Annotated in this window: 51 protein-coding genes and 2 tRNA genes; 12 read left to right on the forward strand and 41 right to left on the reverse strand. The window is 71.5% G+C overall.

What is annotated here, in order from left to right:
* Positions 1–126: 126 nt before the first annotated feature.
* The 5 genes from ABZS69_RS22770 to ABZS69_RS22790 form a co-directional block, all read right to left on the reverse strand.
* Complete coding sequence (locus tag ABZS69_RS22770; protein ID WP_355375700.1) at positions 127–849, reverse strand: hypothetical protein; 723 nt, start codon at positions 847–849, stop codon at positions 127–129.
* The gene (locus ABZS69_RS22775) at positions 783–1,103 is read right to left on the reverse strand and encodes a hypothetical protein (protein WP_355375703.1); all 321 of its coding nucleotides are present in this window, start codon (positions 1,101–1,103) and stop codon (positions 783–785) included. Before ABZS69_RS22775 ends, ABZS69_RS22770 begins: the two co-directional genes overlap by 67 nt.
* A gap of 66 nt (positions 1,104–1,169) precedes the next feature.
* Positions 1,170–1,553 (reverse strand): hypothetical protein, encoded by a 384-nt coding sequence (locus tag ABZS69_RS22780; protein WP_355375705.1) that lies wholly within the window; start codon positions 1,551–1,553, stop codon positions 1,170–1,172.
* A 41-nt stretch (positions 1,554–1,594) separates the two neighbouring features.
* A complete protein-coding gene (locus tag ABZS69_RS22785) occupies positions 1,595–2,635 on the reverse strand; it encodes a hypothetical protein (RefSeq protein WP_355375707.1) in 1,041 nt (346 codons plus the stop codon).
* Positions 2,636–2,771: 136 nt separating this feature from the next.
* Positions 2,772–4,538 (reverse strand): FAD-binding protein, encoded by a 1,767-nt coding sequence (locus ABZS69_RS22790; RefSeq protein WP_355375710.1) that lies wholly within the window; start codon positions 4,536–4,538, stop codon positions 2,772–2,774.
* 102 nt (positions 4,539–4,640) lie between these two features.
* On the opposite strand from ABZS69_RS22790, the gene ABZS69_RS22795 reads away from it, so the two are divergent.
* A complete protein-coding gene (locus tag ABZS69_RS22795; protein ID WP_355375713.1) occupies positions 4,641–5,117 on the forward strand; it encodes a MarR family winged helix-turn-helix transcriptional regulator in 477 nt (158 codons plus the stop codon).
* A gap of 38 nt (positions 5,118–5,155) precedes the next feature.
* On the opposite strand, the gene ABZS69_RS22800 is transcribed toward ABZS69_RS22795, so the two are convergent.
* The gene (locus tag ABZS69_RS22800) at positions 5,156–5,737 is read right to left on the reverse strand and encodes an XRE family transcriptional regulator (RefSeq protein ID WP_355375716.1); all 582 of its coding nucleotides are present in this window, start codon (positions 5,735–5,737) and stop codon (positions 5,156–5,158) included.
* A gap of 37 nt (positions 5,738–5,774) precedes the next feature.
* On the opposite strand from ABZS69_RS22800, the gene ABZS69_RS22805 reads away from it, so the two are divergent.
* The 5 genes from ABZS69_RS22805 (at position 5,775) to ABZS69_RS22825 (ending at position 10,912) form a co-directional block, all read left to right on the forward strand.
* On the forward strand, positions 5,775–6,971 hold the full coding sequence (locus tag ABZS69_RS22805) for an MFS transporter (RefSeq protein ID WP_355375718.1): 1,197 nt from the start codon (positions 5,775–5,777) through the stop codon (positions 6,969–6,971).
* A gap of 231 nt (positions 6,972–7,202) precedes the next feature.
* Entirely contained in the window at positions 7,203–8,564 is a 1,362-nt protein-coding gene (locus ABZS69_RS22810) for a TfuA-like protein (protein ID WP_355375720.1), read from the forward strand.
* Complete coding sequence (locus ABZS69_RS22815; RefSeq protein WP_355375723.1) at positions 8,561–9,727, forward strand: YcaO-like family protein; 1,167 nt, start codon at positions 8,561–8,563, stop codon at positions 9,725–9,727. The genes ABZS69_RS22810 and ABZS69_RS22815 overlap by 4 nt, the downstream gene beginning before the upstream one ends.
* Complete coding sequence (locus ABZS69_RS22820) at positions 9,724–10,077, forward strand: hypothetical protein (protein WP_355375725.1); 354 nt, start codon at positions 9,724–9,726, stop codon at positions 10,075–10,077. The genes ABZS69_RS22815 and ABZS69_RS22820 overlap by 4 nt, the downstream gene beginning before the upstream one ends.
* Positions 10,064–10,912, forward strand: a complete 849-nt coding sequence (locus ABZS69_RS22825) for a hypothetical protein (RefSeq protein ID WP_355375727.1) — start codon at positions 10,064–10,066, stop codon at positions 10,910–10,912. Before ABZS69_RS22820 ends, ABZS69_RS22825 begins: the two co-directional genes overlap by 14 nt.
* A gap of 8 nt (positions 10,913–10,920) precedes the next feature.
* Here the strand turns inward: ABZS69_RS22825 and ABZS69_RS22830 are convergent, their stop codons facing one another.
* From ABZS69_RS22830 to ABZS69_RS22840, 3 genes are all read right to left on the reverse strand, one after another.
* Positions 10,921–11,424: a hypothetical protein gene (locus ABZS69_RS22830; RefSeq protein WP_355375730.1), complete on the reverse strand. Its 504-nt coding sequence runs from the start codon at positions 11,422–11,424 to the stop codon at positions 10,921–10,923.
* A 78-nt stretch (positions 11,425–11,502) separates the two neighbouring features.
* A complete protein-coding gene (locus ABZS69_RS22835; protein WP_355375733.1) occupies positions 11,503–12,432 on the reverse strand; it encodes an alpha/beta fold hydrolase in 930 nt (309 codons plus the stop codon).
* A 65-nt stretch (positions 12,433–12,497) separates the two neighbouring features.
* Positions 12,498–13,469 carry a nitrilase-related carbon-nitrogen hydrolase gene (locus ABZS69_RS22840; RefSeq protein ID WP_355375736.1) on the reverse strand — a complete coding sequence of 324 codons (972 nt, stop codon included), beginning with the start codon at positions 13,467–13,469 and terminating at the stop codon, positions 12,498–12,500.
* Between the two features lie 50 nt (positions 13,470–13,519).
* On the opposite strand from ABZS69_RS22840, the gene ABZS69_RS22845 reads away from it, so the two are divergent.
* Positions 13,520–14,443 (forward strand): LysR family transcriptional regulator, encoded by a 924-nt coding sequence (locus tag ABZS69_RS22845; RefSeq protein WP_355376395.1) that lies wholly within the window; start codon positions 13,520–13,522, stop codon positions 14,441–14,443.
* 102 nt (positions 14,444–14,545) lie between these two features.
* Here ABZS69_RS22845 and ABZS69_RS22850 read toward each other — a convergent pair whose 3' ends face one another.
* The 5 genes from ABZS69_RS22850 to ABZS69_RS22870 are packed head-to-tail and all read right to left on the reverse strand — an operon-like array spanning position 14,546 to position 22,924.
* Complete coding sequence (locus ABZS69_RS22850) at positions 14,546–18,304, reverse strand: acyltransferase domain-containing protein (protein WP_355375739.1); 3,759 nt, start codon at positions 18,302–18,304, stop codon at positions 14,546–14,548.
* Positions 18,304–19,365: a ketoacyl-ACP synthase III family protein gene (locus tag ABZS69_RS22855; RefSeq protein ID WP_355375741.1), complete on the reverse strand. Its 1,062-nt coding sequence runs from the start codon at positions 19,363–19,365 to the stop codon at positions 18,304–18,306. The genes ABZS69_RS22850 and ABZS69_RS22855 overlap by 1 nt, the downstream gene beginning before the upstream one ends.
* 45 nt (positions 19,366–19,410) lie before the next feature.
* Positions 19,411–20,460: a ketoacyl-ACP synthase III family protein gene (locus ABZS69_RS22860; RefSeq protein WP_355375743.1), complete on the reverse strand. Its 1,050-nt coding sequence runs from the start codon at positions 20,458–20,460 to the stop codon at positions 19,411–19,413.
* 60 nt (positions 20,461–20,520) lie between these two features.
* Positions 20,521–21,393 carry a phytanoyl-CoA dioxygenase family protein gene (locus tag ABZS69_RS22865; RefSeq protein WP_355375746.1) on the reverse strand — a complete coding sequence of 291 codons (873 nt, stop codon included), beginning with the start codon at positions 21,391–21,393 and terminating at the stop codon, positions 20,521–20,523.
* A complete protein-coding gene (locus ABZS69_RS22870) occupies positions 21,386–22,924 on the reverse strand; it encodes an FAD-dependent monooxygenase (protein ID WP_355375748.1) in 1,539 nt (512 codons plus the stop codon). Before ABZS69_RS22870 ends, ABZS69_RS22865 begins: the two co-directional genes overlap by 8 nt.
* 248 nt (positions 22,925–23,172) lie before the next feature.
* Between ABZS69_RS22870 and ABZS69_RS22875 the strand changes: the two genes are divergently transcribed.
* Both ABZS69_RS22875 and ABZS69_RS22880 read left to right on the forward strand, forming a co-directional pair.
* Positions 23,173–24,402 carry a cytochrome P450 gene (locus tag ABZS69_RS22875; RefSeq protein WP_355375750.1) on the forward strand — a complete coding sequence of 410 codons (1,230 nt, stop codon included), beginning with the start codon at positions 23,173–23,175 and terminating at the stop codon, positions 24,400–24,402.
* Positions 24,403–24,411: 9 nt separating this feature from the next.
* Positions 24,412–25,365, forward strand: a complete 954-nt coding sequence (locus tag ABZS69_RS22880; protein ID WP_355375753.1) for an aldo/keto reductase — start codon at positions 24,412–24,414, stop codon at positions 25,363–25,365.
* 86 nt (positions 25,366–25,451) lie between these two features.
* Here the strand turns inward: ABZS69_RS22880 and ABZS69_RS22885 are convergent, their stop codons facing one another.
* The 15 genes from ABZS69_RS22885 to ABZS69_RS22955 form a co-directional block, all read right to left on the reverse strand.
* Positions 25,452–27,047 carry an MDR family MFS transporter gene (locus ABZS69_RS22885; RefSeq protein ID WP_355375755.1) on the reverse strand — a complete coding sequence of 532 codons (1,596 nt, stop codon included), beginning with the start codon at positions 27,045–27,047 and terminating at the stop codon, positions 25,452–25,454.
* 114 nt (positions 27,048–27,161) lie between these two features.
* Complete coding sequence (locus ABZS69_RS22890; RefSeq protein WP_355375758.1) at positions 27,162–30,215, reverse strand: tetratricopeptide repeat protein; 3,054 nt, start codon at positions 30,213–30,215, stop codon at positions 27,162–27,164.
* 62 nt (positions 30,216–30,277) lie between these two features.
* Entirely contained in the window at positions 30,278–31,120 is an 843-nt protein-coding gene (locus ABZS69_RS22895) for a hypothetical protein (RefSeq protein ID WP_355375761.1), read from the reverse strand.
* A gap of 3 nt (positions 31,121–31,123) precedes the next feature.
* Positions 31,124–31,447: a hypothetical protein gene (locus ABZS69_RS22900; protein WP_355375764.1), complete on the reverse strand. Its 324-nt coding sequence runs from the start codon at positions 31,445–31,447 to the stop codon at positions 31,124–31,126.
* Positions 31,448–31,522: 75 nt separating this feature from the next.
* Positions 31,523–32,581: a 2-oxoglutarate and iron-dependent oxygenase domain-containing protein gene (locus ABZS69_RS22905; protein ID WP_355375767.1), complete on the reverse strand. Its 1,059-nt coding sequence runs from the start codon at positions 32,579–32,581 to the stop codon at positions 31,523–31,525.
* A gap of 53 nt (positions 32,582–32,634) precedes the next feature.
* A complete protein-coding gene (locus tag ABZS69_RS22910; RefSeq protein ID WP_355375769.1) occupies positions 32,635–33,579 on the reverse strand; it encodes a sugar phosphate isomerase/epimerase in 945 nt (314 codons plus the stop codon).
* Positions 33,576–34,184, reverse strand: a complete 609-nt coding sequence (locus ABZS69_RS22915; RefSeq protein ID WP_355375772.1) for a hypothetical protein — start codon at positions 34,182–34,184, stop codon at positions 33,576–33,578. Before ABZS69_RS22915 ends, ABZS69_RS22910 begins: the two co-directional genes overlap by 4 nt.
* Complete coding sequence (locus tag ABZS69_RS22920) at positions 34,181–35,725, reverse strand: GMC oxidoreductase (RefSeq protein ID WP_355375775.1); 1,545 nt, start codon at positions 35,723–35,725, stop codon at positions 34,181–34,183. Before ABZS69_RS22920 ends, ABZS69_RS22915 begins: the two co-directional genes overlap by 4 nt.
* 52 nt (positions 35,726–35,777) lie before the next feature.
* Entirely contained in the window at positions 35,778–36,908 is a 1,131-nt protein-coding gene (locus tag ABZS69_RS22925) for an ROK family transcriptional regulator (RefSeq protein WP_355375778.1), read from the reverse strand.
* Between the two features lie 8 nt (positions 36,909–36,916).
* Positions 36,917–38,302 (reverse strand): carboxylesterase family protein, encoded by a 1,386-nt coding sequence (locus ABZS69_RS22930; protein ID WP_355375781.1) that lies wholly within the window; start codon positions 38,300–38,302, stop codon positions 36,917–36,919.
* Positions 38,303–38,320: 18 nt separating this feature from the next.
* Complete coding sequence (locus ABZS69_RS22935) at positions 38,321–39,184, reverse strand: carbohydrate ABC transporter permease (RefSeq protein WP_355375784.1); 864 nt, start codon at positions 39,182–39,184, stop codon at positions 38,321–38,323.
* 14 nt (positions 39,185–39,198) lie between these two features.
* Positions 39,199–40,098 carry a sugar ABC transporter permease gene (locus ABZS69_RS22940; protein ID WP_355375787.1) on the reverse strand — a complete coding sequence of 300 codons (900 nt, stop codon included), beginning with the start codon at positions 40,096–40,098 and terminating at the stop codon, positions 39,199–39,201.
* A gap of 7 nt (positions 40,099–40,105) precedes the next feature.
* Positions 40,106–41,404 carry an extracellular solute-binding protein gene (locus tag ABZS69_RS22945; protein ID WP_355375790.1) on the reverse strand — a complete coding sequence of 433 codons (1,299 nt, stop codon included), beginning with the start codon at positions 41,402–41,404 and terminating at the stop codon, positions 40,106–40,108.
* A gap of 217 nt (positions 41,405–41,621) precedes the next feature.
* Positions 41,622–42,446 (reverse strand): MauE/DoxX family redox-associated membrane protein, encoded by an 825-nt coding sequence (locus tag ABZS69_RS22950; RefSeq protein ID WP_355375792.1) that lies wholly within the window; start codon positions 42,444–42,446, stop codon positions 41,622–41,624.
* Positions 42,443–44,344 carry an ABC transporter ATP-binding protein gene (locus ABZS69_RS22955; protein WP_355375795.1) on the reverse strand — a complete coding sequence of 634 codons (1,902 nt, stop codon included), beginning with the start codon at positions 44,342–44,344 and terminating at the stop codon, positions 42,443–42,445. Before ABZS69_RS22955 ends, ABZS69_RS22950 begins: the two co-directional genes overlap by 4 nt.
* 290 nt (positions 44,345–44,634) lie before the next feature.
* Here ABZS69_RS22955 and ABZS69_RS22960 point away from each other — a divergent pair, with 290 nt between their 5' ends.
* Both ABZS69_RS22960 and lanL read left to right on the forward strand, forming a co-directional pair.
* The gene (locus ABZS69_RS22960) at positions 44,635–44,805 is read left to right on the forward strand and encodes an SflA family class IV lanthipeptide (protein WP_355375798.1); all 171 of its coding nucleotides are present in this window, start codon (positions 44,635–44,637) and stop codon (positions 44,803–44,805) included.
* A 114-nt stretch (positions 44,806–44,919) separates the two neighbouring features.
* Positions 44,920–47,610: a class IV lanthionine synthetase LanL gene (gene lanL / locus ABZS69_RS22965; RefSeq protein WP_355375801.1), complete on the forward strand. Its 2,691-nt coding sequence runs from the start codon at positions 44,920–44,922 to the stop codon at positions 47,608–47,610.
* Between the two features lie 20 nt (positions 47,611–47,630).
* Here the strand turns inward: lanL and ABZS69_RS22970 are convergent, their stop codons facing one another.
* Complete coding sequence (locus tag ABZS69_RS22970) at positions 47,631–49,886, reverse strand: BTAD domain-containing putative transcriptional regulator (protein WP_355375803.1); 2,256 nt, start codon at positions 49,884–49,886, stop codon at positions 47,631–47,633.
* 162 nt (positions 49,887–50,048) lie between these two features.
* On the opposite strand from ABZS69_RS22970, the gene ABZS69_RS22975 reads away from it, so the two are divergent.
* Complete coding sequence (locus ABZS69_RS22975) at positions 50,049–50,492, forward strand: helix-turn-helix domain-containing protein (RefSeq protein ID WP_355375805.1); 444 nt, start codon at positions 50,049–50,051, stop codon at positions 50,490–50,492.
* Here the strand turns inward: ABZS69_RS22975 and ABZS69_RS22980 are convergent.
* The 11 genes from ABZS69_RS22980 to ABZS69_RS23030 form a co-directional block, all read right to left on the reverse strand.
* Complete coding sequence (locus ABZS69_RS22980) at positions 50,443–51,624, reverse strand: MAB_1171c family putative transporter (protein ID WP_355375807.1); 1,182 nt, start codon at positions 51,622–51,624, stop codon at positions 50,443–50,445. The two genes, ABZS69_RS22975 and ABZS69_RS22980, sit on opposite strands and share 50 nt — an antisense overlap.
* The gene (locus tag ABZS69_RS22985; protein WP_355375809.1) at positions 51,617–52,078 is read right to left on the reverse strand and encodes a hypothetical protein; all 462 of its coding nucleotides are present in this window, start codon (positions 52,076–52,078) and stop codon (positions 51,617–51,619) included. The genes ABZS69_RS22980 and ABZS69_RS22985 overlap by 8 nt, the downstream gene beginning before the upstream one ends.
* A 583-nt stretch (positions 52,079–52,661) precedes the next feature.
* Positions 52,662–52,820, reverse strand: coding sequence for a hypothetical protein (locus tag ABZS69_RS22990; RefSeq protein ID WP_355375811.1), 159 nt, complete (start codon positions 52,818–52,820; stop codon positions 52,662–52,664).
* Between the two features lie 619 nt (positions 52,821–53,439).
* Positions 53,440–53,515, reverse strand: a tRNA-Met gene (locus ABZS69_RS22995).
* A 58-nt stretch (positions 53,516–53,573) separates the two neighbouring features.
* Positions 53,574–53,649 (reverse strand) — tRNA-Thr (locus ABZS69_RS23000).
* 515 nt (positions 53,650–54,164) lie between these two features.
* Positions 54,165–54,392 (reverse strand): hypothetical protein, encoded by a 228-nt coding sequence (locus ABZS69_RS23005; RefSeq protein ID WP_355375813.1) that lies wholly within the window; start codon positions 54,390–54,392, stop codon positions 54,165–54,167.
* Entirely contained in the window at positions 54,389–54,664 is a 276-nt protein-coding gene (locus ABZS69_RS23010) for a hypothetical protein (protein ID WP_355375815.1), read from the reverse strand. Before ABZS69_RS23010 ends, ABZS69_RS23005 begins: the two co-directional genes overlap by 4 nt.
* Before the next feature lie 46 nt (positions 54,665–54,710).
* Positions 54,711–55,031: a hypothetical protein gene (locus tag ABZS69_RS23015; RefSeq protein WP_355375817.1), complete on the reverse strand. Its 321-nt coding sequence runs from the start codon at positions 55,029–55,031 to the stop codon at positions 54,711–54,713.
* Positions 55,028–55,378, reverse strand: coding sequence for a DUF6221 family protein (locus ABZS69_RS23020; RefSeq protein WP_355375820.1), 351 nt, complete (start codon positions 55,376–55,378; stop codon positions 55,028–55,030). Before ABZS69_RS23020 ends, ABZS69_RS23015 begins: the two co-directional genes overlap by 4 nt.
* Positions 55,379–55,406: 28 nt before the next feature.
* The gene (locus tag ABZS69_RS23025) at positions 55,407–55,619 is read right to left on the reverse strand and encodes a hypothetical protein (RefSeq protein ID WP_355375822.1); all 213 of its coding nucleotides are present in this window, start codon (positions 55,617–55,619) and stop codon (positions 55,407–55,409) included.
* Positions 55,620–55,625: 6 nt separating this feature from the next.
* The gene (locus ABZS69_RS23030) at positions 55,626–56,480 is read right to left on the reverse strand and encodes a PIN domain-containing protein (protein WP_355375825.1); all 855 of its coding nucleotides are present in this window, start codon (positions 56,478–56,480) and stop codon (positions 55,626–55,628) included.
* Between the last annotated feature and the right edge of the window lie 508 nt (positions 56,481–56,988).

The following is a 56,988-nucleotide window of genomic DNA, read 5'->3' on the forward strand; positions in this document are numbered from 1 at the left end:
ACCCAAGCTGACCTTCCTCGCCCACCAAACCCCCGCCGAACACCAGCTGGGGTTCGCTGCCGCCTGCCCAGCTGAGGCGGGATTTACGGGTCAGACTTCCAAGGAACTGCAGGAGCGGCCCGCCGGTCAGTCTCCGTGGACGGGGTTCTTCGCCACGCGCTTCTCCGACACCAGCAGGCGTACCGCGCCCTGCCGGTACGGCTCGGCGGCCCAGACGATCCAGTGGCCGCCCACCTTGGCCGACTGCTTCTGCGGGTTCATCGAGAAGCCGTTCCCGTCGGGAGCGGGCTCGATGATCTGGAACGTCACCTCCAGGCCGCGCTTGCGCGTTTCGGTCAGGACCTCGGCGACCGTGTGGCCGTTCGGGTCGTAGCCCGCAAGCGATTCGCCCTTCTTCCTGGCGTCCGCGTTGTTCTGGTACGGCTCCCCCGGCTTGGCCGGGCGGCCCAGGTAGATCGTGCCCTTGCCGCTGAAGCCCTTGGCGATGGTGACGACGAGGGCGCAGCCGGGCCCCCCGGGAGTGCAGCCTTCCGGTTCCAGGTTGCCGCCGATGCGGTCCTTCTCGGTCGTGCCGTCGAAGCCGAGCCGGAAGACCTCACCGACCATCGTCGGGGAGGCGGGCCGCAGGTCCAAGGCGATGTCCAGACCCATCGCCCTGAACGCTTCTGTGTAGAGGGCGTGGTCGGCGAACGGGTCCTTGATCGTGGCCACGTACTCGTCGCCACGCAGTTCGATCTCGATGGCGGAGTTGGCGTAGGCGGTGGGGCGGGAGTCCTGATCGATCAGCATCGGGCCCAGGACGGCCGCAGCGGCGAGCGCGGCGGTGGCGAGCAGGCCGGCGAACACCACGCGGGTGCGGCGCCCGCGCCGGGGAGCGGGGGATGCGCGACCTCCGGGTAGGTGAAGCCGGCCCAGGCGACCAGGAACAGCGCGTCACGGTGGCCTCCGGGCAGCGTCGCCAGTGCCCCGGCCAGGCGGCGACGGGAGGCCTCGGCGCTGACCCGGTCGTCGCTGCGGTCGGTGAAGGGGGCCGTCACCGGATCGGCGCCCGTTCGTGCGAGGACGCGTAGTTGGTGCACCTCCGTACGCACGTGACGGCTCATCAGCTTGGTGGCGATGCCGTACAACCACGGGCGGGCGTTCGGACGGGACCGGTCGTAGAGATCGCGCTACCTGAACGTCGTCAGGAACGTCTCCGCCACCACATCATCGGCGGCGTCCACCCCCAGCCTTCTGGTGACATACCAGGTGATGCTGGGCGCATGCCGACGGAACAGCTCGGCGAAGGCTTCCGGCTCACGCAAGGAGCGTTCGATATGGGAGGCGTCATCGTCATCCGCCCGGTTCGCTTCGCTCATGCTGCGGCCTTTCGGTGATAAATCATGACAGCAGTTATTGCCAAGCCGGAGGCAAGCGGTTCCCGGATCGCACGAAGGGCTGTGACGGCGGACCCCGGCCGGCAGAGTGCTGCCGAGCGGCCGGTGGACGAGAACGAGGACCTGTTCGACGGCGCGGTGGTGGCCGATGGCATGCCGTTCGCCTTCGACCACCACCGATGCGGCGGAGCCGCAAGTCACCTCGTCATCCAGGCGGCTCAGCCGGGTATGCGCGTGATGATGCCGGTCCAGCGACGGGCGGCGTCCCGGTAGATCAGGAAGAGCTCGGTGTCGAAGTAGGGCGAGACGCCGGTGTCGTACCGGTTGTCGCCGTCGGTGTCGGCGACGCTGATCGTGAGGCCGTTGAGATAGCCGGTACGGGTGTCGCTCGCGTACCCGGTCACCCACGCCGACCCGAGCGAGCCTGCGCCGGTGAACGGCGAGTCCACGCCGACGGGCCGGTCGGAGGGCAGATTCGTCGGCCTTATCGCGAACGTCGATCCGGTCGACCGTTCGAGCGTCTGGCCCGTATAGGGGCCGGTGCCGTCGGGGTGGGTTCCGGCGGGGTAGCCGAAGACGTCGGCCGCGGGCGGGAGCGGCTGGTTGACCGCGACGCCCTGGCAGCCGACGTTGTCGCCGAGCCTGCCGACGCTGGTCAGCGCGTCCGGGGAAGAGGAGACGACTCCGCTGTAGACGGTGACGAAGGCGTAGTCCCGGTCGTAATCCCGGATGTCGTCGAAGTCGGAGTGGACGATGCCCTGCTTGCCGACGTACAGGCCGAACGGGGTCGTGCCCTCGGAGTAGGCCGGGACGAAGACCCACTTGCCGAGCCCGCCGCCCGGAGCCTCGGTGTCGAGCATGCAGTGACCCGCGGTGGCGACGAGGTTGCGGTACTGCGACTGCACGGAGGTGCCGGTGCACCAGTGCGGCAGGCCGTCGCTACCGAGGAAGAACACCTTGCCGGAGGTCGCGGGCAGGTCCCCGGGCGGCGGGTTCTCCGCCTCGACCGGCGGGACGCTCTGAGGAGGGCCGTCGGGGACGATCTCGGTGGACAGGCGTTCGCCGCCCGTCACGGTCCGCAGGGTATACGGCGTGGCGTTCCGCAGGTTGGCGGCGTCGTCGGCGAGCCAGAACCTGGCGACCTCCCGAGCCGTCTCCACGACCGGGGCCAGCGGGACCGCCACCACGGTCGCGGCCTGCGCGGGTAGGGCGACGACAGTGGAGCTCAGCACGCTCAGGCCGACGCCTAACGCGATCATGGCACGCTTCAAGGGCAATTCTCCGTCCGGTAAGGGCCGGCCGATCAGCACGGCCGGCCAGCACCAAGATCGTAACCACGGCCGATGCCCGTAGGCCACTGTTTATAGATCACATGTTCGATACGAGGGGCGAGAACTATCTGTTGGCCGGCGGGATGTTGTGGTTGATACGGAAAAGCTGGTTCGGGTCGTACTTCGCCTTCAGCTCGGCCAGCCGCCGGTAGTTCGCCTCGGTGTAGGCCCGTCTGACGCGTTCGGGAGCCGAGTCGTGGTCGAACAGGAACCCCGGGAGCATGGCGCCCGTGTCCCACCGCCGGAGCCGCTCCAGCACCTGGCCGGCGGCCTCGCGCGCCGCGCCGGCCTGCCCCGCCGGAGCCGGCAGCCGCAGCCACAGGTGGAAGGCCGCGCCCTGGGTGCCGACCGCGTGCGGGCGGCCGGGCGACCGGTTCAGCGCCCCGCCCAGGTGACGTAGCTCGATGCCCGGGAACGGCCCCCCGGGCTTCGACGGGTCGATGAACGAGACCAGCTCCGCCACGGCCTCGTCGTCCAGTTCGTGCAACAGCGCACTGCGCAGGTGTGTCGAGACCGGGCCCTTGGGGTCCTGGTAGATCTCGGTGATCTGCGTGTACGGCATGTCGGCGCAGGTGTCCTGCTCCGGGCCGAGCGCGCGCAACGGCTCCACCAGCCGCGCGCCCTGCTCCCCGTCCCCCACGTAGACCACCCGGACCAGCACCAACGAGCGGCCGCGGAACTCCTCGGGCAGCTGCGGCACATCAGGGAAGCGCATCAGCGTCACCGAGGACGACATCTCCTCCGGCTGGTCCTTGACCCAGCCCAGGTAGGAGCCGAGCACATGGGCGGCCTGCCTGGCGTCCTCGACCGGGAAGCGGAGCTGGCCACCGAAGACGGTGCGCAGCGGCAGCAGCTCGATCTCGGCCGCGACCACGACGCCGAAGTTGCTCTTGCCACCCCGTACCGCCCAGAACAGGTCGGGCTCCTGGGCAGGCGAGACGGTGCGGAGCAGGCCGTCCGCGGTGACGACGTCGAGCGAGCGGACGTGGTCGGCGGCGAAGCCGTACGTACGGCCGGCCACCGGGAGACCGCCGCCCGTCAGGTAGCCCATCACCCCGACCTGGCCGGAGGAGCCGCACAGGGGCGCGAGGCCGTGTTCGGCCGCCGCGGCGACGACCTCGCCCCACCGCAGCCCGGCTCCGATCCTCGCGGTGCCGGCGCGCGGGTCCACCGACAGTTCGCGCAGCTCACCGGTGGCGATGAACACGGCCCCATCGGCGGGCACCGACTTGCCGTGCCCGGTCGACTGCACCGCGACCGGGTGTCCCGCCTGCGCCGCGAACCGGACGGCGGCGGCCACGTCATCGGCGTCGGCGGCGACCACGACCGCCGCGGGCCGGTGTTCGACCGTCAGCAACCAGCCGGAGCAGGCCTCCTCGAAGCCCTCGTCACCGGGGTGGAGCGTGCGCCCCCGGAGGTGCGCGCCCAGGCTCACCACGTCATGCCAGGCCGCCGGCCCGCCGTCGAGGCGGTCGGCGGTGAACTTCGCCGAGGCGGCGGCGTGCGCCGGCGCGCCGTCGGGGGTGTGCACCCTGACGGTGCCGGTCCCCCGATATCCGGCCCCCTCCAGGTGCGCCTCGACCTGGATCCGCACGCGTCCCGGGTGATCCGCGGCCGGAACGGGAGTCTCGGTGAGCTCATAGGAGAAGCCGCCGGGCCGGTCCGCGCTCCAGACCCCGGTGCCCACGCTGTGGGGGGTGCGCAGCGCAATCGTGCCGTCAAGTGCGAACGAGACGGTGAAGGAGTCGGTCCGGTCGTCATGGTGCATCAGACCGGTCCAGACCCCCGTGGGCGTCTGAGGCGTGTCGGCCGCGGAGTTCGTATTCAGCATGTCAGTTGTCCGCCCTTTCCAAAATGTTGGACTGACCAACGTTGGCGTGGCCAACAATACACACAATCGTGGGTGCGGCCAACAACTTGCTAGATTGACCCCGTGAACACCCCAGAGGGGCCGCCGCCGAAGCGGCTGCGTACGCTGCCGAGCAGGTTGACCAACCAGGCGGCGCTGACCGCCAACCGGATCGTGGATCAGGCGCTCGCCCAAGGCGGCGTCCGGCGCTACCACTACGCCCTGCTAGCCGCGTTGGAGGAGTACGGCCCGGCCAGCCAGGCCGCGCTCGGTCGCCGCATCGGCATCGACCGCAGCGACATGGTGGCGACCGTCAACGACCTCGCCGAACGCCAGCTCCTCGATCGCGCGCCCGACCCGGAAGACCGCCGGCGCAACATCGTCACCATCACCGAGGCGGGCCGGAAGCAGCTCACCCACCTCGACCGGCTACTCGCCGCCGCCCAGGACGAGTTCCTCGCCCCGCTGCCCGAGGCCGACCGCCGGAACCTGATCGACCTGCTCATCCGCGTCATCGAACATCACGGCGACAAGCCCCCGAATGTGTCGTTCGATGAATGAAGGCGCGGGGTGACCGCCGGCCGGCACGTAGGGGTGCGTCAGAGGTCGGTGTAGCGGGGGTCGCGCATCCCGCCGTAGATCACCACCATGGTCAGCCGTACGGGCCCCGGCCCGGGGTTGAGGTAGGCGTGGGCCCGGTCCCCGCGCATGCGCAGCGCGTCGCCGGCCGGGACGGTGAACTCGGCGCCGCCCACGGTCACCACCAGCGTGCCTTCGTGCACGTGGATGAGCTCTCTGGTGCCCTCGGGGTGGGCCTCGGTGCGGATCTCCTCGCCGGGCGGCATCCGGAACTCCCACAGTTCGGAGAACGGCGGGCGGTTGTCGTTGATGAGCAGTCGCGCCCGGCCCTGGTTGCGTGGCACCGCCTCGCTCGCCCTGGCGACCTTGCCGAGCTCTTCGGGTGGTTCCACGAGCTCGCCGATGGAGATGCCGAGGGTCGCGCTAATCCTGGCCAGCGTGGCGATGCTCGGGTTGGTGCGGGCGGTCTCGATCTGCTGGAGCATTCCCCGGCTGACGCCTGAGCGGGCGGCGAGGTCTTCCAGTCGCCAGCCTCTGGCCTGGCGGGCCGCGCGGAGGTTGGCGGCGAGGGTGTGCCCGACGGCGTCGGCGGGATCGCTCATGATGCGATTCTCCAGCAAAGTCCATAATGTTGTGTGTATGACGCAAGATACTGCACTCCGCAGGCTCTTAGGCGCCGGCTTCGTCGACTACCTGGGCGGCGGGTTGTTCCTGGCGTTCTCCGCCGTGTACTTCACCCAGGTCGTCGGCCTGTCCGCGACGCAGGTCGGGGTGGGGACCGGGATCGCCGGGGTGGCGGCGATGGCGGGGGCCGTGCCGATCGGGCGGGTGGCCGACCGCATCGGCGCGCGGCGTGCGATCGTCGTGCTCCACCTGGCGCGGGCGGCGGGCACGGCCTCCTACGTGCTGGTCGGCGAGTGGTGGGGGTTCCTGGCCGCGGTCGCCGTGGTGACCGTCGCCGACCAGGCGATCGCCTCCCTGACGCAGGCGTACGTGGCCGAGCTGGCCGAAGGGGAGCGGCGGGTGCGGGTCCTGGCCCTCTATCGGACGCTGGCCAACCTCGGCATCTCCGTGGGCGGGCCGCTGGGCGGGCTGCTGGCGGGGGCCGGGGTGTTCACCGGCGTTCTGCTGGCCAACGCGGGGGCGTTCGTCGTGGTGGCGGCCATGCTCGCCACCGTGCGGGGAGCCGGTGGGCGGGGAGCCGGTGGGCGGGGAGCCACCGTGCGGGAGGCCGGTGGGCGGGCCGTGCCGCAGGAGCGGCGGTTCGCGGCGCTGCGGGATCGGCGGCTGCTCGCGGCGGCCGCCGTCGACGGCGTGCTCCAGCTCTGGCTGCCCGTGCTGAACCTCGGCTTCCCGCTCTGGCTGGCCAGGGCGACCGGCCTGCCGGAGAGCTGGCTCGGCGTGCTGTATGCGATCAACACGGTGCTGGGCATGGTGTTGCTCGTGCCGGCCGCGCGGCTGACCGCGACCGTCGCCGCGGCCCGTCGCTGCCAGCTGGCCGCAGCGGTGCTCATGATCGGGGCGTGCCTGGCGTTCTGGGGTGCGGGCCGGGTCGCGCCTCTGGCGCTGCTCGTCGTCGCGATCGTGCTGCTGACGGCCGGGGAGCTGCTGTCGGTTCCGGCGGCGTGGACCGTCTCTTATGCGCTGGCGCCGTCCGACCGGCGCGCCGAGTACATCTCCGCGTACGGGATGGGCCGCTCCGTGGGGCGTTATGTCCTGGGGCCGGTGCTCATCACCGGTCTGCTGGACCTGGCGGGCGGCTGGATGTGGGCGGCGCTGGCCATCCTGTTCGCCGGGGCGGGGGCGGCCGCGGTGCTGGTGCGGGCACGACCTTGACGTACGCGAGCCGTCCCCACCTCTCCGGCGAAAGGGCAACGACATGGGGACGACAGCCTCAATAGGTACCTTCCGTTTGAAATGCCAAAAGCGATGAGGAGGACCACATGAAGGATCTGATCAAGCGAGTGGTCGGCCTGAAGGAGAAGGCCCGGCTGACGGAGATCTTCGACAAGAAGTCCGCCGCGGTCTCCTCCAGCGCCCTGAAGCACGAGTGATGACGTCGATCTGATGGCCGAGGTCGTGCCCGGGCCGCGTCATGAGCCGGGGCACGACGCCCTTCCTGGGGGGAACCGGTTGACTACTCATGTGTTCGTGGGGCCGACGTTGCCGCCGGGCGAGGTGCTCCAAGCCGCCGGCGGCAGCGCGGTCGTGCATCCACCCGTGCAGCACGGTGATCTGCTTCGGTTGTCGCCTTCGCCCGGTGACATCGTGGTCGTCATCGATGGCTACTACCACCAGCGGGCCTCGGTCCGGCACAAGGAGATCCTGCACCTGCTCTCCGCCGGGGTGACGGTGGTCGGCTGCGCGAGCATGGGCGCACTGCGGGCGGCCGAACTGCATCCGTACGGCATGGCAGGCAGCGGACGGGTTTACGAGATGTACCGCGACGGCCTGATCGACGCCGACGACGAGGTGGCCGTGGCCCACACGGAAGGTCCTGAATATCGCAGCCTCAGTTTGCCGTTGGTGAATGTCCGGCACGCGGTCGCCGCCGCCGAAAGGGCGGGGGCCGTGTCGTCGGGGCAGGCCGGGACGATGGTCGCGGCGATGCGAGCGCTGCCGTACCCGGCTCGGACCTGGCAGGCGATCGCCCCGCAGGCGGACGGCGTGGCCGCCGTCCGGAATTTCCTCGCCGACAATCCTCAGCATGCCGATCTGAAGGCGGCGGACGCGGTCGGGACATTGCTGCGGCTCGACTCTTTCGCGGCGCCCGACCCGCGGGCCCATGACTGGATCGCGTCGACGGGCTGGCGAACCCGGTTCCTCTATGACTGGCACGCCGCCTTCCGTGGTGCGGAAGTCGAGGGCATCCACGTGGGAGACGCCGGCGTGGTGCGGCACCGGCAGATTTACGATCGGGATTTCCCGCGGCGCCGGCGCGATCACGTTTTCACGTCCATCGCGGGAAGCAGGTCGCCGGCAAAAGTCCTTTCGGCGGTGGCGGCGCGGGGCCTCACGGCTGAGTCGGTGACCGCGGCGCAGCGCGCGGAATGGCTGACGCCGGCCGAGGCCGATCGGCTCTCACCCGATGAGGCGTTGCTGACGATTCTCATCCGGTCCCACAAGCCCTCCCGCGGCATTCACGACCTGGTGAGCGATGAGCGTACGACCATCACCACGGCAGAGCGCCGCCTCGTCGCCGAGTGCTACGCGATCAACGCCGAGGTGTCCACGTGGGAGCCGGGCCGCGGCCTCGACTACCTCAGGTATGTCACGCTGCGTGCCCACCTGTCCGAGGTCTGGGGGGAAGACGACGGCGCCGCGCTGGTCGCGGCGGCGCGGGATCGGGGATTCCGGACGTTCCGGGACGCCGTGCAGGCGGTTCGCCCGTTCTATCTGCGCGGCCACTTCATGGCGGTGGGCGCATGACCGCCAAAACCTTCATGGACGGCACCCACCGGGCGCGGCACCCTGACCACACGTGGGACCTGATCTCGCCGAAGCTCGCGCGCTTCGGCATCACCCGCGTCGCCGACGTGACCGGCCTGGACGTCATCGGCATCCCCGTCGTGATGGCGGTCCGGCCGCTGTCGAGGACGCTGAGCGTGTCGCAGGGCAAGGGACAGAGTCTGACGCCGGCCAGGGTGTCGGCGGTCATGGAGAGCATCGAGCTGTGGCACGCGGAGACCGTTCTCCCGCCGATCACCCACCGTGCCGCACCCGCTGCCGCGCTCGACCTGCCGTACGAACTCGACGGGTTGCGCCGCGAGCCGGGCAGCCTGGTGACCGAGGCGACCATCCTGGACTGGACCGATGCGGTGGGGCTGATCAGCGGACGGCGTACGCCGGTGCCGTCGGACCTGATCGCCTTCGCCACTCCGCAGCGCCGGGGCTGGACGCCTCCCGGGATCCACGCCACCAGCAACGGGCTGGCCTCCGGCAACGACTACGACGAGGCCGTCCTGCACGCGCTGTACGAGGTGATCGAGCGCGACGCCGTGAGCCTGTCGCCGCGTGCCGGCCGGCGCGCCTTCGTGGACCCCGACTCCATCGGCGACGACGCCTGCGCGGCGATGATCGATCGAATCCGGGCCGCCGGTGTCGAGCTGCGGCTCGTGCACGCGCCGAGCGTCACCGGCGTGCCGTGTTTCACCGCCGAGCTGTGGAGCCCGGACTTTCCGGTCGTCACGCTCGGCGCCGGCGCGCACCTGGCCCCCGAGGTCGCGCTCTCGCGGGCGCTCACCGAGGCCGCGCAGAGCCGCCTGACCGCGATCGCCGGCAGCCGCGACGACCAGGCGCCCGTGTACGACCACGTCAGCGCCGGCGCCGACGGACGCCCCGAACCGGCGCCGGCCCCGCTTCCGTGGGCGCGGCTGTCCGCCAGGCCGGTCGGCGACTTCACCGACCTGTCCGAGGAGCTGGCGTGGGTGGCCGCCGCGGCGGCCGCCGGGTTCGGTGGGGAGCCGCTGGTGGTGGACCTGAGCACGGATGCGGACTTCGCCGTGGTCAAGGTGATCGTGCCCGGCGCCGCGTTGGACGCGGGTCGCATGCACCCGGACGGCGGTCCCGAATTCCCGCCGGAGGAGCCTTGACGACGACGTGGATCGGCATCGCGCAGCTGACGTTCACGGCTTTCCTGCTGGTACGGATGGTGATAGTGGGGTTCTTCCAGCCGGTGGGGCGGGTGTTCAGCTGGGCGATGTTCACGCGCGGCAGCTACATCACGTTCGAGTTCACCGGGTATGACGCCGCCGGCCGGCGGCACGTCGTCAACGCCCTGGACCTCACGCCGTCACACGGCCCGGCGGTCACCGTACGGCGGCTCGAACGGATGGCGGCGTACCTGGAGCGGACGTACACGCAGGTGTCGGGCGAGGGCACCATCATGAACGTGGCCGGCACCCGGCCGATCCGGATCGAAGACGGCCATGTGGTTCTTTGACGCCGCCATCTCGCTGTTCTCGACGCCCACCGACGAGGCGCACCTGCAGTATTTCCGCATGGGGGTGGGCCTGGCCTGCTTGATGAAGTTCGCGGTGTGGTTCACGCACGGCGCGTGGTCGCGAATGGCGCAAGGCACCTTCGGCCGGTACGACCTCGAATGTCGCCTGGGTGCTCGAAGGGCGGCCCTGGTCGCCGCCGTGTACCGGCCGGTCCTGTGCATCCGAGTGATCGCCGCGGCCCTCCTCGTCGCGGGGATCCTGCCCAAGGCGGCGGCCGTGGTGGTGCTGGCCGGGCTGCTGTTCGAGCTGCAGTACGAGCTCCGATCCAACACCGTCTATCTCGGGATGATGGTGGCGTGCATGCTGGTGGCCGGCAATCTGGGAGAGGGCTTCACGGTCATCCACCGGATGAGCGACGCCAACACCTGGGCGCAGTTCCTTGTCGTCCTCATCACCATCGACCTGTACTGGAACAGCGCCTGGCAGAAAACCCGCTCCACGCATTTCATGAGCGGGCTGATCCTGGCCCAATATGTCGACTTCACCGCTCGGGCCCAGGAGAGACTCCGCTATCGGGAGTTCTACTACCCGGGCGTTTTTCTCAGACTGTTCGGCGGCGGCGACGAGACGGCGGTGCGCCGATGGCGGGTGATCGCCGTGGCGGTGATCGTCCTCGAAGTGGCGCTGCCGATCGGGCTGTTGACGCCGGCGCTGTTTCCGTACGCCGCCGCGGCCGGCGTCGTCATGCATCTGGCATTCATGATCCTGCTGCCCCGGCATCTCATCGGATTCTCGCTGGGAACGGTGTCCAGCTACATCGTGTTCGCCCAATAGCTCTGGCCTCACCAGCAGCGCAGCTCCGCCAAGGTGGCGGAGTACGTGCCGTCCAGATCGATGATCAGCACGTTTGTGTCAGAGCTCTCGGCTGCCTCGCCGCCGGGCTCGTCGAACAAGGTCCAGGCCGCGATCGAGAGGTCGTCGAGGTCTCCGTCGGGATCCTCGATCCTCGCCTGGCGGTAGTAGGTCAGCACCTCCTGGACGGGCCGGTCGGTGGAGAGCTCGAAACGGATGGTGTACCAGCAGTCGCCGGAGTCGCCGCCGCTCACCTCGACCTGCGGGTCGAAGGACCCGAACTCCGCCCCGGGCGGCAGCGGATACCCCTGGACGCGGTCCACCATGCGCGCCAGCCGATAGTCGCTGATCCAGAAGGGCGTGGTGACGATCGCCGCGAGCAGCGCGAAAAACACGAACGGGAAGGCCAGGCAGCCGATCCGGCGCGCGGTTCGCGAAAATCCGGACGCTTCTTCCGGCGACGCGGCTGCGGGCGCGTCCTGGGGGGCCGACATGGGTCACATGATCGCGCATCGCGCGGTGCCGCGCACGGGCGGCCGGCCGGGAGGTCGGTGCCCGCCTGCTCATCGCGGTCAGCCGCCGTTGACGGGCAGCGTCAGCCGGCAGTCGACGGGAGTGGCGTGCGCGGGGTCGAGAGCGTTCGTGACCAGGTGCAGGGCTCGGGCGTCGTAGGCGATGGCCAGATGATCGGAGATGTTCAGCGGGCACTGCTTCTGCAGCACGATGTCGGTGACCCGCGGGCCGTCCAGGAACGCCGAGGCGTACGGGGTGACGACCCCGTCGAGGCGGCTGGCGATGACCGTGTACCGCACGCCCGGCACCGTGTCACCGCCCTCGTTCAGCCTGCGCAGCAGCGCCGAACCGGCGATCTGATCGCGTACGGCCTGCCCGCCGGCCGTGGCGATCAGCTCCGGCACACCGGGGATTCGCGACAGGCCGTGGATCGTGGTGCCGTGGTTGGGCGGGGCCAGCCCCACGAGCGTGCCCACCTTGCGCGCGCCGCCGAGGAACTTCAGGTAGTAGCGCGGCATCATGCCACCCTGGCTGTGGCCGACGACGTCCACCTCGCGGGCTCCCGTGGCCCGCAGCACGCGGTCGACGAAGGCGGCCAGCTCCCCCGCCGACCTGTCGACGCGCGCCACGCCGCCGGGCCGGCTCGCGCCCGGCAGGCCGAGGCCCGGCAGCGCGCCCTCCTGCCCGTAGTTGAAGGCGAAGACGCAGTAGCCCTGGTTGCGCAGCAGCGGGGAGAGGGTGAACCAGGTGATGGTCATGTTCGCCAGCGTGCCGTGCACCAGCACCACCGGGCGCGGATGCGCGGCCGACGGGCGGCAGGCCCAGTCGTTGGCGCCCGCCGGGTCGGCGCCGGGGTTCAAGGACGCGTGCGCCAGCGCCAGCACCCCCGAGTACAGGACGGGCAGCGACGGCCCGGACGCCCCCGCCGAAGCCGGCGACTCCAGGCTGAGCACCATCACCGTGACGACGACCCACATCAGTCGCTTCATATGCGCCGACCTCTCCGCGGAACCCACAAGAGAGGCTACAGAAAGTCATCGTCGACTGCTCAGAGTCACCTCGGCGCGGAGGTGGTGCGGGCGGACTCGTCGACATGGAGGGTGAAGACGTCGGGGCGCGCGTAGTGGCCGACGGGGTCGAAATCGAAGCGGGCGCGCGTGAGGTCGTCGAGGTCGAGTTCGGCGGTCAGGATGCCTTCGCCGTCGCGCAGCGGGCCGGCGATGACCTCTCCGAGCGGGGAGACGATCATGGAGCCGCCGCCGATCAGGACGGTGTCGGGCGCGTCGCCCTGGACGGGGTGGAGGTCGGCGGGTACGGCGTCGCGGCGCAGGTACTGGTTGGCGCTCAGGACGAAGCAGCGGCCCTCCAGGGCGATGTGCCGCATGGTGGCCTCCCAGGCGCCGCGGTCGTCCACGGTCGGCGCGCACCACAGGTCGACGCCCTTGGCGTACATGGCCGTACGGAACAGCGGCATGTAGTTCTCCCAGCAGATGCCCGCGCCGAGGCGGGCGGTCCCGGTGTCGATGACGGGCAGGGTGGAGCCGTCGCCCTGGCCCCACAGGTAGCGTTCCGCGGCGGTCGGCATGAGCTTGCGGTGCAGGCCCAGGTAGCCGTCGGGGCCGAAGAAGAGAGCCACGCAGTACAGGGTGCCGCCCTGGCGTTCGACCGCGCCGACGACGGCGTGGCAGCCGAGTTCGCGGGTGAGGGCGGCCAGGGCGCCGACCTCGGGGCCGGGGACGTCGACGGCGGCGGCGTGGTAGCGGCGGAACAGCTCACGGCCGGCCGGGGTGCGGCTGCCGACCGTGATGCCGAAGTCCAGCCCCTTGGGGTAGCCACCGAGGAACGCCTCGGGCAGCACGACGACCTCCGCGCCGCGGCCGGTGACCGCCTCCCGGATGAGTTCCTCGGCGCGGGTCAGCGCGGCGGGCGTGTCGAACAGCGGGGCGGCCGCCTGGACGACGGCAGCGGTCACGGTACGGCGGCGCGGCCCGGCGTCCGCGGCGGCGGCAGAGTGCGGAGATGTCATGACAACGAGGCTAGGAACCCCTCGAATCATCGAGCAAACTGATATCCGTGATGATCGACATTTATGAGAGTGAATTCCGGAAGGCCGACCTGAATCTGCTGGTGGTCTTCGCGGCCCTGATGCGCGAGGGCAGCGTCACCCGGGCCGCCGCCGCCCTGCATCTGAGCCAGGGCGCGGTCAGCGCCGCTCTCGGCCGGCTGCGCAGGCTCTTCGACGACGAGTTGTTCACCCGCACCCGTACCGGCATCGAGCCCACGCGCCGCGCGGTCGAGTTGGCCCGCCGCATCGAACCGGCTCTCGGACTGATCCAGAGCGCCGTCACCGGCCGCGACCGCTTCGACCCGGCCACCGCCCGGCACGTGTTCACCCTGGGGATGTCCGACGACCTGGAGGCCGCCCTACTGCCCCGGCTGCTGGGCGCCACGGCCGGCCTTCCGGGGATCCGGATCGCGGTCCGGCAGGCCAACCGCAACACCGTCGCCGACATGCTCGACCGCGGCGAGATCGACCTCGGCATCGCCGCCGCTCCCGCGCACGGCCCCGACCACCGCACCCGGGACCTGTTCGCCTCCGGCTACAGCTGCCTGTTCAATCCCCGCCTGCTGCCGCTGACGACCCCGCTCGGCCTGGACGACTTCCTCACCCTCCCCCACCTGCTGGTCTCCTACGACGGCCGCCGCGGCATCGTGGACGACCTCCTGGAGGCGCGGGGGCTGGCCCGGCGGGTGATCGCCGCCACCACCCACTTCGCCGGCGCCGCCCTCCAACTCGCCACCGTGCCCGCCCTGGCCACCCTCCCCACCCACGCGGCCGCCGTCTACGCCGACGCCCTGGGCCTGACGGTCACCGAGCCGCCCCTGCCCATGCCCCGGTACACCGTCAGCGCGATCTGGCACACCACCGTGGCCGGCGACCCCGCCCACGCCTGGCTGCACCGCCTGGTCTGCGACTGCGAGACACCCGTCCCGAGATAGCGAGGGCCGTCCCGGGATAGCGAGGGCGCCTCGCCCAGCGCCGACGCGCGCACCTCACCTCGCGCCGACGCCCGCGCCTCACCCTGCGCCGGTGCCCGCGCCTTATCCCGCGCCGTTGCTCCCGTTGCCGCCCGAGGCCGACACCAGCCCGGCGATGTAGTCGGAGACCGCGGCGACGGTCGGTTGCCGCCACAGCAGGGTCGTCGGCAGCGAGCATCGGAACCGTTTCTCCAGCCGCCGCCGCACCACCACCGTCAGCACCGAGTCCAGCCCCTGCTCGACCAGCGGCCGGTGCGGCGACAGGTCGGTGGGCGCCAGCCGCATCTCCTTGGCGATCTGCGCACCGACCTCCTCGATCAGGAACGCGCGCAGCTCCGCCGGCCCCAGCTCGGCGATCGACTCGGCGGGCCGCACGCCTTCGGCGCCGTTCTCCGCGCCATTTTCCGTGGCCGCCGGCACGTCGATCACCGGGTATCGCAGCCCCGACAGCCAGCCGACGACGGCGCCGGCGCCGGCGGTCACCCGTACCTGCACCGTGTCGCCGAGCTCGGGGTCGAGCCACACCTCGATGTCCACCGTGCTCGGCGGCTCTCCGACCGTGACCAGCCGATCGACGTGCGTCACCATGCGAAGCAGCGGGTCGCCGGGGAACGCGCTCGGCGCCACCGACATCGCCGCGTCCAGGACGGGCGCCCACGTGGCGGCCGGCCCGCACCGTACCCGGGCCCGCAGCGCGCCGTGGCCGCGCAGCAGCTCCTCGACCGTCCAGTCGAACCCGGTCTCCGGTACGCCGACCGCGGCGAGCCGCTGTCCGACCAGGCCCGGCTCCGCCGGCGTGAGCGGGTGCGCCGGTGGCACGGGCGCCTCCCCCGGCGTGGCGGGCGCCGTGGCGGTGGCGATCAGCTGCCAGGCGGCGTCCGGTTCGCCCGCGGGACGGGCGGCCAGCCGCAGCTCGGTTCCCTGCCGCACGACCTGGACCTCACGGCGGTCGGCGGTCAGCAGCGGCGCCGACATCGTCACCTCGCCGAGCATCCGGCCTCCGGACGCGGCGAAGAAGGTCGCCGCGAGCACCGCCGCCGGCACGATCTCCACGCCCTCGATGGCGTGGCTGCCGGGATAGGGCCGCGTCTGGTCGTCCACGCCGGTCCGCCAGAGCCGTACGTCGGTGCCCGCGAGATCGACGCCGTCGCCGAGCAGCGTGTGCGTGTCCGGATCGTGGCCGCGGCCGGCGGTGTCCGGGGCCGACGGCGTACGCCAGTGCCTGCGGTGCTGCCAGGGGTAGGCGGGGAGCACCACCGGGCCGCCGGCCGGCTGCAGCCGCTGCCAGTCCACGTCGAGGCCGGCGCAGTGCGCCGCGGCCACGCTGGCCGGCAGGGTGACGCTCGGGGGACGGTTCCGCCGCAGCGACGCGCCGACGAAGACCTCCTCGTGCCCGCCCGCGCCCAGCGTCTCCAGCACCGAGTGGGTGACCACGGGGTGCGGGGAGATCTCGACGAACGCGCGGTATCCGTCCTCCGCGGCCGCCGCGACGGCGTCGGCCAGGCGCACCGGCCGGCGCAGGTTGGCCGCCCAGTAAGCGCCGGTGAAGTCGTGGCTCGCCCGTGGATCGTCCAGCGCCGTCGAGTACACGCGCAGGCCGGGGACGCCGGCCGCCAGGTCGGCCGCGGCGGCGGTCAGGTCGGCCAGCAGCGGATCCATCTGCGGCCCGTGGAAGGCCACGTCCGAGGCGACCCGGCGGGCCGGGATCCCCTGTTCGAGCCAGCCGGCCAGCACCTCCGCGACGGCGTCCGGATCGCCGGAGACGACCGTGGAGCCGGGCGACGACGCGATCGCGGCGACCACGTCGGCACGCTCTCCCAGCAGCCGCGCCGCCTCGGCGAACGGCAGCTGCACCATGGCCATCGCACCGCTACCGGCGACCCGCCGCAGCAGCCGGGACCGCCGGCAGATCAGCCGGGCCCCGTCGAGGCGGCTCAGCGCCCCGGCCGTCACCGCGGCGGCGATCTCGCCGACCGAATGGCCGATGACCGCGTGCGGCCGCACCCCGTACGCGCGCCACAGCTCGACGAGGCCGAGCTGCATCGCGAAGATCATGGTCTGGATCCGGTCCACCTCGGTCAGCTCGTCCTCGGTGAGCGCCTTCCGCGGCGAGAAGCCGATCTCGGCGGCGAACACCGGCTCCAGCTCGTCGATCACCGCGGCGAACGCCGGCTCGGTCTCCAGCAGCTCCCTGCCCATGCCGGCCCACTGCGAGCCGTGCCCGGAGAACACGAACACCGGGCCCGGCCCCGGGTCGATGAGCACCCGCCCGGTGGTCACGGCGTCGTGCGGGGTGCCGGCCGACAGGGCGCGCAGCCGCTCTGCCAGCGCGGCCGGATCCTGCGCCGCCACCACCGCCCGGTGCGGCAGGTGGGCCCGGCGCAGCGCGAGCGTGTGCCCGACGTCGGCCACCGGCAGGCGGCCGACGACGCCGGCGAGGTTGCCGGCGGCCTGCCGCAGCGCCGGGCGCGACGCGGCCGACACCGGGTACAGCCGGCCCGCGCCCCCTTCAGGAGACGGCCGTGCCGGCGGCGCCTCTTCGAGGACGACGTGGGCGACGGTGCCGCCGTAGCCGAAGGCGGAGACCGCGGCCCGGCGCGGATGCCCGGTGCCGGGCCACGGCGTCGGCGCGTCGACCACGCGCAACCCGGCGCCCTGCCAGTCGACGGCCGGATTGGGCGTGTCGAGCCGGCTCGGCGGGATCTCGCCGCGTTCGAGCGCCAGGACGGCCTTGACCAGGCCGGCGATGCCGGCGGCGCCTTCGAGGTGACCGATGTTGGACTTGGCCGAGCCGATCAGGCAAGGCTGCTCCGCCGGCCTGCCCGCCCCGTACACGGCGCCCAGCGCGCCGGCTTCGAGCGGGTCGCCGACCGCGGTGCCGGTGCCGTGCGCCTCGACGTAGCCGACCGTGCCCGGCTCGACGCCCGCCTGCCGCAACGCGCGGCGCATGACGTGCTCCTGCGCCTGGCCGCACGGCGCCATGATGCCCGCGGTGCGGCCGTCCTGGTTGACCGCGCTGCCGCGGATGGTCGCGAGGATCCGGTCGCCGTCCCGTACGGCGTCGGCGAGCCGCTTGAGCACCACGACCACCGCGCCCTCGCCCCGCCCGTACCCGTCGGCGGCGGCGTCGAACGACTTGCTCCGCCCGTCCGGCGCCAGGGTGCCCGCGGCGTCCAGGGTGAGCGTCTCGCCCGGGGACAGGATGAGGTTGACCCCGCCGGCCAGCGCCACGTCGGTCTCGCCGGCCCGCAGGGCCTGCACGGCCAGGTGGGCGGCGACCAGCGACGCCGAGCACGCCGTGTCCACCGCCAGGCTCGGGCCGCGCAGGTCGAGCGCGTACGACACCCGGTTGGCCACCGCGCAGCCGGCGGCGCCGATCCCGGTCCACGCCTCGATGTCGGGCAGGTCCTCCAGCAGCCGGTGCCCGTAGTCGCCGGTGCAGACGCCGACGTACACGCCCGCGTCCGTGCCGGCCAGCGCGTCCGGCGACACCCCGGCGTGCTCCAGCGCCTCCCACGCGGTCTCCATCACGAGCCGCTGCTGCGGGTCCATCAGCTCCGCCTCGCGCGGCGAGAGCCCGAAGAACTCCGCGTCGAAGTCGGCCACCCCGTCCAGGAAGTTGCCGTACGCGAGGGTGCGGCGGACCGCCGCCGCGTACGACGGGCCGCGGTCGGCGTAGTCGCGCCAGCGGTCGGCGGGCGCCGGTCCACCGGCGCCCCGGCCCTCGCTCAGCAGGTTCCAGTACTCCTCCGCCGAGCCGACGCCGCCCGGCAGCCGGCACCCGATCCCGATCAGCGCGATCATCTCGACCGGTCGATCCATCACCCGTCACCTCCCCGTCCGCGCGCCCACACGGGCGACTCGAGAATCTCCACGACAGCGCCCGAGATCGTCACGCCCGGCCCGAAGCCGAACATCAGCAGGTGGTCGCCGGGTCCGAGGGCGCCGTCGCGGACCAGGCGCTCCAGCGCGAGGACCTGGTCGCTGGCCCCGCAGTGGCCGATCGTCCGGCCGAAGTCCCAGACCGAGCGGGACGCCGGGATGCCCAGCCTGTGCTCGCAGATCTGGTCGGCGATCTCCTGGGAGGTGTTCATGCACGCCACCCGGGTCACGTCGTCCGCCTTGATCCCGGCCTCCGACAGGGCCCGGTCGATCACCTCGGCCATCCGCTCGTCCAGCGTCACGAGCACCCCGGTCCCGTCGCCCTCGGCCACCGCGCGCCGCCGGAACACGTCGTTGTGCGCCGCGAAGTCCACCGTGCGGCCCTCGGTGACGCCGGGCGGGAACAGCGGCTCGGCGCAGCGGTGCATCTCCTCGGCCTCCGACACCGACATCGTGCAGACCGCCGCCAGCCGGGCGAACCCCGGCTCGGTGTCGAGCACGAGGGCGCTGCCCGCGTCACCGGCGACGGCCCCGGGCAGCATCCGCCAGCGGTCGACGAGCGGGGTGCCGTAGTTGTCGGCGGCCACCAGCAGCGCCGCCTGACGGCCGGGCGCCGCGCGCAGGTAGCTCGCGGCCAGCTCCAGGGCGGCGAACATGCCGTTGCAGCCCTGCTTGAGCTGGGTGGACAGGACGCCGTCGCCGACCAGATGGCGTTGCACGTACGACTGGGGCGGCCATCCTTCGGGGCCCTGATGCCAGGTCGAGACGTACAGCAGCAGGTCCAGCTCGGTGGGGGAACGCCCGCTTCGGGCCACCGCGCTCCGCGCCGCCCGTAACGCCATCTCCGGCGGCGGGACGTCGCCGGCCACCGCGACCGCGGCGAGCCGGTGCAGCTCGACCTCCTCGGCCGGATACCAGCCCGCCGCCACGGCCCGCTCGACGCTCACCGTGTCCGGGAGGTACGAGCCGACCCCGCTGATGTACATGTCCGCCGTCTCCATGCCGCCTCCCGGGCTGGTCGAACTCGATCGTCGATGCGCGCCTGCTCAGCCGGGCCCGTCGGGGGCGTACTCCCGGGGGACGTCGAGGATCCGCAGGACGGCGCAGGCCATGGTGGTGCCGGCGCCCAGCCCGACGAGCAGCATGTAGTCGCCGCGGGCCAGCGCCCCGACGGACAGCAGGTGGTCGAGGGCGACGAACTGGTCGCTGACCCCGAGGTGCCCGACGCTCGCGCCGTACTCCCAGGTGGTGTCGGCCAGGGTCAGCCCGAACCAGTTCACCCCCCGGTGCTCCAGGTCGTCCCAGCGCCCGTGCGGGAAGGCCACCCGCGCCACCTCGTCGAGGGTGATCCCCGCCTCCTCGAGCGTGCGGTCGACCAGCCCCATCAGCGTCGTCTGGATCGTCAGCATGACGCCGGCGCCGTCGCGGTCGAAAAGCCGCTTGCGGAACTCGCGGTTGCGGGCGGCGAAGTCGAGCGGCCGGCCCACGGTCGCGTCCGGCGGGAACATCGGCACGCCGCCGTCGTTGACCGACTCAGCCTCCGGGATCACGGTCACGTTGACCGAGCGCACCTCCGCGAAGCCCGTGTCCGTGGTGAGCAGCAGCGCGCACCCGGCGTCGCCCATCACGTTGCCCTCGATCATGCGCCACCGGTCGACCAGCGGGGTGCCGTGGTTGTCGGCGCCGACCAGCAGCGCGCTGCCGCCCGGTCGCAGGTAGCCGGCGGCGAGCTGCAGGGCGCTGAACATCCCGCAGCACCCGTGCCGCAGCTCGACGGACAGCACGCCGCCGCCGATGAGGTGCTGCTGCAGGTAGTACTGGGGCTGCCAGCCCTCCGGCCCCTGGTGCCAGACGTCGGCGTACAGCATGAGGTCGAGGTCGCGCGGCGTCATTCCGCCGGAGCGCTCGAACGCGTGCCGGGCCGCGCGGAGCGCGAGCTCCGGCGCCGGTACGTCGCCGGCCACCGCCGCACCGCCGAGGCGGAAGTACTCCATCTCGTCGGCCGGGTAGCGGCCCTCGGCGACGGCTGTCTCGACGCTGACCACCGGCGGCAGATGGACGCCGATACTGCGCAGGTAGATGTCGGGTGTGCGCATCCGTCCTCCTTCAGCGCGGGGCGCGGTGACACGAAAGGCCGGCGGACCTCCCGCCGGACCTCACTGGGGGCCGGCCGTCGCGGCGGGGCTGTCCGGCCCGTCGCGCAGCAGCAGCATCGGATCGCTCAGCTCGTACAGCCCGCACATGGGCGGGCAGGCCTCGTAGCCGAGCAGCCGCTGGATGTCCTCGGGGTAGCCGCGGACCGTGTCCAGCGGCAGGGACAGGTAGTGGTTCTCCTCCTGGCGGAGGTTGCCGAGGTCGTAGGCGTACGACAGGCCGGTGCGCGGCGCGTCGGAGGCGTTGACGCCGGCGCCGTGGTAGGTGCTGCCGAGCCACAGCAGCGCGGCGCCGGGCCGCATCTCGGCGGGGACCGCCTCGTCGTCGCGGGGCGCCCGCTCGTCGTCCCAGCGGTGGCTTCCCGGGATCACGCGGGTGGCGCCGTTGAGCGCGGTGAACTCGCTGGCGGCGACCATGACCTGCACCCGGCTCTCCGGACCCGGGTGGGAACGGAGGTGGGCCGTGTCGTCCCGGTGCAGCCCCTGGATCGGCACGCCGGGCCTGATCTGGATCGCCCGCGAGATGCCGAGCTGGATCGTCGGGACCAGCTCCACGCGCTGCTCGCCGAGCCAGGCTTTCACCGGGCGCTGCAGGAAGTGCCGCGCGCTGCCGAGGAAGTGCGGCTGCCGCATGATCGCGATCGAGTGCCGGCTCCGGCGGATCAGGCCCGGCAGGATGCGGGTCTTCTCGCCGACCAGCCGCCCGTCGCCGTCCGCCTGGAGTTCCAGATCCGCGCCCAGGTCGTCCCACAGGCCGCGGAGCGTGCCGGCTTCGGCGAAGTCCTCGATGATCACCGCTCCGTCCCGCTCGACCACGTCGATCGCCTCGTCGAGCGGCGTCGACGCGGGCAGGGTGGTCAGCTTGGGATCACTCATTCGCGAGCCTCCTGTCCGGGCGGCCGAACCATCGGGTGAGGGCGCCCCGCAGCGACGCCGGGCCGGCGGGCGGGCTCCAGGCGACGAAGCCGTCCGGCCGGATCAGCAGGGCGTCCGCCGGGGCCTCGTCGCATTCGGCCGTGACCACGTCGACCCGGTCGGCCCAGGGTTCGGCGAGCGCACGCAGCTCGGGGCCGGCGCCGAGGTCGAGCAGCAGCGCCCGCCCGGTGCGTTGCAGCTCCGCGAGCCGTACGGGGCCGTCGGCGCACCGCAGCCGCAGATCCGGGCTGTATCGCCCGGCCAGCGGGCCGGTCAGCGCCGGGTCGCCCATGTCGTAGCTGATGTGCAGGTCGTCGACCAGGGAGGTGAGCTGCCGGTTCGCCTCGTCGCGGAGCAGCAGCTCCGTGAGCAGCCGGCGCAGGGCGTCGACGTACGGGCCGGGGCGCATCAACGCGATCGAGGCACGCTGGATCTCCAGCGTCTGCGCGCCGATCGGGTGCCGCTCGGAGGTATAGGTGTCGAGCAGGTCCTCATGGCACCAGCCGCGCGCGACCGCGGCGAGCTTCCAGCCGAGGTTGAGGGCGTCTCCCAGCCCGAGCCGCAGTCCCGGGCCGCTCCAGTGCGAGTGCACGTGCGCCGCGTCGCCGGCGAGCAGCACCCGCCCGCTGCGGTACGTCTCGGCCTGCCGCGCGTTGTCGGTGAACCGGGTGATCTTCTTCACCTCGGTGACCGTCACCTTGGTGCCGCTGAGCCGGCGCAGCGCCTCCTGGAACTCCTCCAGCGTGATGGGGGCGTCCCGGTTCGCCGGCGGGCCGTCGAACTCCAGCGTGATGAACCGGGGCGGTCTCTCCTCGTACACCAGGAGCCCGCCGTCCTTGCGGAACCAGCCGGGAAGGTGGAACCCGGGGTCGTCGATCTCGGCGAAGGCCCGGTATCCGGACGTGACGCCGTCCGTCCCGGGAAAGGCGATGTCCGACAGCTTCCTGACCACGCTCCGGCCGCCGTCGCAGCCGGCCAGCCAGTCCGCCTCCATCCGGTACGGCCCGTCCGGGCCGTCGACGTCGAGGCGCACCCGGTCGTCGTCCTGCGTGAGACCGGTGACCGTGTGGCCGCGCCGTACCTCGATGCCCAGGTCCGCCGCTCGCCGGGCCAGGTCCTCCTCCAGGAGTTGCTGGGGCACCAGCAGGTCGGGAGACTCCGGGCGGAGCAGGAACATGGTGGCGAAATGCCGCGCGCCGGGGAACGCTTTGGGGAGCAGGCTGTCGGGCCGCCGCTCCCCCTCGGCGATGCGTGCCTCCTGCGCTGCCGTCAGCGGCATGGCGGGAGCCTCGGTGACCCCGACCATGAGACCGCGACGGTCCATGATGTCGATGGCCCGTCCGGTGATGCCCTCGGCTTTCGGACGCCATTCGATCGCGGGAAGCCGTTCGAGCACCACCACCGGAACGCCGTGGAGGGCCACCTCACAGGCGAGCATGAGCCCCACCGGCCCCGCGCCGACGACCACGACCTGTGCATGCGGAAACGCCATTAACACCTCTGCTGGAGGAGGGAACGAGACTGCTGAAAGAGCTGCAGGGTCGCCAATCACGGGCCGGCGATACGCACGGCGGTTCGCAACCTGAGCGTTGACAGATGGGTGTCCGGGCGGTCAGCGCCGATGCTAATCGGATGATCCATAAATGGCTAGTAGTGTCATTTTTCGGACTCACCATGCATAATCATCACCGCCGATGATCAACGGCGTGCCGGGCCGGCACGCAGGTGGGAGGTTGCCGGATGACCGACGGGCGGAAGGCCCAGCCATTGGAGACCGACCGGCCCAATCCCTTCGACCCGCCCGTCGAGCTGCGGAAGCGAGCCCCGCTCAGCCGGCTCGCCTATCCGGACGGGCACGTGGGCTGGGTGGCGACCGGGTACGCCGTCACCCGCGCCATCCTGGCGGACCCGCGCTTCAGCACCCGGCGCGAGCTGCTGCACCAGCCGGTCGGCCGCGAGCGCGCGCACGAACGGCCGACCCCCGCGGAGCCGGGGATCTTCCCTCACATGGACCCGCCGGAACACACCCGGTACCGCCGCCTGCTGAGCCGCCACTTCGGGTCCCGCCGCGTCGCCGAGCTGACGCCCGCGATCCGGCGGTACACCGCGCGGACGCTCGACGCGATGGCCGGCGACGGGCCGTCCGCCGACCTGGTCGCGTCGTTCGCCGTTCCGATTCCGGCACTGGTCATCTGCGAGCTGCTCGGCGTCCCCGCGCGGGACCGGCACCCGATCCAGGCGGCCACGGCGGTGATGAACGACCTGGACTCCACGCCGGGGCAGACCGCCGAGGCCGTGATGTCGATCACGGAGACGGTACGCGGCCTCCTCAAGCGCCTGCGCGCCGGATCCGGCCCGCCGGACGACGGGCTGCTGGCGCACGCCGTGGCGACCGGCGACCTGAGCGACGACGAGCTCACCAACCTCGGGATGGTGCTGCTGGCCACCGGCCATCTGCCCACGTCGAGCATGCTCTCGCTCGGGACGTTCGTGCTGCTGACCGACCCGGTCCAGCGAGCCCGCCTGACCGCGGACCCCGAACTCGCCGGACCGGCGGTCGAGGAGCTCCTGCGGTATCTGTCGATCCTCCAGTTCGACGTACGGCGCACCGCGCTGGCCGACGTCGAGCTCGGCGGCCAGGTCATCGCGGCCGGCGAGACCGTGGTGCTCGCGCTGCCGGTCGCGAACCGGGACCCGGAGCGGTTCCCCGACCCGGACACCCTGGACCTGTCCCGCTCCGCGAGCGGGCACCTGGCGTTCGGGCACGGCATCCACCAGTGTCTCGGCCAGCAGCTCGCACGGGCCGAGCTCCGCATCGCGCTGACCGCGCTCTTCGAGCGCTTTCCCGACCTGCGCCTGGCCGTTCCGGCGGCCGAGGTGCCGACCCGTGACCGCATGGCGGTGTACGGGGTGGACCGCCTGCCGGTCACCTGGGGCGCCGCTCCGGTGGACCGTCCGAGCGAAAGGTGATTTCGGATCATGCGGTACAGGACGTTGGGCGACTCGGGCCTGCGGGTGTCGGTGGTCGGCCTGGGCTGCAACAACATCGGCTCGCGCATCGACGCGACCCGCACCCGGGAGGTGGTGGACGCGGCGATCGAGGAGGGCGTGACGCTCTTCGACACCGCCGAGGCGTACGGCGCGGTGCACGGCGCCTCCGAGGAGATCCTCGGCGAGGTGCTGGCCGGCCGGCGGGACCAGGTGGTGCTGGCCACCAAGTTCGGCAGACCCGGCGACCGCCCCGACCACGAGCGAGGCGAGGCGGGCGGGACGCTGGGCGGCCGGTCGTACATCCGGCGAGCGGTCGAGGGGTCGCTGCGCCGCCTGCGTACCGACTACATCGACCTCTACCAGTACCACTTCCCCGACGGCGTCACCCCGATCGAGGAGACGCTGGACGCCCTGACCGAGCTCGTGCGCGAGGGCAAGGTGCGCTATCTCGGCAGCTCCAACTTCGCGGGCTGGCAGATCGCCGAGGCCGCGCACGTGGCCCGCGCGCGGGGGTGCGCGCCGTTCGTGTCGGCGCAGAACCACTGGTCGTTGCTGGATCGCGGCGCCGAACGCGAGGTGGTGCCGGCGGCCCTGCACTACGGGGTCGGCGTGCTGCCGTACTTCCCGCTGGCCCATGGGCTGCTGACGGGGAAGGTGCGGCGCGGGCAGGAGCCCCCGGCAGGGAGCCGGCTCGCGGAGCGACCCCACCTCGTCACGCCGGAGAAGCTGGACCGGGTGGAGGCGCTGACGTCCTGGGCCGACAAGCACGACCGGTCTCTCCTGGACGTGGCCATCGGCGCGCTGGCCGCGCTGCCCGGCTGCGGATCGGTGATCGCCGGTGCCACCGCCCCGGAGCAGGTCCGGGCCAACGCGGCCGCCGGCGGCTGGGAGCCGACCGAGGAGGAGCTGGCCGAGCTCACCGGGTTGGCGCCGCTCTCCTGAAGGTTCGCCAGAGAGGCGGCTTCCGCGGCGACGACCCGGCCGGCCGGCCGTGGACGATCACCGTGGAAGCCGCGCCCGCTCGGTCCTCAGCCGCCGACCGTGACCGGCTCGGCCTCGGAGCCGGCGACGGGGGTGGCGGCGCTGCGCAGCGGGACCTGGCGGATGAAGAAGGCCAGGACGATGCCGACGGCGGTCACGGCCGCGCCCCAGGTGAACAGGGTGGTGATGCCGTCGGTGACGGCCTGCTGGAACAGGTGCTGGGCCGCCTCGGGCAGGGCGCGCAGCGCCTGCGGGGTCATCGAGGTGGCGGAGGCGGCCACGCCTTGCGCGGCCGGCCCGGCCGCTGACAGGGAGTCGGCCAGCTGGCTGGTGTAGACGGCGCCGAGCAGGGAGACGCCGAGTGAGCTGCCCATGTTGCGCAGGAAGGTCGACACGCCGGTGCCCGCGCCCATGTCGCGCAGGTCGAGGCTGTTCTGGGCGATGAGGGTGCTGGTCTGCATCAGCGCGCCCATGCCGGCGCCCAGGACGACCATGTAGAGGGCCGACATCGTGGTGGTGGTGTCGAGGTCCACGGTGGCGAACAGCGCCAGGCCGGCGGTGACGAGGATGGAGCCGATGATGGGCAGCGACTTGTAGTGCCCGGTCCTGCTGATCAGCGCGCCGCCGACCAGGCTGACGACCATCGCGGCGATCATCATCGGCATGAGGAGCAGGCCGCTGTTGGTGGCCGAGGAGCCCTGGACGAACTGCTGGAACTGCGGCAGGAAGCCCGTGGCGCCGAACATGGCGAACCCCGAGATGAAGGCGACGGCGCCGGCGAGGGAGAAGTTGCGGCTCCTGAACACCCGTAGCGGCATGATCGGCTCGGCTGTCCGCCGCTGGACGATCACGAAGGCGACGAACCCGGCAACCGCCAGCGCCGCCAGGCCGAGGATCTGCGGCGAGCCCCAGTCGTACTGGGTGCCGCCCCAGCTGGTGATGAGCACCAGCGCGGTGATCCAGACCGTCAGCAGCGCGGTGCCCCACCAGTCGATCACGGCCTTGCCGGTGCCCTTGGGCAGCTTGGCCAGGGTGATCCAGCACAGGACCAGGGTGACGGCGCCGAGCGGCAGATTGACGTAGAAGGCCCAGCGCCAGCTGAGGTTGTCGGTGATGAAACCGCCGATGAGCGGGCCGCCGATCATCGCCACCGGCATGGCGGCCATCATCACGCCCTGGTACTTGCTGCGATCCCGCGGCGGGATCATCTCCCCGATGATCGACAACACGCCGACCATCAGGCCGCCCGCTCCCAGCCCCTGCAGGGCGCGGAAGCCGATCAGCTGCGCCATGTCCTGCGACATCCCGCACAGCACCGAGCCGAGCAGGAAGATCGCCACGGCGGCGACGAAGATGATGCGCCGGCCGTACAGGTCGCCGAGCTTGCCCCAGATCGGCGTGGCCACGGTGGAGGCCAGGACGTAGCCGGTGGTCACCCACGCCAGATGGTTCAGGCCGCCCAGCTCGCCGACGATGGTCGGCAGCGCCGGGGCGACGATCATGTTGTCCAGCATGGCCAGCAGCATGGCGATGACCAGGCCGCTCATCGTCACCAGGATCTGGCGGTGGCTGAACCCCAGCCCGGCCTGCTCCCCTGTCGCCGGCGGGCTGGCCGCGTCTCTCGCGCTGTCTCCTGCCATCATTGCGCTCCCATCGATTACCGTAGGACTTACCTGCCGGTCGGCAAGCTTACTTGCTAACCGACCGGTAAGCAATCGGAGAGACGGCTGCGCCCGGCTGTTCCGAGCGGGGCGCGCTCACTCCATCAGCAGCGCGAGCAGGTGCTTCATCCGGCGGAACTGCGGAAACTCCTCGCCGCCTGCTTCTGCCTTCTCCAGGACGTCCCTGGCCGCGGCGATGCAGGCCGGCTTCGCGGAATCGTAGCCGGGCTCCCGGCGGGCCCGCTCGTGCACCCTTTCCATCTCTTCATCGGGCCCCACGAGCGCGTATTCGCCGGCCAGGTCCAGTAGTTCGGCGGCGGCGGCCTCGCTTCCGGAGACGATCCGCCGTTCTCTCCTGAGCAGGTCCGCGCGCATGACGTCCGTCAGATATTCGGGCCCTTCCGACAGCGCGATCGCGCACATCACCTCAAGGGAGCTGGGCAGCCCCAGGTGATAGAGCCGGTAGGCCCAGTCGAACTCGGAGTCCTCTTCGTCGGGCCGCCCGCCGTCGAACTGGGCCGCGCGCCTGAGGCCGAGGGCCCAGGTGCTCTCCGGCTCGATGCGGAGCACCTGGTCGAGATCCGTCAGCACCGCCTGGTAGCGGCCGGCCGCGCGGTGGAGCAGCGCCCGGGACGCCAGGGCGACGACGTCGTCCGCATTCTCCGAGATCTGCTGGTCCAGGGCTTCGAGCTCCTTCGCGCGCAGTTCCTCGTCCCCGGCGATCTTCCAGAGGTTCGCCCAGCCGTCCAGCGCCTCGACGAACTCCTCGGGGTCCTCGGCCGCGAGCGACCACGTGCCCATGACCAGGTAGTGCGCGAACAGCGAGAACATCTCGGCGGGGCTGAGCAGCAGCAGACCCAGCTGGTCGCGCAGCTCCGCGACCTCGGCGCGGTCCGGGTCCAGCTCGACCGCCCGGTCGAAGTCCGCCAGCGCCTCCTCGTAGCGGTGCAGGTCCGAGTAGGCGAGGCCGCGGGAGACCAGGGCGCCCACATCGTCCGGATCCGACCCGAGGACGCGGTCGAAATCAGCCAACGCCCTGTCGTGCAGCTCCATCGACAGATAGCTCTGGCCGCGCGCCCAGAACACCCCGGCGGTGTCGTAGCCGAGTTCGATGGCCCTGGTCAGGTCCGCGCACGCCTCCTCGTCGCGGTCCAGCATCGAGTAGGTGAACCCGCGGCACTTCAGGGCGAAGGCGTTGTCCGGGTCGAGCCCGATCGCCAGGTCCAGATCGGCCAGCGCGTTCTCGTAGCGATCGAGACAGAAGTGGACGTCGCCCCGCTCGGCGTACGCCCGGCTGCTGGTGGGGTCGAGCTCGATCGCCCGCTCGCAGTCGGTCAGCGCCTCCGCGTGGCGGCCCATGGCTTTCAGCACGTCGCCGCGCAGCAGGATGAGATCGACGTCGTCGCGTTCGCGGGCGATCGCCTTGTCCAGCTCGGACAGCGCCTCCTCGTTGCGGTCCAGGTAATACAGGGCCTTGCCGCGCAGCGAACGCGCCTTCCCCGGCTCGGGGTCGAGCTCGATCGATCGGTTCAGGTCCGCGAGCGCTTCCTCGTACCTTCCCAGGGTCAGGTGGACCTCACCGCGGACCGTGAAGGCGTACGCGATCGACGGGTCGAGGCCGATGGCCATGGTGAGATCCGCCAGGGCCTCCTCGCAGCGTCCCATCACGTCCAGGAGGACGCCGCGCCCGATGTAACTCCAGTAGCGGTCCGGCTCCAGCTCGATCGCCCGGGTGTAGTCCGCCACCGCCTCCTCGTCGCGGGTCTCCCACGAGACACTCGCGCGATCTTCGTACGCGTCGGCGCTCTCCGGGTCGAGCTCGACGGCGCGGGTCAGATCCGCCAGCGCCTCCTCGGTACGGCCCAGCTCGTCGTAGAGGTTGCCCCGCCCTCGATATCCGTCACCGTCATACGGGGCGAGCGCGATGTAGTGGTCGAAATCGGCCATGGCCTCGTCATGGCGACCCAGGTCACCGTAGACCTCTCCCCGGTACCGGTAGGACTCCTCGAAGTCGGGGCGCACTTCGATGGCGAGGGTCAGAGCCGCGAGCGCCTCCTCGTGACGCTCGATGGCGCGGAATGCCAGGGAGCGTTCGACATGTGCCATGGCATGTTCCGGGTCGAGTTCGATCACGCGGGTCAGATCCGCGATCGTCTCCGTGAATCTGCCGATCCCGCCGAAGGCCCGCGAGCGTTCAACGAGCGCCCAGCAGAATTCCGGATCGAGCCGGATCGCCCGGGTGAGGTCGCCCAGCGCCTCCTCCATGCGCCCCAGATATCTGTTGACGCGACCGCGCTCCGCCAGGGCGGACACATACTCGGGATCCAGTTCGAGAGCGCGGTCGAAGTCGGACAGCGCCGGCTCGTACCGATCCGCCGACACGTGCAGCCTGCCTCTGTCGCAGTACAGCACCTCGTCCTCGTCATCCAGCTCGATGGCGCGGGTCAGATCCTGCAGCGCCTCCTCCTCGCGGTCCAGCATCGAGTGGGTCAGCCCGCGATAGCGCAGGGTGAAGGTGCTTTCGCCGCCGAGTTCGAGCGCCTTGTCCAGATCCGCGAGCGCGTCCGCGTAGTCGTCCGTCCAATAGCGAACGGCCCCTCGCTCGGCATAGGCTTGCCAGAAACCGGGATCGAGTTCGGCCGCGCGGTCGAAGTCGGAGTGCGCCTCCGGGTAATTCTTCAGGTGCCGGTGGATCTGCCCGCGCTTCCAATATCCGTCGACGTCGTCCGGGCAGCTCGCGACGAACCGGTCCAGGTCGTTCAGCGCCTCGCCGTAGCGGTTCAGTGTTTCGTAGATGCAGCCACGGTGCCAGGACACATATGCGTTGTCGGGGTCGAATTCGCGCGCGCGGCCCAGGATCTCCAGCGCCTCCTCGAAACGCCCGGCCTCGGAGGCGATCAGGGCCCGTTCGATCCCCGCCCAGCCCAGCTCGGGGTTGAGCTCGATGGCGCGGTCCAGGTCGGCCAGCGCCTCCTCCACCCGGCCTAATGCCCTGTACGCCTGACCGCGCGAGCCCAGGGCGTACGCGTAACCGGGAACGAGCTCGATGGCGCGCGTGAAATGCTCGATCGCCTCGACGTACCGCCCTTCGAGGCGGTGGGCCTCCCCCTGCTCCGCCAGCGCCTCCGGCCCCATGTCTGCCGAAATCATCACACCACCCCCGTCGTATCAACGACCGCCCCCGCGGAATCGTCCCCCGCACGATCCGTTCGTCAAGGGGTCGTCTTCGCCAAGCTCGCGATCTCCTGACCCGACCCGCCGTCCACGGCCACCCGCCCCGCCGCCACCAGCCCGTCCAGCACCCGCGAGAACTCGAACAGCTGCAGCCCCGACATCGCCTGGAGCCTGCGCAGCTCGGACCCCCCGTTGGCGCGCAGCGCGTCCAGCAGCACCTGCTCGGCGGGCGGCGCCTGCTCGAAGGCGGGCCGCAGCGACTCCACCAGCTCCCGCAGGACCTTCTCACCGATCAGCGCCTGCAACGACAGACCCAGCACGTACGACTTGACCTGCTCGGGAAGGGTGGCCTCACGCCCCGAGCGCAGGGACGCGATGCGGTCCTCGACCACCTTGACCTCGGCGGGAGTGAAGTTCTGCAGCGCCGCCACCGCGTAATGGAACAGCGCGTCCGCGCCCCGCTCGAACGGGAACCCGCCCATGATCTCGCCGACCCCCTTGGACCTGATCCTGGCCCGCCCCCGGTCCACCGCCCGGTCGGCGGCCGACAGGATCACCGTGAGCACCGCGCTCGGCCCGACCCCGATCACCTGGTTGCCCGCCGTGACGTTGAACAACGAGCTGCGGAACAGCGCCCCCGACCCGAACCCCGCCGCCAGCACCTGCGTGAGCGTGACGCTCGTCCCCGTGGCGCCGAAGGTCCACCCGAACTGCGTGACCATCCACAACGCCGCCGCCGCGCCGCCCGCGTTGACGGTGACGTAGAAGGCCGCCGGCACCGACAGCAGCGCGCCCGCGGGGTTGTCGCGATAGCGCGACACCAGCTCGGCGAGCGCGACGAGCGCGCCGATGAGCACGACCGCGAGGTAGGAGACCCACATGTCTCACGCCTCGCGGTACAGGTGGACGACCTCGTCCCCCGGAGGCCCCTTGACCGTCACCAGCCCGTCTTCGGTCAGCTCGGCCAGCACCGCCGTGAACTGCAGGAACGACAGCCCCGTCCGCTCCTGCAACTCCGCGATGCGCAGCTGGCCGCCGCCGTCGACCAGCGCCCGGACGGTCTCGTGGGTGCGGGGCGAGCCCAGGGCCCGGCGGAAGGCGGAGCCCCCGCCGTCCTCACCCGTGGCCCTGGACAGGTCGTGCACCGAGCTGTCGTCCCGACGTGGAGGCGGAGGGACGTTCGACGTTCCGGGAAGGCGCTCAGACATGGGAATCCTTCTCTCAGCCTGCGTTCACCTTGCGGCCCGCGGTCAGGTGGTGTCAATGTCGGCCGGCACGCCGGCTCACGTTCCCCGGTGATGGGTCTCGGCGGCCAGGACCCGCGCGGCCTCACGTTCGGCGGCGAGGTTCTTCTTGCCCTGCCGCGATCCGGCCAGCTTGGCCTTGATGTGGTCCCGGACGGTGACCGGTTCGTAGGCCAGCCCGGAGGCGTCATGGTGACTGGCCAGCGTCTCGATGACGGCCTCGGGGTTGCCGTCGTGGAAGAAGGCGGCCGAGCGGCGGCGCTTGATCGTGCCGTCCATGATGGGCGGCTTGACGCGGTGCAGGGTCGACATCCAGCGGTCGTTGGTGAGCCGGGCCGTGAGGTCGCCGAGGTTGACCAGCAGGGCGCCGTCGGCCGGCGCGACGTCGTGCCAGCGTTCGTCCCGGCCGAGGACCTGGAGGCCCGCGACCTGGTCGGCCCACAGGACGGTGACGATCCCGTAGTCGGTGTGCTCCCCCATCCCGACGAGGTCGCCGTCGAGGGTGACCGTCCCTTCCGGCAGGGCGTAGTTGTTCATGCGCAGCACGTCGATGGAGTGGTCGGTGAGCCGGGCGAAGAACTCGGGATCCAGGCGGAGGGCGTCGGCGAAGACCCTGGTGAGAGTGCGTGCGACCCGGCCGGCGTGCTCGAAGTAGACCTGGACGGCCTCGGTGAAACCGGCGAGGTCGGGCCACACGTTGATCCCGTAATCGTCCTCGGACAGCTCCAGCGAGGTGAAGGAGCGCGCCTCCACGCCGACGTTGAAGGCCTCGAAGAAGTCGTTCATGCGGTTGGCCGACTCGACGCCGAGGCTCAGGCTCAGCGACTCGCTCTTGGGCGGGCTGTAGCCGCGGTTGGCGCCCGTGACGCAGTAGGTCTTCTTCGTCGCGACGGGGAGAGCGAAGAACGCGTCCATCGCCGAGGCCAGGCCGGAGATCGCCGCGTCGGGGATCGCGTGGCCCAGGATCTGGATGAAGCCGACATTGGAGCAGGCGTCGTCGATCTCCCGCGCGACCCTGCGGCGTTCGGCCTCCGGGTCTCCCCGTACGTAGGGGGAGATGTCGACCGCCGGGACGGTGAAGCGCTCTCTTGCGGACATGGGATTCCTTTCGGCCGGCCCCGGAAGTGGCTGGTACCCCTCATCAGGCGAGGTCATGCCCAGGCCTCCCGTACGACGCTCGTCCCCGCCCGGAGCGCGGCCACGGGATCGGCCGCCTCGTCCAGCTCGATGAGCACGGTGCCGGCGCCGGGGGTGCGGGACATCGCCTCGGCCCACCCCCGCCAGTCCACGATGCCCGTGCCCAGCTCGGTCATGTAGGGCTGCTGCTGGGCGAAGACGGTCTCGTCGATGGTGAGCTCGACGTCGATGGGCCTGACCGCGTCCTTCCAGTGCGCCAGCGCGATGCGCGGGGCGTGGCGGCGCGCGACCGCGACGGGGTCGCCTCCCCCGAGCGCGATGTGGCAGGAGTCGGGGCACAGCCACACGTAGCGGGGATCGGTCAGCGCCATGAACAGGTCGATGTCCCTCTCGTACCAGAGGGTGCTGTTGGACTCCGTGTGGAGGACGAGCTTGACGCCGTGCCGGGCGACGGCCTCGCCGACCACATGGGCGATGTCGGCCATCCGGGTCATGTACGCGGCGTCGACGAAGAAGGGCGGGCGCGTCCCGTACGTCTCCCGCATGGGCAGTCCGGTGACGAGGAGTTCGGCGCCCACGTCGGCGAGGAAGGCGGCGTGCCGCTCGGCGGCGTCGACGATCGCGGGCAGGTTCTCGCCGTGCCGCCAGTCAGGGGACTCGCTCCCGGCCATGAAGGCGCTCACGACGAAGAGGCCACGGGACTGTAGCTCGCGGCGGAACGACGGCGCGTCGCCGAAAGCCCGCAGGGCGGAGTCGACGTCGCCGGGCGCGAAGGTCAGCTCGATGCCGCTGACACCGGCCTCGGCCAGCACGTCCAGCACCCGCTCCCAGAACCGGTCAGGGTTCTCGACCGCCCAGTCGCGGAAGGCGCCGGCGGAGTCGAGCCCCCAGAACCCCGGGTGGTAGAAGGTGATGATGTCGGTCGCGAAGCGCGGTTCGATGGTGTCGCCCAGCGTCATTCGGCACCTCCGCGGGCGTTGTAGACGGTGACGCCGCCGGTGTCGACGGCCTTCCTGTAGTCGCGGAACACCGCGAGCGCCTCGTCCCGGAGCACGTCCCGGGTGACCCGGATGCCGCGTGCCTCGAACTGCTCGGCCCAGTCGGCGCCGAGCGGGCCCTCGTCGAACGTGGTGATCTCCTCCAGCTCCGGGCCCTCGCCGGCGACCACGAGGCCGCGTACCCCGGACCACATGGCCGCGCCGTAACACTGGATGCACGGCCGCCAGTTCACGACCAGCTCGTGCGCGGGCAGCCCGTCGCCGCCCAGGTCCCAGCCGCCGGCCGCCCGCTGGGCGAGTCCGAGCGCGACGACCTCGGCGTGCGCGCTGGAGACGCCGGAGGCGAGCACGACGTTCACGCCGACCGAGACGATCCGGCCGGAGTCCGGCTCGGCGACGACCGCGGCGAACGGGCCGCCGTTGCCCTCGCGCCAGTTGCGGTCGGCGAGGCGGTGCACGAGGCGCATCCGGTCGTCGCGGCCGGGGATGACGGCGGGCACGGCGGACAGTTCGTCGTCGATCCACGCGGGCAGCGCGACGCGGTATTCCTTGGCGATGTCGATCACGATCGTGCTCTCTCTCGGTGCGCGGCCGGTGCCGCGGGTCGTCCGGCGACGGCGCGAGCGGCCCGTACCGCGGTGACCGCGCCGGTCAGGGTGACGTTGGCGGCCATCGCGGTGGGGATCACACCGTTGCCGGCAACGTACAGGTTGTCGAAGCCCCACACCCGGCCATCCGGGTCGCACACGCTGGTGCCGTCGTCGGCCAGGCCGGACCGGACCGTGCCGGTCTGGTGCAGCGACGATCCGGGCGGCAGCAGCGCGCGCTCGGTCGCGGGGTCGAACGGGCCGAACTCCTCGGCGATCGACCGGACTTCGTCGAGCGCGCGGCCGATCAGCGCGCGGTCGGCGTCGGAGTAGCCGAACTCGACGGTGATCCGCGGCATTCCGGCCAGGTCGGTCCGGGTCTCCGAGAACACCAGCCGGTTCTCGGGGCGGGACTCGATGGGGACGTACAGCGCCAGGCCCACGGAGTACGCGAGCGGATGGCCGTCTTCGTCCATGTACGTGCGGTTCATGATCTGGCCGTGGAACGGCTGTGCCGGCCCGTTCTGGGGCAGCCAGAGCGAGTCCGTGCTGAACTCGCCGGGGCGCGGCAGGGGCAGGGCGCCGCGGCCGAGGCCGAACCGGTCGAGGTCGAGGAGCACCCGGGCGGTGACGAACGCGTGCTCGTTGAGGTAGCGGCCCAGCGCGGCGGGCCGGATGCCCGAGGCGAACAGCAACTGCGGAGTGCGCAGCACGTCGGCGCACACCACCACGGCGTCCGCCAGGAGCTCCCGTTCGGCTCCGTCGGCGACGCGGCGCAGCCGGGCCCCGGCGACCCGCCCGCCGGAGACGAGGAGCGTCGTGGCCAGCGTGCCGGTCGTCAGGGTGAATCCCGGGTCACCGCCCGCCGCGATCGCGGGGAAGATCGTCCCCGGGGCCGTGCGCGGCATGGGACCCGACGCCGTCGCGGAGACGGCCATGGGCATCGGCTGCGGTCGCCGCTCGCCCGGCCCGACGCCGTCGAAGCGGTGGCGCAGGACGTCGAGCACCGTCCGGCCGGCCTCGGTCGGGCCGATCGCGGACGGCGTGACCTCGAGTATCCGGCGGGCGGTGTCCAGGTCCGCCGCCCAGCGGTCCGGGTCGCCGAAGTCGAACACCTCGTCCCCTGCGGGCCAGGGCGTCGCGGCGGTCCAGTGCACGCCCATGCCGCCCGCGTTCCACGCCAGCGCGGTCGCCGGCATCGCCTCGGCGTCCTCGCCGAAGGCGAGCGCGTGGAACATGCCGGGCGTCAGGTCGGTGAGACCGCCCGCAGCCTCGCGCACCACCTCGGCACCCGTGTACATGCCCTGGATGCCGGTGGCGACCCGTTCGTTGTAGCGCGACCAGAGGACCGGGTCGTCGAGGTCGTGCAGGTGCAGGCCGGGGGCCCGCCCGATCGCGGCGCCGCCGTCGACCATCGTGATGTCCAGCGCGGGATCGGCCTCTCGCAGCAGCCGGGCCACGACTGATCCCATGATGCCGCTGCCCACGATGAGGACATCGGTGCGGGGGGCGTCGGTCACGGTGAGACTCCAAGTCTTGCGCCACGGGTGCTGATGAGGAGGTGGGGCCCGATCATGTGCTCGGGGTGAGCGGGCCGAACAGTTCGGTGTCCATGCGGTCGAGGGCCAGCTTGACGGCGCCGACGAGCGGGGCGTCGCGGCCCAGGCTGGTGGCGCGCAGCTCGACCGCGGGGGCGCGGGCGTCGCGCAACGCCGCGCGTACCCGGGGCAGCAGTACGTCGGCCGCGTCTTCCAGGCCGCCGCCGAGCACGATGAGCGACGGCGCGATGGTCCACGACAAGGTGGTGAGGATCAACGCGATGTTCTCCACGAATTCGTCGACCTCCGCCAGCGCGGTCGCGTCACCGGCCCGGGCGGCGTCGAAGCGGCCGAGCGCGACGCGCCGTTCGGCCGGTTCCGGTGAGGTCAGCCAGGCCACCGGACGGTTCTCGATCGAGCCGGTCGGTATCGACCGCGCTTCGACGATCTCGCCCGCGGCGCCCTCCAGACCGCGGTGCACGGCTCCGCGGATGAGGATGCCGAGGCCCGACCGGTTCCCCAGGATCGCCCATACGACGTTGTCGTGGTCTCCGGCCACGCCCCGCCAGCGTTCGGCGAGCGCGCCGAGGTTGGTGTCGTTGTCGGCGAACCAGGGCACGAGGATCCGTTGCTTGAGCTGTCCGGGCAGGTCCACGCCCTCCCAGCGCGTCGTGTACACCAGGCGCCGGACGACGCCGTCGTCGTCGATCGCGCCGCCGCTGGCGACCCCGCCGGCGCGCAGCCGCTCCGTCGACCCGCCCGCGTCGTCGAGCGCCTCCAGCACCAGCGCCGCCGCGTCGTCGAGCGTGGCCTGCGGATCCTGGTAGGAGCGCAGCGGCCGGTGCGCCCGGCCGACGATGCGGCCGCGCACGTCGGCGATGACCGCGGACACGTCGGAGGTGGTGATGCAGACGGCCGCCAGCAGCGCGTGCTCGGCCCGCAGTTCGTAGCGGCGGGCGGGGCGCCCGGCGTAGCCGCTGGTCGGTACGCGGTCCAGCTCGCTCACCCAGCCCGCCTCGACGAGCGAGTCCAGGATGAGCTCGATGGTGCGGCGGGAGAGCCCGGTCTGCTCGGCGAGCTCGGCCAGCGTCACCGGCCCGGCCGACACGGCGAGTGTCCGGAGGGTGACCGAGGTGTTGACGCGCCGGACGGCGCTCTGGTTCATCCCGGGCATCATCGCTCCCCCACCGCCCCTACCACGGGGTCGAACACGCCCGTGGTGTCGGCCGCGAGCGCCGCTCCGGGCCGCCCGTATTCGCGCGCCGGATCGCCGAGCGCGCCGGTCGCCCGCGCCCAGGCCGGCTCCTGGCCGCGGACGAACCCGACCAGATCGGCGTGCATCAGCGTGGCCAGTTCGGCGGGCGGGTTCGGCCCGAGCGCCGGGGCGATGCCGGGCGCGTCGAGCACGTCGAAGAAGAACGGGATGTCGACGCAGTGCGCGGCACCGCCGAGCACGGGAGACGGCCATTCGAAGGAGTACAGCCAGGTCCCGGCGACGGCCTGCCGGCGGGCGGCCGCCGTGCGCGCGCAGGCGGAGCGGAACAGGACGTCCGTCAAGCGGGTGCCCGCCGCGCGGGCGGCGGCTCTGGCCTCCTGCCCGAGGCCGCCGTCGAACTCGTCGCCCGTCGCACCGAGCAGGACGGGGACGTCGTGCCCATGGGCGGTGAGCCCGCCGACGATGGGCACCGGCAGGAGGTCGTCGCCGGCGCACGGCGCGAGCACGAGCCCGTCGCCGCCGCCCCGCTCGTCCCGCAGGTCGATGACAGCCCGCTGGATCTGCTCCACGGTGCGGGCGGCGAATCCGGCGCGCGTCGGCGGCACGCCGAGCCGGTGCCCGAGCCGTTCGAGCAGGCCGCCGGCGGAGTCCGGGCCGACGTCGAAGACGCCGCCGGACAGGCTGACCGCGCGGTGGAAGCGGCCGCCGCCCGCGGGCGAGGAGAGCAGCGCGAGCACCGCCGCGCCGCCGGCCGACTGGCCGGCGACGGTGACCCGGTCCGGATCGCCGCCGAACGCGGCGATGTTCTCCTGGACCCAATCCAGGGCGAACAGCAGGTCGCGCAGCCCGAGGTTCGGGAGCACGCCGTCCAACGGGGCGAATCCGTCGACGCCCAGCCGGTAGCCGACGGTGACGCAGACGACGCCGTCGCGGGCGAAGGCGCGGCCGTCGTACCACGGGCTGGCCGGGCTCCCGGCCAGGAAACCGCCGCCGTGGATCCACACCAGGACGGGGAAGGGCCCGCAGTCGTCGTCCCGGTCGTCATCTGGGGCCGGGGCGACGACGCCGAGGTTCAGCACGTCGTCGCCCGGTATCGACGGCTCCGGGATGGTCGTCGTGGCGAACAGCGGCACGCGCTGCGCGGTGGCGCCGTGCCGGGACGCGTCGAACGGCTCCGGGAGCCGGCCGCGCGGGACTGGCGGGGCGAACCGCCGCTCGCCGGTGGGTGCTTCGGCGTAGGGGATGCCGAGGAAGCGCCGTACCCGGCCGGCGCGACGGCCGATGATCGTGCCGGCGGGGGCGTGAACGGTGACCGGCTCGCCGGGCGCGTCGAAGAGGTCCATTCGATCATCCAACACGGCTCACCGCATCCCCGTTCCGGCGATGCCCTGAACGAAGTAGCGCTGCAGGAACAGGAAGAGCACCAGCACGGGCAGCATCACGACGATCGCGCCCGCGAGGAGCAGCCCGTAGTCGGTGACGTGCGACGCGGCCTGGCTGGTGGCGGCCAGGCCGACCGGGAGCGTGTAGCTGGACATGCTCTGGGCGACGATGAGCGGCCAGATGAAGTTGTTCCACGAGGCGAGGAACGACATGATCGTGATCGTCGCCACAGCGGGGCCGGCCAGCGGCAGGAAGATCCGGAAGAAGATCCGGAACTCGCCGGCGCCGTCGATGCGGGCCGCTTCGAGCAGATCGCCGGGGATCGACATCGCGTACTGCCGCATGATGAAGACCGACATCGGCATCGCCACGCCGGGCAGCGCGATGCCGGCGAGGGTGTCGGCCAGGCCCAGGTCGACCGTGATCACGAACTGCGTGACGAACACCGCGCTGAACGGCACCATCATGGCGGCCATGACGGCGCCGAACGCGAGCCGCTTACCCGCGAAGTCGAGCTTGGCCAGCGCGTAGCCGGCGGCCGACGCCGCCACGACGTTGCCCGCCACCACGATGGCCGCGACCACGATGCTGTTGGCCAGGTACCCGCCGAAGCCCTGGGTGGCGAACAGCCGGGTGAAATTGCCCAGGGTGACGTCGTGCGGAAGCCAGGCGCCGGGGTCGGAGCGGATCTCGTCGAGGCTGCGCAGCGAGCCGCTGATCACCCAGACGAACGGAAGCATGGTGAGCAGCGCGCACAGCACCAGCGCGCCGTACAGCAGCGGCCGGGCGACGGACCGGCGGCGCACGGCGACCCGGGCGCTGATCATTTCGGTGCCTCCCACCGTGGCGACGGTGCTCATGCGCGGGGCCTCAGCAGCCGGAACTGGACGACGCTCACCAGCATCACGAAGACGAGCATCACGAAGGACGCGGCCGAGGAGGTCCCGATCGCCCCGGACCCGAACTGGTGGTAGGTGTACAGCGCCACCGATTCCGTGGAGCCCAGCGGGCCGCCGTTCGTCAGCAGGTACGGCTCGTCGAACACCTGGAGATAGAAGACGGTCAGCAGCACCGACACCATGAGCGTGGTGGGCAGCAGCAGCGGCAGGGTGATGTGCCTCAGCTGCCGCCACCGGCCGGCCCCGTCGAGGGCGGCGGCCTCGTACACGTCCTGCGGAACCGCCTGCAGGCCCGCGAGGAACAGCACCATCGCGGTGCCGAAGTTGCGCCAGACGCCGAGCAGGATGACCACGGGCATGGCCAGGTTCGGGTCGTCCAGCCAGTTCGGCCCGGCGAAGCCGACGGCGCCGAGCACCTTGTTGACGGTGCCCTCGGCGTTGAAGGCGTACTGCCAGATCAGCGCGACCGCCACGATGTTCGTGACGACCGGGGCGAAGAAGACGACGCGGAACATGCCGCGCAGCCGCCGGATGACCGTGTTGAGCGCGAAGGCCAGCGCGAATCCGATCCCCATGGTCAGCGGCACGCCGACCACCACGAAGAGCGCGGTGTTGAGGATGTCCCGCAGGAAGCTCTCGTCCTGGAACAGGCGGAGATAGTTCTCCAGGCCGGTGAAGTCGACGGCGAACGGGTTGCGCAGATCCGTGCCACGCAGGTCGGTCAGGCTGAACCCGAGCGCGGCGACGGTGGGGACGGCCGTGTAGAGCAGGAACACGACGGCGAACGGTGCGAGGAAGAGCCAGGCGACACCCGTTCGGCGGGAGCCTCGGGCCCTCGGGGCGGCGGTGGTGGTCATGCGGGGATCACCGCGTGCCCGTGCCGAGGCTCTCGGCGTACGCCTGGACGCTCGTGGCGGCCTTCTCGGCGGTGCCCTTGCCCTTGGCCACCGCCTCCATCTCCTTCCCCAGCCGGGTCGCGACCTGCTGCCAGGTGCTCACCTGCGGGAACGCCCTGGTGTTCTTCAACTGGGTCAGGAAGGCGCCGAGCAGCGGCTGGCCCTTGATGGCCGGGTCCTCCCAGGCGGACATGGCAGCCGGCAGCGAGCTGTACGCCTTGTACTGCGCGACCTGGGTGCTCGGCTGCGAGAGGTAGCGGATGAGCTTCCACGACGCGGTCGCGTTGCCGCTGGTGGCGAGCACGCCCCAGCTGCCGCCCGCGGAGAAGGAGGCGCTGCCCGACGGCCCGGCCGGCAGCGGTGCGGTCGCGACGTGGGACGCCGTCCAGCCGGGCTTCTTCGCGGCGGTGTCGAGCTGCCCGATGACCCACGGGCCCGTGATCATGGCGGCGGTCTTGCCGTCGACGAAGTACGGCTGCGAGTCGAGGAACGTGGGCCCGCTGGGGTCGGCGGCTCCCGAGGTGAAGAACGACGCGTTGTATTTGAGCGCGTCGACCATCGCCGGGGTGTCGAGCGTCCACTTGCCGTCGGCGGAGAGCAGCGAGCCGCCCGACTGCCAGGCGTACATGGCGACGTCCTGGCCGTTGAAGATGTCCCACCCGATGTCGGCCCCGAGGCCGCGCCCGGCGCCGGCGCCCTGGAGCGCCTTCAGGAACGGCACCATGCCGTCCCACGTGGCCGGCGCCTTGGCACCCGCCTTCTCCGCCAGGTCGGAGCGGTAGACGAGAGCGTAGGTGTAGGCGTACCAGGGCACCGCGTAGGCGACGCCCTTGGCCACGCCCGCGTCCCAGAGGCTCTTGAAGAACGCGCCCTGGTCGACGAGGCCGGCCGGAACGGGCTGGAGGACCGACGGATCGAGGAACTGCGCCTGCGACTCGGGGAAGAGCTGGGCGACGTCGGGCCCCTTGCCCGCCGCGATCGCCGACTGGAGCTTGGTGTAGTACTCGGCGTTCGGGATCAGCGTGAACTTCACGGTGACGTCCGGGTTCGCGGCTTTGAAGGGCTCGATGACCTTGTCGAGCACGTCGGCGTCGCCCTGGGCGGCCCAGACGTTGACGGTGCCGGTGGCCGGGGACGCGTCGACGGGCTTGACGGGGCCGGTCGCGGCGGCGTTGTCACCGCGCCCGCAGCCTGCCAGGGAGAGGGTGCAGGTGAGAGCTATGCCGGCGGTCAGCCGTAGGGCACCGCGTCGGGAGAGATTGGACACTCGGGGACTCCTGTCACGCGAAGGCGCTGAGCACAGTGGGGGATTTCCGGCGAAAGTAGCTTTTTTGATCAGAGGAGCCGGATGGCGGCCTGTGCTGCTGTTTAGGACGGTAGGTATGGCTTGTTTCGGCTGTGCAGCGACCCCGTCACGGAACAATTTCGGAACTTGTAGCAAAATAGGCGTCGACCGGCCTGCCCGGCAGCGCTACCCGGCCGTGCTACCCGGCCATGGACAGAACCTGCTCCAGCTGTGCCGGGTCGGCCGCGCCGCCCGCCGACAGGACGGTGCCGGCGCGGTCGGTCACCACCACGTACGGCGGCCACGGGATGTCGTTGCGGTCGAAGACGTCCGGGTCCACGACCACGGGCAGCCCGGCCCCGCCGTACCCGTCCACCGCGCTGACCAGCACGACCTCCAGGCGGCCGGCCGTCGCGACGAACTCCGGCAGCATCTCCTTGCACAGCCCGCACGCCGGCGACACCAACGCGTACATCGTCCGGTCGCCGGTCGGCTCCGGCCCGCCGGTGAGGGCGAAGCGCGTGCCGGGACGCGGTCCGTACGAGGCCCTCTCCACGCGGAGCAGCCGCGCGGGCAGGAAGGCCAGCCCGAGCAGGACCGCCGCCACCGGAAGCTGGACGGGCGCGAACGCGACCGGCCCGGTCACCGCCGCCGTCACCGCGAGGACCAGCAGCAGGCCGGTACGGAGCAACGTGCCGGCCCCGACGAGGTCACGGCCGCCGAAACATCCGCAGTCCACGGCCATCCGGCGCCGCAGCACGGAGGCCATGGCCGCCATGAACGCGACGAACAGGACCCCCGCCACCACGCCGCCCCACCGCCGGCCGCCCGGCGCGAGCAGCAGCCCGGCGGCGACCGACTCGGCCACGAGCACGCCCACCGCGGCCGACCCGGCCAGCCTGCCCGGCAGCACCTGGTAACCGGCCACCGACCGGGCGAAGCCGCGCACGTCCCGCAGCTTGCCCAGCGCCGCGACCAGCAGCGCCGCGGTCACGGCGAGGTACGCCGACTCGGCGACGATCATGGCACCGGCTGCCGGTAGGCCGAGGCCTGCAGCTCGTACAGGCCGGAGTAGAGGCCGTCGCGTTCCATCAGCTCGGCGTGCGTGCCCTGCTCGGCGATCGCGCCGCCGTCGAGCACGTAGATCCGGTCGGCGTAGCGGACGCTGGCCAGCCGGTGGGTGATGAGCACGACGGCGCGGCCGTCGGCGTGGCCGCGGATCCGCTCGAACAGGGCGTGTTCGGCACGGGCGTCCAGGGCCGAGGTCGGCTCGTCGAAGATGACCAGCGCGGCGTCGCGGTAGAAGCCGCGGGCCACGGCGATGCGCTGCCACTGGCCGCCCGACAGGTCGTGGCCGCCCCGGAAGCGGCGGTCGAGCAGCGCGTCGTAGCCGTCGGGCAGCCGCGCCACCACCTCGTCGGCGCCCGCCGCGGCGGAGGCGGCGGCCAGCCGGTCCTCCTCCAGGGGGCGCCCCATGACGATGTTCTCGCGGACGGTGAGCGGCCAGCGGGTGTGATCTTGGGCGATCACGGAGACCCGCCGCCGCAACGCGTCGCCGTCGAACGCGCCGAGGTCCACGCCGTCCCAGCGGATCGTGCCCTCCTGCGGCTGGTACAGCCCGGCCAGCAGCTTGGCCAGGGTCGTCTTGCCGGAGCCGTTCTCGCCGACCAGGGCGATGACCTCGCCGTGGCCGACCGTCACGCTGACGCCCGACAGTGCGGGCCGGTCGGCGCCGGGGTAGGTGAACGTGACGTTCTCGGCCGTCAGCAGGCGGAACGGCGCCGGCTCGGCGGGGGCCGAGGGCGGCGGGGGGACGCGCTCGCGGGCCAGCTCGCAGAAGGCCAGGTAGTCACCGAAGTAGAGGCCGGCCTCGTAGAGCCGGTTCATGGTCTGGATCAGGGCGGTGAGCGACACCTGCCCGGTCCTGATCGCCAGCACGGCCGCGCCGGCCACGGACAGCGGGATGACGCCGGCGGCCAGCAGCACGCCGAGCACCACGTACACGCCGGCCGTGGCCACGCCGGTCAGCAGGTCGCCGCCCGCCTTGGTCGCGGCCCGCCGCCGTGCCACGTCGAGCTGGACGTCCTGCTCCAGGTCGGCCACCTTGGCGTACTGGCCGAGCAGGAAGCCCCGGAGCGTGAACGCCCGCACCTCGGCGGCGGGCTGCCGCTCGGCCATCAGGTCCGACAGCATGAACTTGCGCCGCCGCGCGGTGGACAGCCGGTAGAACGCCTGGTACCCCAGCCGCGCCATGCGCACCGCGGCCCATCCCGCGGGCACGGCGGCGACCAGCAGCAGCGGCATGAGGATCGGGTGCAGCAGGCCGAGCGCCACGGCCGAGGCCAGCACGCCCACCGCGCCGGTGACCACGGCGATCGTCGTCTCCACCACGGTGGCGGTGTCCGGCACGCCGCTGTCGCGGGCCCGCCGCATCGCGTTGTGGAAGTCGTGGTCGTCGAACGCGGCCAGCTCCACCCGGGTGGTCAGCTCGAACAGCCGGGTCTCGGCCAGCCGTTCGACCAGTGGTTTGAGCCGGGCCTGCGCCCATCCGGCACCGGCCAGCAGCGCTCCGCGCAACCCGGTGGCGGCGGCCACGAGCAGCAGCGCGGGCAGCGCGGCCCAGACCCGATCGAGCGTGGGACCGGCGGCCAGCAGCGAGGCCAGCACGTCGGAGGTGGCCACCAGGCCGAAGACGGTGAACACGCCGGCCACGAGGTTGCCCGCCAGGGCCACGGCCGTGTCACGGGGACTGGCCTGCCACGCCATCCGCAGGGCGGCGGCCACCAGGGACGGCAGCCTGCGGGCGATCGTCCCGAGAGTGGCGGTCAGCAGGTGCTCGTCGTGACTCTCCCAGTACTGGGCCGCGAGCCCCGACCGGTCGTCGGGGACGGGCGTCGTGCGCCGGCGTCGCCACAGCCTCACGCGAGGGCGCCGTTGTCAGGCCGGCATGCCGGAGATCCCCCCATCACGCACGCCAATCTAGAAGATCAAACTCTCACTGTAAAGGCGCATGTAAAGACATTTTTGGCCGTTACGGCTACCTCTGGACAGGCTTCCGGATATCTGCACATAATGCGTCCGTTTGCTCGCGACGCGGGGACTTCTAGCCGGTCCCCGTTCGCGAGAAGGGCACGGGAAAGGCGTCTACCGGCGCCACCCCGAGGCCCGGACCCTACGTCGGCCGCCCATAGGTGGCCAAGGAAGGAGCCCTTGTGTCGGTCCTCGCCCTGGAGCCCCGCGACGCCGGAGTCCTGGAGTACGAAGACCTCGTCGTCGACTTCGAAGGCGAGCTGAACAAGCTGCTCCACGGCCCCCAGGCGTGCGTCAACACCTGCAAGCGTACGGTCTGCAGCAGCTTCCCGTGCTGCCCGTCCATTGTGTGAAGCATCTGATCCCACGCGGTGAAGCGTGGTGACGAGAAGTGCTGGGGAAAGGCCGTCGGCGACGCTCTGATGGCCTTTTTCTCATATCAGGCCGATGCGCTGCGTTATCGAGGGATGACCGTGGACAGTAATGTGCTCGACCGCCTTACCCGATTTGCAGATTCGAATGGTAGGGAAATCTACGAGGACGACACGTGGATCAGCGTTCACGACCCTCGCCACGACATTCCATTCCAGGGCTGGAAAATCCACATTTCCGCACGTCCCGGCACCCTCGCCGACACCCTTGAGCGCGCGTTGCCGATCCTGGCGGGCACCGGCTGCGCCTTCAAGGTCGCCCGCTCCGCCCACCGGCTCATGGAGCTCAACTCCGGCGACGTCGACCCGGGAGCCGTGGGCAAGGCCATGACGGTCTACCCCGAACAGGACGCGGTGGTCGAACTCGGCCACGCCCTCGCCGACGCCCTGTCCGGGCTGTCGGCCCCGCGCATCGTCAGCGATCGGCGCGTCCGCCCCGACGCTCCGGTCTACTACAGGTACGCCCCGTTCGCCCCGCAGTACCGCGTGGACGAGAACGGCGACTTCGAGCTGATCGTGATCGGGCCGGACGGCGAGCAACTGCCGGGCGCGGCCGGCCCCGAGTTCACCTGCCCGCCCTGGGCCACCGACCCGTTCCGCCCCACGGAGCCCGCCGCGACCGGCCCGTCGGACGCGCGGGAGTCCGGTGAACGACCGTCGCTGGGCACCCAGCCGCCAACTCAGACGACCGGACAGGCCGCCGACGGCGCGGGCCGGCTCATCGGCGGCCGGTATCGCGTGACGTCCGGCGTGGTGCGGGGCCCGCGCGGCAACGTCTACCGCGCCACCGACGCCGCCGGGCGGCGGGTCGTGGTCAAGGAGGCCCGCGCGTACGTCGGGGAGAACGTCGAGGGCTGGGACCTGCGGATGTATCTCCGCAACGAACTGCGGGTCCTGCAGGCGCTCAAGGACGTGGCGGGCGTGCCGGAGCCGATCGACCACTTCCGGCACGGCGAGGACGAGTTCCTCGTCATGACCGACGCGGGCAGCCGCGACCTCAACCGCTTCGTCGCGGAGAACGGCCTGTTCACCGCGGAGCCCGCCGGAGGCGAGCGCGACCTCGGCGCGCTCGCCGTCCGGCTGCTGGAGGTGATCGACGCGGTGCACGCGCGCGGCGTCGTCATCCGCGACCTGTCGCCCAAGAACGTCGTGCTCGGCGAGGCCGGCCGCTGCACGCTCATCGACTTCGGCAACAGCAGGTACGACGGGCTGCAGCTGCCCGGCTGGAGCCGCGGCTACAGCGTCCCCGACCAGCACACCGATCGCGAATCCGCGCCCGCCGACGACTACTTCTCGCTGGGCGCCACCCTGTTCTTCGCGGCCACCGGGATGAACCCGATCATGATCGGCCCGGACCCGGTCCGCAACGTCGAGCGCACGCTCATGTGCCTGGCGGGGATGTTCCCGGACGTCACGACGGGCGTCCTCGGCCTGCTGCCCGGCCTGCTGAGCCTCGACCCCGCCGACCGCACCGCCGCCGCCACCGCACTCAGATCCAGCCGCGAACCGGACCCCGCCGAACTCCCAACGGCGAGACGGTGGCCGCTGCCCTCCCCGCCGAGGCTCACCGGGGAGCTGCTGTCCAAGGCGCTCGACCACACCGTCCGCGAGTGCGCGGCCTTCGCCGAGCAGCTGATCGCCGCGCCAGAGGACGCCCGCCGGGAGAGCCCGCCGGTGACCAACGTCTACGGCGGCAGCGCCGGAGTCGGCATGGAACTGCTGCACCACCCGGAGAGCAGGGCCGTGGCCGCCGACCTGGCCCGGTGGACGGCCCGCGTGATGCCGCCCGCTAAGCTCCCGCCCTCGCTGTACTTCGGCCGCACCGGCACCGCGCTGTTCCTGACCGCGGCCCGCCTGAGCGCCGCGCCGGAACTGGCGGCGCCCGCACCCGTCGCCCTCGACGGACCGCAGCGGGCCGACCAGGCACACGGCGTGGCGGGCATCGGCTCGGGCCACCTGGCCCTGGCCGCCCTCGACCCCGGCGATGCCCGGCATCTGCGGATCGCCGCCGAGTGCGCCCGGCTGCTGATCGCCGATGAGGTCACGCGCTCGCAGGACGCCGTGGCGCCCGCCCAGCCCGGCTCCGGCGTGTCCGTCGACACGGCGTACGCCCACGGCGACGCGGGCTGCGCGGACTTCCTGCTCTCCTACCACGAGGCCACCGGCGACCGAGCGGCGGGCGAGGCGGCCCGGGAGCGGCTGGCCGCGCTGGCCGTACAGGTCGAGGCGCTGATCGGCGAGCTGCACGGCCCGGATGCCCGGGCCATGGGGGCCTCCTGGTGCCAGGGCATGTCGGGCATCGCGGGCACGCTGGCCCGCGCGGCCCGCGCGTACGGCGAGGACCGCTACCTGGAGCTGGCCGAGCGGGGCGCGCGGGCGTGCCTGGTCGTCGCTCCGCAGGCCTGGGTGGTCTCCCAGTGCTGCGGCCTGGCGGGCATCGGCGAGGCGCTGATCGACCTGGCGATGATCACGGGCGACGACGGCTACTGGCGCCACGCCGAGGACATCGCCGAGCGGATGCTGGTACGGGCCGGCGGCGAGCCCGCGCAGCCGGTCTTCCCCGGCAACGACCTCGACAAGGCGGCCTACACCTGGAGCACCGGCACCGCGGGCGTCCTGTCGTTCCTGCGCCGCCTCGACCGCCGCTCGGGCACCCGCCTGTGGACGGCCGGCTGGCGACTGCCCGAATCGGACCGCTCAGCGCACGCGGCGAGCGGGCGACCGTAAGGCGGCCGTGGGTGCGGCGATCAGCCCAGTGACGCCTTGTCCGCCGTGAAGGCGCGCAGCGCGACGACAAGGTGGCCCCGGGGGGCGCCGAGGTCGGCCCGCGCGAGCGCCTGATGCGGCGGGTCGTCCCAGCGCTGGACCACGTGCGCGGCCACCCGGCGGATCTGGCGCTCCTGGTCCCATCGGCCGCGGTCCAGCATCAGGTACGAAAAGGACGTGGCGAGACCGATGGTGAGGTCGTCGTCGCGGGTCTCGGCCGCCTGCCGGACCACCGCCACCAGATTGGGCGCCTCGGCCTCGGCCCATTCCCGGGCGGCCTCGGGGCCGGCCAGCTGCGAGCCGGCGTGGACAGGCGCCGTGGGGCCGATGGCGGCACGCCACTCGGCGTGCGGGTTGAGCAGGCGGACGGCCCGGCGGGCGGTGGCCAGAAAGTAGTGCAGGACCCGCCGCACGGCGTGCGGGGCCTCGAAGCCGTGGGTTGCCGCGCGTTCGTGGGCGAACAGCCGCGCCAGGTGGTGCATCCGGTACCTGCCGGGCTCATGGGTCTGGAGGAGCCGGACGTCGGCGAGGAGTTCGAGCAGCTGCCAGGCGCGTTCGGCGGGCAGCCCGGCCAGGGCGGCGACGGTGTCGGTGCCGAGATCGGCGCCGTCGAACAGGCCGAGCAGGTCGAACACCCGCGTGGCCGCCGCGCCGTGGTGCTCGGTCTGCAACTGCTGGTAGCTGGTGGTGAACGTGGCCCGGATGGCACGATCGCCGGCGCGGAGCTCGTTCATGCGCCGGTGCTGGGCGCCGAGCCGGTCGGCCAGGACCGAGATCGGCCAGGCCGGGCGTGAGACGAGCCTGGTGGCGGCGATGTGCACCGCGAGCGGCAGGCCGCCGCAGTGCTGCACCACCTGGGCGGCGGCGTGCGGCTCCGCGGCCAGGCGCCCCGCGCCGACCAGCCGCCCGAGCAGCTCGTACGACTCCTCAGGGGAGAAGACGTCCAGCTGTACGTGCTCGGCGCCGTCGAGGTCGGCCAGCAGCCGCCTGCTGGTGAGCAGCACGCGGCAACCGGCGCCACCGGGCAGCAGATCACGCACCTGGGCGACGTCGCGCACGTTGTCCAGCAGGAAGAGCATGCGCCGGCCGGCGGTCAGGGAGCGCAGCAGCCGGGCGGCCTCCCCCGGCTCCGCGGACACGGCGTCCGGTGCGACGCCGAGCGAGCGGAGCAGCCGCCGGAGAGCCTCCGCCGGCTCCAGCGGCGGCAGGTCGGGGGTGGAACCGTTGAGGTCCAGGTACAGCTGCCCGTCGGGAAGGACGTCCGCGAGCCGGTGGGCGACGTGCAGGGCCAGCGCCGACTTGCCGATGCCGCCCGGTCCGGAGACGGCGGCGACCGTCGTGTGCCCGTCGCGGAGCGAGTCGAGCAGCGCCCGCGCCTGGGGACGCCGCCCGGTGAACGTCGCCACCTTCGCCGGCAGCTCCGCCGGTACGGGCACATGAGCGACGGCCACCCGCTGCTGATCCCCGGCGAGAGAGGGCACGTCCTGGCGCAGCACCTGCGCGTGTGCCTGCCGTATCCCCTCCCCGGGCTCCAGCCCGAGCTCGTCGCGCAGCATCACCCGCAGCGCCTCGTACGCCTCCAGGGCCTCGGCCTGGCGACCGGCCTGGTAGAGCGCGATCATGAGCTGACCGGTGAGCCGCTCGCTCATCGGGGAGGCCGTGACCGCCGCCTTGAGGCGGCTGATGATCGCCGCCCCCTCCCCCGCCCTCAGGGCGAGCTCGAACCAGCGTTCCTGCGCGTGGCGGTGTTCCTCCTCCAGCTCGGCGACCTCGTCACGATGGAGGGCGTCCGAGGCGACATTCGCCAGCACAGGCCCCCGCCACAGCGCCAGCGCCTGGGAGAGCAGGCTCTTCTCGGCGGCGCTGTCGCTCCGCCCCCGGGCGGCCAGATCGCGAAATTCGATCAAGTCCAGCGAATCCTCGTCGGCGCGGACGAGGTAACCACCGCCGCTGCTCTCGATCGGGCTCGTCCCGTCCAGACCTGTGGAGAGGGTACGCCGGAGCCTGGTCAGATGAGTGTGCAACGCCCCACGAGGATCATCCGGGGTGTCGTCCCCCCACATCCGCTCGATCAGGCCGTCGACGCCCACGGGCTGATTCGGATACAGCAGCAGGGTCGCCAGCGCGATCCGCTGCATTCCGGAAGGCAGCCGGATCGGCGCCCCACCATCCTTCACCACCTCCAGCGGCCCCAGAACCCGGAACCGGATGACCCCAACCGACCGCGCTGGAAGCATCGGCTTCCTTACCCCCCGCCCCGTTGGACTGGTGTGGATGGCATCCCTGTTCAATCCACGCCAGTCAAGACTGTGTCAGTTAAACTCAACAGCTGCGCCACTGTCAACGGTGGTGAAGATCGCCGTGGTCACGTCCACAGCAGTCAAGCGAGTAGGTGGACTATGGAGAGCTCCAGCCCGGAAGAGCCCGAGTCGCAACGGAACCTGGCCGAGAAGCTGGACTACCTGTTCCACACAGTCCGGGAGCCCGGCCGCCGGGAATACAGCAACGAGGAGGTCGCCGCGGCCATCGCGCGGGACCAGGACGTGAGCATCTCCGCCTCCTACATCTGGTATCTGCGCACCGGCCAGCGGGACAATCCGACCCTCAAACACCTCACCGCGCTGGCTACCTTCTTCGGCGTGCCCCCCGCCTACTTCTTCGACGAGCGGATCCGTGACGAGGTGGAGGGCGAGCTCGCTCTGGTGGTCGCGCTGAGGGACGCCGGTGTCCGGGATGTCGCGTTGCGCGCGTCCGGACTGTCGGTGGAGAGCCTGGACACGATCACCGAGGTGATCAAGCGCGTACGGACGCTGGAAGGGCTTCCCCCGCGCGACGAGCCGTGACCCGGCGATAGGCGCGGGCCGTCAGGACGAGCCTGCGGATCTCCTCCGTCATGCCGAGATCGGGCAGCACAGGCGGCTGCTCCCCGGTCACGTGGCCGCGCTTCCGCGCTTCGAGCGCCGCTGCGAGTGCGGCGGCCTCGGCCGCGGCATCCAGCCGCGGCCCGGTCAGCCCCGCCGCCGCGGCTCGTTCCCGCGCGGCTCGCGCGACCTCGGTGTTCCAGTAGGCCCGCAGCGCCAGCCGTCCGTCGAGGATCTCGATGACGCACCGGTAAAGGCGCAGATCGACGGGGGCACGGCGGGTGGCCGGCGACATCAGCACGATGTCCGGCATGACCTCGTACAACGCCTTCCAGAGCGGGAGAAGCGCGCGGTAGGTCCGATAGCGGCTCCACCACCGGAGCGCGGCGCCGATCCGCGGGCCCCAGCCGTACGCGGTGAGCCCGGCGACGAACAGGGCCAGCACCAGGCCGGCGAGAGTGGTGGAGACCGGCCCCTCCAGCCAGGGCGGCCGGCTCCCGAAGCGCGTCATGAGCGCGTAGGCGGCCTTGTGCGCCGCGAACGCGAAACCCGCCGCGCTCGACCCGGCCCACAGCCACAGGCCGGCCCGGAGGTACCCCGCCGTGGCGCGGCGGGTGAAGCGGAGCGAAAGCCGGAAGATGTCCGCCATCACCACGGCGACGAAGCCCAGGAAGGTCAGCAGGTATTCGGTGACGAACGGCCACGTGGCGTACGCGGCGACGAAATCCTCCGCGGCGTCACCCGGCGAAGCCGCCACGAACAGGACGATCATCGCGATCAGGAAGACGACCATCATCGCCGCGCGTACCCGGACGTTGGCCGCCGTCCGGCCGGGCGGCGAGGCCAGGTGGACGACGAGCAACTGCGTCGAGAAGACGGCCAGCACGACCAGGCTGTGCTGGACCAGCCGGACCAGGCTCGGGGAGTCGGCGAACCAGGGGATGAGCTGATACAGCGGCGGCAGCCCGACCGTCAACGCCAGCGCGAAGAACAGCAGTGCCGAGCAGACCGCGAGGCGCCCGAGGTCGTTCGGCCTGCGCCGCAGGTCGAGGAGCTTGTAGCCGACGCCGAGCCACGCCAGCGCGATCACGGCCAGGTGGAAGGCCCTAAGCATGGCCGTCACCCCCGAGCACGGCCTTCAGTTTCGCCAGCACCCCGGAAGGATCGTCGATGATGTCCGGGCCCCGCACGGGAACGACCTGGAAATCGGCCCGCAGCAGAACGAGCGTGGCGAACAGCTCGGCCTCCTGCTCGTCCACGTCGTCGTACTTGCCCCGGCACAGCAGCCGGCGCACGACCTTCGGATCCAGGTTCGGCGCCAGCAGGCGCGCGGTGAGGTCGTCCAGGTCCGCGACGCCCGAATGACCGAACACCAGATGGCCGATCTCGTGCAGGATGATGTGCTCGCGATGCACCGAGCCGGCGGATTCCTCGTAGAAGATGTAGTCGGCGGTCTTCGCCGACACCCACAGGCCGGACGGGTTCGACGGCCGCGAGGACAGCGGGAGAAGGCGGATCGGCCGGTCGCGTTCCCTGGCCAGGTCCTCGCACAGTGCGGTGACGTTCAACGGCGATGAGATTCGCAGTCTCCGAATCTGCTGCTCACAACGGTCTCGCACGCGGGCCAGATCCATGGTCTCCCTCTTGACTGGTTCAACCGCACGATACTGTCCGGACTTGTCAAAGATTCTCCGCCGAACAGCACGCGGGCGCGCACCGGCGCGGTCGGCGCCGTCACGCGAAGGGCTGCCCCAGGGCGGCTCGCACACCGGGCAGGACGGCCGCGCACCGACGCGGTCGGCGCCCGCCGCTCAGGCCGTCAGCCCCAGGGCCCGCCGCCGCGCCGCCCCAACAGCGCCCGTACGAGCCGCCGCTGCTCCCGTACGTGCTCGAACGCCAGTCGCCGCGGGCCTCTGCGTCGAGAAGCTTCTGTTGGCTCGCCATGGCCCGGTTCTCGCGGGGGTCAGCGCGGCGCGGGCGCCGGGCTCGCGACATGAAGTTCTCCCAGCTGGTGGTGACATACGGTACGGTGCCGCGCGCGCATACATGTGGCTGCGCCCACCTTGGGCCCTCCGGAGAAGCCCCTCGCGGGCCGACCTGAGGAGGCTCCCTGAGCCCAACACCGGGAAACCCGGTTGCGGAGAGTCGCGTTCACGGGTTCTCCCCGAAGAACCGAGCCGCCGCGAAATCCCAGTCCACGACCGGCAGCGAGACGCCGCCCGGCGCCACGTCCCCGGCCGCCACCAGGTAGGGCAGCAGCCAGGCGACCTGGACCTTGACGAACAGCGCGGTCTCCCGTTCGCCGCCCACGGCGAGTTTGGACAGCTCCCACCGAGGATGTCGGGCTGGCTGCGGAGGATGGCCGCGGCTCGGTCGCGCTTCTGTAGCGGTTGGTCGCCGCTCGTCTTGGCGACGTCGATCGCCTTCGCGGGTCGTCTGCCCGAACCTCCGCCGTTGGAGGCGAGTTCCAGGCGGATGCGGGCCTCGGTGGCGATCTCCGCATCCCGGACCCGGGCATCCGTTGCGGATGCGACCCGGCTCCTTCTGTCACCGGCCGGTGAACTCCTCCCGAAGCTTCTGCTCGCCGGCCGACAGTTCCTCGCTGTGGCTCTCCCGAAGTTCCTCGGGCGGAGCTGGCCCCAATCGTCCGTCGGATCATGGATGCCGATCCGGAGACCGATTACTACCTGGCGCTACTCGAAGCCAATGCGCTGTATCCCGACATCGGTGACCTTACCTACTGGCCCCGGAAGAGCTGAAGGACGCCACTCCCGAGGAGATCGTCGAGGCCGCCCTCAAGGTCCCCTCCGCTGCCCAACACCGCACGGTACGCGTCCCGTACAGCCGACCCGCTCAGGTTCGCCACCTCTACTCGTCACGCCCGTCAGCGCGCTTTCCTGATGGCCGTGCCGAAGCCCGCCTCGCGACGTACCTGCACCAGGATTCGAACCTGGGAAACCTCCGCATTATGAGTGCGGCGCTCTTACCGACTGAGCTATGCAGGCGTGCGTCTCGACTATCCCATCAGAGAAGAGGTGGCTTCCACCCTTTATTGTGGAGCTGCGCTCTCGACCGGAGTCGAACCGGCGTTTCAGCCCCGTACTGCGGGCCACGTCCTTGGCCACTAGACGACGAGAGCCGCCCACCGCCATCCCGCTCACGCGGGGCGCCACGGCGTCCCATGGAAGAAATGAGCCGCGAGGCAAGGTTACCCGGGCAGGTTGATTCCGACCTCGGCACCCGAGCCGGACAGCACGCCGACGATCACGAGCCCCCACCAGAGGTAGCACAGGTCAGTGGGTGGAGCCCGAGGCGTTCGCGCTCGACGATAGGTGGTACTTGGTCGGCGTCGGTGGTACCCGGATGGCCGCACAGGTCGCAGACTCCGGGCGCTCCGGCGAAAGAGCTTGGCGCCAGGCCCGGCTTCACTTTCCGAAGTCGTGTGCACGGATGTCCTGGGCTTTCGGGGATCTGCACAGAGGACGGCGAACATCCGGTGCGCCCATAGTCCTGTGCGCTACCGTGCGTTTTGTTCCGTACTCGTGTGCGCGACGGTGAGGTCCCGGCATGGACGGCGGGCGGGCACAGATCATTGAGCGGGCGTCCTGACCGCCCCGGATGAGACGTGGGACGTGGCGGTACGCCGACCGGCCCTCAGCACATCTCCTCGGCCGCATTCCTGAGGCCGTCCTGAGTGAGTTTGACGTCATACCCGTACTCGGAGCCGTCGTCGTAGTACTGGATCACGATCCCGTCCCGGTGCAGGGCCTTCTTATGGCCGGCTCTGAGCGTGACCCGACCGTAGGTGAGCTGCACTCCGGCCTTGTACGCGCCGATCTTGTAGAACCGGTCCTCGCGCAGGTTGAGATCGCCCTCCGTCACGGCCCAGCCCTTGGGCAGCTCCTCCAGTCGACGAACCCGATCTTCTCACCCTGCAGGGCCGGACCACTGATCCTGGCCTGATCGAGCAACTCGCCACCAGAGCGGTGGTAGACGACCACCGAATCCGGCGCCTGGTCGCACCAGGCCACCGCCACCGTCAAATGGCCGTCCCTGCCGAGCATGAGCCCGGTCCGGCCACCGCCTGCCGGCGTACATGCCGTCAGGGCGAGCAGCACTCCGACGGCAGCGGCACGGGCAACCTGGAATCTCATGATCCGCAAGCTGCCACACCGGTCGGCCGGCGGTCAACGGGACGTCTCAGCCGCCCAGCTCACTCAGCCGCTCGGCCGCCAGCTCCACCACGGTCAACGCCCTCAGGTTCTCCTCCAGCTGCGCGATCGACGACGTACCAGGCACGGCAAGCAGCTTGGAGTCAAGCCGCTCGACTGTGGTTGCGAAGCAGCACCTCGGGCGCTGGGAAGGCGTGCCCACACTCGAAGCACACCAGGTACGCAGGCAAGGATGGATCTCGTCGCGCTGCCCGTGTTCCATGTGGTCGCCATCGGCGTGAGCGGGCGCCGGCGGCAGGATGGCGGGTTCTACGGCGAGAAGCGTGAGGATGCCTGCAACGTCGTTCACGGCTTCCACCCTTCCTTGAACGTCTCGCGGTCCTTCCAGCGCTGGGCCATCTCCCAGACGGTCATCTTGGCGAAGTGGGCCAGGCGCGGGATGCCGGCCAGCATCTCCCTCTGACAGCGCACGAGCGTCGCCCGCCGAGCCTGGACGTCGCGGAGCGTGCGGGCCGGGTCGTGGCGCGCGATGTGGGCGGCGGTCGCTGGATGGAATCCCCCCACCTCGTACTGGTCAAAGTCCACGCCGTCTTCGGTGATCGCCCACACTCCGCACGCTGGATCGCTACAGGATGTGAGCGCCACGGCTTCGTCTTCGTCGAGCCGGGCGTGCACGAACGCGAACAGCTCATCCATCGCAGCGCTCGTGAGCAGGCGGCGCAGGTCAGCCACGGGCGTGCTGGAGGAACGCCGCGACAGCCTCAGCTTCTACGGCGTCGGCCTGATCCTCCGGGCCGGGGTTGGCTGTGGTCGTGATCATGACGGGGCCGGCGTGGAGCCAGTCGCTGATCCACTCCACGCCGTAGGAGCATTCGGCCTTGCTCCAGTCGACGCGCTCGACGGCGGCCAGGCGCTGCCGCCTGTCGTCGTGACTCACTGCGCCTCAAATCCCATCCGGCTGCTCCTCTTCTTCGGGGCGTGCACTCAGGACCGCGTGTGGCTTGCGGTACTTCTCGGGCAGCGTCAGCGTCTTCAGACCGAGGTGGAGTGCACGCAGCCGCATGTTGGTGTCGTTGGTCAGCACTCTTGTGCCCGCCTCCGGTCGGAGTTGGTCGAGGTCGGCGGCACACATGAGGATTCGCCAGTCGGCGTCCATCGCCGCTTGGTTGGGGACGGAGTCGATGGCAACCTCGAAGGTGACGTTCTTCGCGAGCGGCACGGCCGCCCCGGGAGTGGAGCCGGTGAGCCGGCGGTCCAGGTAGCGAATCGCCTTGGCCGCGCGCTTGGCGAGGATCCCTTCGCCGTACTTCTGTCGATCCAGTTCGTCAATGACGACGATGGGAACGATGAGCCGCACGGCAGTCGCTTCGATCTCCTGGCCGGCCAGGACGTCAATCCAGTCCACGTCGCCCGGCTGAGCCCACCACACAAGAATGTTGGTGTCCAGGACTACTGGAACACCGAGCCGGGCTGCCAATGCCTTCAGGTTGTCCAACTCCCGCTTGGCGATCTCGAAGGCCTTGAGCTGTGTGTCGATCTCTCGGCTCACCGCACGCAACAGCTCTGATAGCCCGCCATTACCCTCGAAGAGCCGCCAGTACGTCGGAGTGAGAAGCCCACCCGCGAGATCGGGCTCAGCGAACGACTGGGCCAGCAGCGGCAGAGCGTTGTCCACTGCCCGCAGGTAGCTTTTCCATGCGGGCTCGTGGGTATTCAATCGCGAGTTCGTGATCTCGTTTATGGCGTACTGAAGGTCTTTCTCGGCCCCTTCGAGCGTCCCTCCCGCCTTAAGCCTCATGGCGAGCATCGTCCCAGAACGCGGAGCGGGCCGTGCTGGGATGTCACCACCCCGCGTCACGATGTCTCCTGGCTGTAGTAGTAGGTGGTGCGGCCATCGCTCCACTGCAACATGCAGAGCCGTCCAGGCGGTTCCTGTCAATGCGGCCGTGGGGCCACTCGCCGTTTTCGTCTTCGTATGTTGGGTTGGAGCAGGCGACGCGGCCAGACTCCTGGGCCAGTCTGATCGAGTACGTCTTGCAGTACAGGCACGCCAGCGGAAGCTGCCTGTTGGGGACGTGGATGGGGGAGCCACTTCTCGCTCTCGCCGATGTCGCTGATCTGCCGGACCTGCTCGATTCACCGATACAGGTCCCGGCACACGTCGCGGGCGAGGTCGTCGGCTATTCCGTGCGCGAGGCCGACGATGAAATCGAACGCGTCAACCGTGTTCTGACCGCTGCCGCCGCGCTCTTCCGCCAGGCGCCGGCCGCCTGGTACTTGAGGGTCAGCGCCCACTCCCGGGTGCC

It is taken from the genome of Nonomuraea sp. NPDC005650, from assembly GCF_040605375.1.
GTDB lineage: Bacteria > Actinomycetota > Actinomycetes > Streptosporangiales > Streptosporangiaceae > Nonomuraea.

Coding starts and splice junctions, on each gene's coding strand:
- ABZS69_RS22825 (WP_355375727.1), top strand. CDS start 10,064: ATGTGGTTCTTTGACGCCGCCATCTCGCTGTTCTCGACGCCCACCGAC.
- ABZS69_RS22940 (WP_355375787.1), bottom strand. CDS start 40,098: ATGACCACCACCGCCGCCCCGAGGGCCCGAGGCTCCCGCCGAACGGGT.
- ABZS69_RS22855 (WP_355375741.1), bottom strand. CDS start 19,365: ATGGAGACGGCGGACATGTACATCAGCGGGGTCGGCTCGTACCTCCCG.
- ABZS69_RS22930 (WP_355375781.1), bottom strand. CDS start 38,302: ATGGACCTCTTCGACGCGCCCGGCGAGCCGGTCACCGTTCACGCCCCC.
- ABZS69_RS22870 (WP_355375748.1), bottom strand. CDS start 22,924: ATGGCGTTTCCGCATGCACAGGTCGTGGTCGTCGGCGCGGGGCCGGTG.
- ABZS69_RS22835 (WP_355375733.1), bottom strand. CDS start 12,432: ATGAAGCGACTGATGTGGGTCGTCGTCACGGTGATGGTGCTCAGCCTG.
- ABZS69_RS22790 (WP_355375710.1), bottom strand. CDS start 4,538: ATGCTGAATACGAACTCCGCGGCCGACACGCCTCAGACGCCCACGGGG.
- lanL (WP_355375801.1), top strand. CDS start 44,920: ATGACCGTGGACAGTAATGTGCTCGACCGCCTTACCCGATTTGCAGAT.
- ABZS69_RS22815 (WP_355375723.1), top strand. CDS start 8,561: ATGACCGCCAAAACCTTCATGGACGGCACCCACCGGGCGCGGCACCCT.
- ABZS69_RS22980 (WP_355375807.1), bottom strand. CDS start 51,624: ATGCTTAGGGCCTTCCACCTGGCCGTGATCGCGCTGGCGTGGCTCGGC.
- ABZS69_RS22850 (WP_355375739.1), bottom strand. CDS start 18,304: ATGGATCGACCGGTCGAGATGATCGCGCTGATCGGGATCGGGTGCCGG.
- ABZS69_RS22775 (WP_355375703.1), bottom strand. CDS start 1,103: ATGAGCCGTCACGTGCGTACGGAGGTGCACCAACTACGCGTCCTCGCA.
- ABZS69_RS22840 (WP_355375736.1), bottom strand. CDS start 13,469: ATGACATCTCCGCACTCTGCCGCCGCCGCGGACGCCGGGCCGCGCCGC.
- ABZS69_RS23030 (WP_355375825.1), bottom strand. CDS start 56,480: ATGAGGCTTAAGGCGGGAGGGACGCTCGAAGGGGCCGAGAAAGACCTT.
- ABZS69_RS22880 (WP_355375753.1), top strand. CDS start 24,412: ATGCGGTACAGGACGTTGGGCGACTCGGGCCTGCGGGTGTCGGTGGTC.
- ABZS69_RS22895 (WP_355375761.1), bottom strand. CDS start 31,120: ATGTGGGTCTCCTACCTCGCGGTCGTGCTCATCGGCGCGCTCGTCGCG.
- ABZS69_RS22900 (WP_355375764.1), bottom strand. CDS start 31,447: ATGTCTGAGCGCCTTCCCGGAACGTCGAACGTCCCTCCGCCTCCACGT.
- ABZS69_RS22860 (WP_355375743.1), bottom strand. CDS start 20,460: ATGCGCACACCCGACATCTACCTGCGCAGTATCGGCGTCCATCTGCCG.
- ABZS69_RS22785 (WP_355375707.1), bottom strand. CDS start 2,635: ATGATCGCGTTAGGCGTCGGCCTGAGCGTGCTGAGCTCCACTGTCGTC.
- ABZS69_RS22975 (WP_355375805.1), top strand. CDS start 50,049: ATGGAGAGCTCCAGCCCGGAAGAGCCCGAGTCGCAACGGAACCTGGCC.
- ABZS69_RS22805 (WP_355375718.1), top strand. CDS start 5,775: ATGACGCAAGATACTGCACTCCGCAGGCTCTTAGGCGCCGGCTTCGTC.
- ABZS69_RS23010 (WP_355375815.1), bottom strand. CDS start 54,664: ATGAGATTCCAGGTTGCCCGTGCCGCTGCCGTCGGAGTGCTGCTCGCC.
- ABZS69_RS22950 (WP_355375792.1), bottom strand. CDS start 42,446: ATGATCGTCGCCGAGTCGGCGTACCTCGCCGTGACCGCGGCGCTGCTG.
- ABZS69_RS22970 (WP_355375803.1), bottom strand. CDS start 49,886: ATGCTTCCAGCGCGGTCGGTTGGGGTCATCCGGTTCCGGGTTCTGGGG.
- ABZS69_RS22925 (WP_355375778.1), bottom strand. CDS start 36,908: ATGAACCAGAGCGCCGTCCGGCGCGTCAACACCTCGGTCACCCTCCGG.
- ABZS69_RS22890 (WP_355375758.1), bottom strand. CDS start 30,215: ATGATTTCGGCAGACATGGGGCCGGAGGCGCTGGCGGAGCAGGGGGAG.
- ABZS69_RS22810 (WP_355375720.1), top strand. CDS start 7,203: ATGGCCGAGGTCGTGCCCGGGCCGCGTCATGAGCCGGGGCACGACGCC.
- ABZS69_RS22865 (WP_355375746.1), bottom strand. CDS start 21,393: ATGAGTGATCCCAAGCTGACCACCCTGCCCGCGTCGACGCCGCTCGAC.
- ABZS69_RS23020 (WP_355375820.1), bottom strand. CDS start 55,378: ATGGATGAGCTGTTCGCGTTCGTGCACGCCCGGCTCGACGAAGACGAA.
- ABZS69_RS22885 (WP_355375755.1), bottom strand. CDS start 27,047: ATGATGGCAGGAGACAGCGCGAGAGACGCGGCCAGCCCGCCGGCGACA.
- ABZS69_RS22830 (WP_355375730.1), bottom strand. CDS start 11,424: ATGTCGGCCCCCCAGGACGCGCCCGCAGCCGCGTCGCCGGAAGAAGCG.
- ABZS69_RS22800 (WP_355375716.1), bottom strand. CDS start 5,737: ATGAGCGATCCCGCCGACGCCGTCGGGCACACCCTCGCCGCCAACCTC.
- ABZS69_RS22845 (WP_355376395.1), top strand. CDS start 13,520: ATGATCGACATTTATGAGAGTGAATTCCGGAAGGCCGACCTGAATCTG.
- ABZS69_RS22875 (WP_355375750.1), top strand. CDS start 23,173: ATGACCGACGGGCGGAAGGCCCAGCCATTGGAGACCGACCGGCCCAAT.
- ABZS69_RS22910 (WP_355375769.1), bottom strand. CDS start 33,579: ATGACGCTGGGCGACACCATCGAACCGCGCTTCGCGACCGACATCATC.
- ABZS69_RS22905 (WP_355375767.1), bottom strand. CDS start 32,581: ATGTCCGCAAGAGAGCGCTTCACCGTCCCGGCGGTCGACATCTCCCCC.